Source organism: Alloactinosynnema sp. L-07, assembly GCF_900070365.1.
Classification (GTDB): Bacteria; Actinomycetota; Actinomycetes; order Mycobacteriales; family Pseudonocardiaceae; genus Actinokineospora.
Genome location: NZ_LN850107.1, coordinates 5092793 through 5150463, shown reverse-complemented (window position 1 = coordinate 5150463; position 57671 = coordinate 5092793). Strand labels below are relative to the sequence as shown.

The 57671-nt window shown below is 70.3% G+C and carries 53 protein-coding genes (1 of these 53 cut by a window edge); 37 read left to right on the top strand and 16 right to left on the bottom strand.

Going from position 1 to position 57671, the window contains the following annotated elements; all coding sequences use genetic code 11:
- Positions 1-1006, bottom strand: partial view of an LPXTG cell wall anchor domain-containing protein gene (locus BN1701_RS23040; RefSeq protein WP_172803302.1) — the 5' portion only. It extends 656 nt beyond the left edge of the window; the window shows 1006 of its 1662 coding nt (coding positions 1-1006); its start codon is at positions 1004-1006; its stop codon lies beyond the left edge, outside the window.
- Between the two features lie 418 nt (positions 1007-1424).
- Here BN1701_RS23040 and groES point away from each other — a divergent pair, with 418 nt between their 5' ends.
- Positions 1425-1718, top strand: coding sequence for a co-chaperone GroES (gene groES, locus BN1701_RS23035; protein WP_054056062.1), 294 nt, complete (start codon positions 1425-1427; stop codon positions 1716-1718).
- Between the two features lie 78 nt (positions 1719-1796).
- Positions 1797-3428, top strand: coding sequence for a chaperonin GroEL (groL, locus tag BN1701_RS23030; RefSeq protein ID WP_054052114.1), 1632 nt, complete (start codon positions 1797-1799; stop codon positions 3426-3428).
- A 63-nt stretch (positions 3429-3491) separates the two neighbouring features.
- On the opposite strand, the gene BN1701_RS23025 is transcribed toward groL, so the two are convergent.
- Positions 3492-3791: a WhiB family transcriptional regulator gene (locus BN1701_RS23025; RefSeq protein WP_054056061.1), complete on the bottom strand. Its 300-nt coding sequence runs from the start codon at positions 3789-3791 to the stop codon at positions 3492-3494.
- A gap of 210 nt (positions 3792-4001) precedes the next feature.
- Here BN1701_RS23025 and BN1701_RS23020 point away from each other — a divergent pair, with 210 nt between their 5' ends.
- The 5 genes from BN1701_RS23020 (at position 4002) to BN1701_RS23000 (ending at position 8546) form a co-directional block, all read left to right on the top strand.
- On the top strand, positions 4002-5024 hold the full coding sequence (locus BN1701_RS23020) for a MerR family transcriptional regulator (protein ID WP_231949680.1): 1023 nt from the start codon (positions 4002-4004) through the stop codon (positions 5022-5024).
- Positions 5021-5923, top strand: coding sequence for a hypothetical protein (locus BN1701_RS23015; RefSeq protein WP_054052112.1), 903 nt, complete (start codon positions 5021-5023; stop codon positions 5921-5923). The genes BN1701_RS23020 and BN1701_RS23015 overlap by 4 nt, the downstream gene beginning before the upstream one ends.
- Before the next feature lie 126 nt (positions 5924-6049).
- Positions 6050-6646, top strand: a complete 597-nt coding sequence (locus tag BN1701_RS23010) for a response regulator transcription factor (protein WP_018682728.1) — start codon at positions 6050-6052, stop codon at positions 6644-6646.
- Positions 6647-6932: 286 nt separating this feature from the next.
- Entirely contained in the window at positions 6933-7505 is a 573-nt protein-coding gene (locus tag BN1701_RS23005; protein WP_054052110.1) for a sigma-70 family RNA polymerase sigma factor, read from the top strand.
- A complete protein-coding gene (locus BN1701_RS23000; RefSeq protein ID WP_054052108.1) occupies positions 7506-8546 on the top strand; it encodes an anti-sigma-D factor RsdA in 1041 nt (346 codons plus the stop codon). It begins immediately after the preceding gene.
- Positions 8547-8602: 56 nt separating this feature from the next.
- Here BN1701_RS23000 and BN1701_RS22995 read toward each other — a convergent pair whose 3' ends face one another.
- Positions 8603-8974 (bottom strand): DUF5319 domain-containing protein, encoded by a 372-nt coding sequence (locus tag BN1701_RS22995; protein WP_054056059.1) that lies wholly within the window; start codon positions 8972-8974, stop codon positions 8603-8605.
- Positions 8975-9210: 236 nt separating this feature from the next.
- On the opposite strand from BN1701_RS22995, the gene guaB reads away from it, so the two are divergent.
- The 4 genes from guaB to BN1701_RS22975 all read left to right on the top strand — a co-directional run bounded on the left by guaB (position 9211) and on the right by BN1701_RS22975 (position 14173).
- Positions 9211-10722, top strand: coding sequence for an IMP dehydrogenase (gene guaB, locus BN1701_RS22990; protein ID WP_054052106.1), 1512 nt, complete (start codon positions 9211-9213; stop codon positions 10720-10722).
- A gap of 23 nt (positions 10723-10745) precedes the next feature.
- Positions 10746-11885 (top strand): GuaB3 family IMP dehydrogenase-related protein, encoded by a 1140-nt coding sequence (locus BN1701_RS22985; protein WP_054052104.1) that lies wholly within the window; start codon positions 10746-10748, stop codon positions 11883-11885.
- Positions 11882-12376 (top strand): GNAT family N-acetyltransferase, encoded by a 495-nt coding sequence (locus tag BN1701_RS22980; protein ID WP_054052102.1) that lies wholly within the window; start codon positions 11882-11884, stop codon positions 12374-12376. Before BN1701_RS22985 ends, BN1701_RS22980 begins: the two co-directional genes overlap by 4 nt.
- A 78-nt stretch (positions 12377-12454) precedes the next feature.
- Positions 12455-14173, top strand: a complete 1719-nt coding sequence (locus tag BN1701_RS22975) for a GMC family oxidoreductase (protein WP_054052100.1) — start codon at positions 12455-12457, stop codon at positions 14171-14173.
- Here the strand turns inward: BN1701_RS22975 and BN1701_RS22970 are convergent.
- Positions 14091-14651 (bottom strand): hypothetical protein, encoded by a 561-nt coding sequence (locus BN1701_RS22970; RefSeq protein ID WP_054052097.1) that lies wholly within the window; start codon positions 14649-14651, stop codon positions 14091-14093. The genes BN1701_RS22975 and BN1701_RS22970 overlap by 83 nt on opposite strands.
- A 118-nt stretch (positions 14652-14769) precedes the next feature.
- Between BN1701_RS22970 and BN1701_RS22965 the strand changes: the two genes are divergently transcribed.
- From BN1701_RS22965 to BN1701_RS34585, 4 genes are all read left to right on the top strand, one after another.
- On the top strand, positions 14770-15624 hold the full coding sequence (locus tag BN1701_RS22965; RefSeq protein WP_054052095.1) for a helix-turn-helix transcriptional regulator: 855 nt from the start codon (positions 14770-14772) through the stop codon (positions 15622-15624).
- Positions 15625-15646: 22 nt separating this feature from the next.
- Entirely contained in the window at positions 15647-15841 is a 195-nt protein-coding gene (locus BN1701_RS22960) for a DUF397 domain-containing protein (RefSeq protein ID WP_054052094.1), read from the top strand.
- 43 nt (positions 15842-15884) lie between these two features.
- Entirely contained in the window at positions 15885-16079 is a 195-nt protein-coding gene (locus BN1701_RS22955; RefSeq protein WP_054052091.1) for a DUF397 domain-containing protein, read from the top strand.
- Positions 16080-16149: 70 nt separating this feature from the next.
- Positions 16150-17526, top strand: coding sequence for a plasmid pRiA4b ORF-3 family protein (locus tag BN1701_RS34585; protein ID WP_054052089.1), 1377 nt, complete (start codon positions 16150-16152; stop codon positions 17524-17526).
- 36 nt (positions 17527-17562) lie between these two features.
- Here the strand turns inward: BN1701_RS34585 and BN1701_RS22945 are convergent, their stop codons facing one another.
- A complete protein-coding gene (locus tag BN1701_RS22945; protein WP_157368171.1) occupies positions 17563-19584 on the bottom strand; it encodes a S8 family serine peptidase in 2022 nt (673 codons plus the stop codon).
- A 225-nt stretch (positions 19585-19809) separates the two neighbouring features.
- Between BN1701_RS22945 and BN1701_RS22940 the strand changes: the two genes are divergently transcribed.
- From BN1701_RS22940 to BN1701_RS22930, 3 genes are all read left to right on the top strand, one after another.
- Entirely contained in the window at positions 19810-20775 is a 966-nt protein-coding gene (locus BN1701_RS22940) for an MBL fold metallo-hydrolase (protein ID WP_054052085.1), read from the top strand.
- A gap of 34 nt (positions 20776-20809) precedes the next feature.
- The gene (locus tag BN1701_RS22935) at positions 20810-22321 is read left to right on the top strand and encodes an FAD-dependent monooxygenase (protein WP_231949679.1); all 1512 of its coding nucleotides are present in this window, start codon (positions 20810-20812) and stop codon (positions 22319-22321) included.
- Positions 22322-22637: 316 nt separating this feature from the next.
- Positions 22638-24131 (top strand): FAD-binding oxidoreductase, encoded by a 1494-nt coding sequence (locus BN1701_RS22930; protein WP_054052083.1) that lies wholly within the window; start codon positions 22638-22640, stop codon positions 24129-24131.
- Here BN1701_RS22930 and BN1701_RS22925 read toward each other — a convergent pair.
- A complete protein-coding gene (locus tag BN1701_RS22925; protein WP_054052081.1) occupies positions 24128-25588 on the bottom strand; it encodes an aldehyde dehydrogenase family protein in 1461 nt (486 codons plus the stop codon). The two genes, BN1701_RS22930 and BN1701_RS22925, sit on opposite strands and share 4 nt — an antisense overlap.
- Positions 25589-25853: 265 nt before the next feature.
- On the opposite strand from BN1701_RS22925, the gene guaA reads away from it, so the two are divergent.
- A complete protein-coding gene (guaA, locus tag BN1701_RS22920; RefSeq protein WP_054052079.1) occupies positions 25854-27410 on the top strand; it encodes a glutamine-hydrolyzing GMP synthase in 1557 nt (518 codons plus the stop codon).
- Between the two features lie 56 nt (positions 27411-27466).
- Here guaA and BN1701_RS22915 read toward each other — a convergent pair whose 3' ends face one another.
- Together BN1701_RS22915 and BN1701_RS22910 are read right to left on the bottom strand one after the other, a co-directional pair.
- Positions 27467-27673 (bottom strand): hypothetical protein, encoded by a 207-nt coding sequence (locus BN1701_RS22915; protein ID WP_157368170.1) that lies wholly within the window; start codon positions 27671-27673, stop codon positions 27467-27469.
- Complete coding sequence (locus BN1701_RS22910) at positions 27666-28937, bottom strand: PspC domain-containing protein (protein ID WP_231949678.1); 1272 nt, start codon at positions 28935-28937, stop codon at positions 27666-27668. Before BN1701_RS22910 ends, BN1701_RS22915 begins: the two co-directional genes overlap by 8 nt.
- Before the next feature lie 104 nt (positions 28938-29041).
- Between BN1701_RS22910 and BN1701_RS22905 the strand changes: the two genes are divergently transcribed.
- On the top strand, positions 29042-30334 hold the full coding sequence (locus tag BN1701_RS22905) for a PspC domain-containing protein (protein ID WP_369800680.1): 1293 nt from the start codon (positions 29042-29044) through the stop codon (positions 30332-30334).
- Positions 30331-31014, top strand: a complete 684-nt coding sequence (locus BN1701_RS22900; protein ID WP_054052071.1) for a response regulator transcription factor — start codon at positions 30331-30333, stop codon at positions 31012-31014. The genes BN1701_RS22905 and BN1701_RS22900 overlap by 4 nt, the downstream gene beginning before the upstream one ends.
- 1 nt (position 31015) lies before the next feature.
- Here BN1701_RS22900 and BN1701_RS22895 read toward each other — a convergent pair whose 3' ends face one another.
- Positions 31016-31942, bottom strand: a complete 927-nt coding sequence (locus tag BN1701_RS22895; RefSeq protein WP_369800592.1) for a DMT family transporter — start codon at positions 31940-31942, stop codon at positions 31016-31018.
- A 97-nt stretch (positions 31943-32039) separates the two neighbouring features.
- Between BN1701_RS22895 and BN1701_RS22890 the strand changes: the two genes are divergently transcribed.
- The gene (locus BN1701_RS22890) at positions 32040-32942 is read left to right on the top strand and encodes a LysR family transcriptional regulator (RefSeq protein ID WP_054052069.1); all 903 of its coding nucleotides are present in this window, start codon (positions 32040-32042) and stop codon (positions 32940-32942) included.
- 1 nt (position 32943) lies between these two features.
- On the opposite strand, the gene BN1701_RS22885 is transcribed toward BN1701_RS22890, so the two are convergent.
- From BN1701_RS22885 to BN1701_RS22860, 6 genes are all read right to left on the bottom strand, one after another.
- Positions 32944-34668 (bottom strand): serine/threonine-protein kinase, encoded by a 1725-nt coding sequence (locus BN1701_RS22885; protein WP_054052067.1) that lies wholly within the window; start codon positions 34666-34668, stop codon positions 32944-32946.
- Positions 34669-34681: 13 nt separating this feature from the next.
- Positions 34682-35989: a serine/threonine-protein kinase gene (locus BN1701_RS22880; protein WP_054052065.1), complete on the bottom strand. Its 1308-nt coding sequence runs from the start codon at positions 35987-35989 to the stop codon at positions 34682-34684.
- A 176-nt stretch (positions 35990-36165) separates the two neighbouring features.
- Positions 36166-37011, bottom strand: coding sequence for a hypothetical protein (locus BN1701_RS22875; RefSeq protein ID WP_054052063.1), 846 nt, complete (start codon positions 37009-37011; stop codon positions 36166-36168).
- A gap of 147 nt (positions 37012-37158) precedes the next feature.
- Entirely contained in the window at positions 37159-38082 is a 924-nt protein-coding gene (locus BN1701_RS22870; RefSeq protein WP_157368169.1) for a hypothetical protein, read from the bottom strand.
- A 225-nt stretch (positions 38083-38307) separates the two neighbouring features.
- Entirely contained in the window at positions 38308-38616 is a 309-nt protein-coding gene (locus tag BN1701_RS22865; RefSeq protein ID WP_054052059.1) for a hypothetical protein, read from the bottom strand.
- 194 nt (positions 38617-38810) lie between these two features.
- Entirely contained in the window at positions 38811-39098 is a 288-nt protein-coding gene (locus tag BN1701_RS22860) for a chorismate mutase (protein WP_054052057.1), read from the bottom strand.
- A gap of 262 nt (positions 39099-39360) precedes the next feature.
- Here BN1701_RS22860 and pcrA point away from each other — a divergent pair, with 262 nt between their 5' ends.
- From pcrA to BN1701_RS22840, 5 genes are all read left to right on the top strand, one after another.
- Positions 39361-41694 (top strand): DNA helicase PcrA, encoded by a 2334-nt coding sequence (pcrA, locus tag BN1701_RS22855; RefSeq protein ID WP_054052055.1) that lies wholly within the window; start codon positions 39361-39363, stop codon positions 41692-41694.
- Positions 41695-41754: 60 nt separating this feature from the next.
- The gene (locus tag BN1701_RS22850) at positions 41755-43050 is read left to right on the top strand and encodes an ATP/GTP-binding protein (RefSeq protein WP_067520854.1); all 1296 of its coding nucleotides are present in this window, start codon (positions 41755-41757) and stop codon (positions 43048-43050) included.
- A complete protein-coding gene (locus BN1701_RS38310; protein ID WP_082860006.1) occupies positions 43050-43499 on the top strand; it encodes an RloB family protein in 450 nt (149 codons plus the stop codon). The genes BN1701_RS22850 and BN1701_RS38310 overlap by 1 nt, the downstream gene beginning before the upstream one ends.
- A gap of 9 nt (positions 43500-43508) precedes the next feature.
- Complete coding sequence (locus BN1701_RS35925) at positions 43509-43661, top strand: hypothetical protein (RefSeq protein ID WP_157368168.1); 153 nt, start codon at positions 43509-43511, stop codon at positions 43659-43661.
- 71 nt (positions 43662-43732) lie between these two features.
- Positions 43733-44017 carry a hypothetical protein gene (locus BN1701_RS22840; RefSeq protein WP_054052051.1) on the top strand — a complete coding sequence of 95 codons (285 nt, stop codon included), beginning with the start codon at positions 43733-43735 and terminating at the stop codon, positions 44015-44017.
- Positions 44018-44033: 16 nt separating this feature from the next.
- On the opposite strand, the gene BN1701_RS22835 is transcribed toward BN1701_RS22840, so the two are convergent.
- A complete protein-coding gene (locus BN1701_RS22835; protein WP_082860405.1) occupies positions 44034-44849 on the bottom strand; it encodes a M23 family metallopeptidase in 816 nt (271 codons plus the stop codon).
- Positions 44850-45249: 400 nt separating this feature from the next.
- Between BN1701_RS22835 and BN1701_RS22830 the strand changes: the two genes are divergently transcribed.
- The 10 genes from BN1701_RS22830 (at position 45250) to BN1701_RS22780 (ending at position 57596) form a co-directional block, all read left to right on the top strand.
- Complete coding sequence (locus tag BN1701_RS22830) at positions 45250-47019, top strand: hypothetical protein (RefSeq protein ID WP_157368167.1); 1770 nt, start codon at positions 45250-45252, stop codon at positions 47017-47019.
- Positions 47016-47273, top strand: coding sequence for a hypothetical protein (locus BN1701_RS22825; RefSeq protein WP_054052046.1), 258 nt, complete (start codon positions 47016-47018; stop codon positions 47271-47273). Before BN1701_RS22830 ends, BN1701_RS22825 begins: the two co-directional genes overlap by 4 nt.
- A gap of 134 nt (positions 47274-47407) precedes the next feature.
- The gene (gene sucC / locus BN1701_RS22820) at positions 47408-48577 is read left to right on the top strand and encodes an ADP-forming succinate--CoA ligase subunit beta (protein ID WP_054052044.1); all 1170 of its coding nucleotides are present in this window, start codon (positions 47408-47410) and stop codon (positions 48575-48577) included.
- A gap of 2 nt (positions 48578-48579) precedes the next feature.
- Positions 48580-49470: a succinate--CoA ligase subunit alpha gene (gene sucD / locus BN1701_RS22815; protein ID WP_054052040.1), complete on the top strand. Its 891-nt coding sequence runs from the start codon at positions 48580-48582 to the stop codon at positions 49468-49470.
- A 127-nt stretch (positions 49471-49597) separates the two neighbouring features.
- Entirely contained in the window at positions 49598-50227 is a 630-nt protein-coding gene (locus BN1701_RS22810; protein ID WP_054052038.1) for a DUF5336 domain-containing protein, read from the top strand.
- A 129-nt stretch (positions 50228-50356) separates the two neighbouring features.
- Complete coding sequence (locus BN1701_RS22805; RefSeq protein WP_054052036.1) at positions 50357-51673, top strand: DUF6350 family protein; 1317 nt, start codon at positions 50357-50359, stop codon at positions 51671-51673.
- 64 nt (positions 51674-51737) lie between these two features.
- The gene (gene purN, locus BN1701_RS22800) at positions 51738-52352 is read left to right on the top strand and encodes a phosphoribosylglycinamide formyltransferase (protein WP_054056055.1); all 615 of its coding nucleotides are present in this window, start codon (positions 51738-51740) and stop codon (positions 52350-52352) included.
- Complete coding sequence (gene purH / locus BN1701_RS22795; RefSeq protein ID WP_054052035.1) at positions 52349-53917, top strand: bifunctional phosphoribosylaminoimidazolecarboxamide formyltransferase/IMP cyclohydrolase; 1569 nt, start codon at positions 52349-52351, stop codon at positions 53915-53917. Before purN ends, purH begins: the two co-directional genes overlap by 4 nt.
- A gap of 1398 nt (positions 53918-55315) precedes the next feature.
- Positions 55316-56005 (top strand): hypothetical protein, encoded by a 690-nt coding sequence (locus BN1701_RS34580; protein ID WP_082860004.1) that lies wholly within the window; start codon positions 55316-55318, stop codon positions 56003-56005.
- A gap of 31 nt (positions 56006-56036) precedes the next feature.
- A complete protein-coding gene (locus BN1701_RS22780; protein ID WP_231949676.1) occupies positions 56037-57596 on the top strand; it encodes a DNA polymerase Y family protein in 1560 nt (519 codons plus the stop codon).
- Positions 57597-57671: the final 75 nt, after the last annotated feature.

Here is a 57671-nt window from a genome sequence, read left to right as displayed (position 1 = left end):
TGGTCTCGCCAACACCGACCTGGGCGCCCGCGCCTTCGTGACCGAGGTCACCCCAGAGCTTGTCGCCCCAGGTGACGTGGTCGGGGCTGTCGCCGACCCGGTCGCAGTTCGCCTTGATCCCGGAGAGCGGCACGCTGCCGGTGTTGGTCAGCGTCACCTTCATCTCGGCCATGTCGCCGACCTGGTACCGCTGCTTGGTGAAGGCGATGGAAGCCGTCAGGCTCTGGTTGAACTGGCCGACGCCACGGAAGACGACGTTCGCGTTGGCGTCGGTCGTGTCGACCTTGACCTGCTGGTACTGGAAGGTCCAGCCGTCCTTGTCCTCCACGAACACGAGGTAGGGGACCGTCGCGACGTTGTCGATCCGGAAGCGCCCTGCGGCGTCGGTCGTGGTCGCGGGCCGGTCGTCGTTGAAGTACGCGTTGCCCGCGGTGATCTTCGCCCCGGCGAGCACCTCGCCATCGTCGAGCGTCTGGTTGCCGTTGCGGTCGGCGTAAACCGTTCCGCCGAAGTAGCCGGTGCGCTTCTCGACCTTCGCCTCAGCCAGGGGGAACAGCGGAAGCCCGGAGCCCTCCGGCTTGATGCCGATGTAGCCCATCAGCTCGACCTTCGTCGCGTTCACGTTGCCGACGTGCGCGACGAAGTCGATCTCGACAGTCTCGTGTGCGTCGAGCGTGCCGCCCGACGGGTTGTTCCCGTTCCAGGTGAACTCGCCCGCGTCGGCGGTGAAGTGGACGCCATCCTTGCCCGACGAGTAGGCGATCACGTGCTCGATCGGCGCATCGGTGGTGTTGGTGATCGTCGCCGTTGCGACGACCTCCTCACCGGTGAGGTAGGTGTCCTTCTCGAAGCCGACCTCGATGTCGAGGCCGTCGACAACCGGAGCGGTAGGAATGGTGGGCGACGACGAGGGCTGCGCGGCGGCGGCGGTGCCGCCCAGCGCGAGTCCCGTCAAAGCCGCCCCAACGACAAGCGCCGCTAAGCGGCTGGACCGGGTCGCGGTCATGGCTGTCCCCAAAAAGGTCATGGCTGTCCCCCGACGCCAGCACCCCAGATGGCCGAAAACGACCAGTTGCGTGCGCACATTAGCTCAGGCGTAACTCGATCGGGTGACGGGGCGGAGGTTGACCCACACCACAAAGGGGGCGCGTTGCGGCCTTACTACTAAGGTCACCCCTGGTTACACAGTCACCGCCCGATGAGGTCGACGCGGAACCATTGCGGAACGCGGATGCCCCAATCGGGTCGGATAGTGAGATTGATCCAGGCCACACGAGGGGCGCGTTGCAGGGTTAGCAGTCGCGTGGGTAGAGTGCCAGTTGTACGGCACCAGTACCGCCCCGGCCCCCGCGACGGCGGGGTGGCAGGCGCCGTTCCATCTAGGTACCTGCCAACGCTTTCGACGACCCGTGGAGGTCACAGCGGTGAGCGTCAACATCAAGCCACTCGAGGACAAGATCATCGTCCAGGCGAGCGAGGCCGAGGCCACGACCGCTTCTGGTCTGGTCATCCCGGACACCGCCAAGGAGAAGCCCCAGGAGGGCAAGGTCCTGGCTGTGGGTCCGGGCCGGATCGACGACAAGGGCAACCGCGTCCCCGTGGACGTGGCGGTCGGTGACGTCGTCATCTACTCCAAGTACGGCGGCACTGAGATCAAGCACAACGGCGAGGAGTACCTCATCCTCTCCGCTCGCGACGTGCTGGCTGTCATCAACTGACAACCCGGCTGACCAGTTGAACGCCCCGGCGGGCCCCTGCGGGGGCCAGCCGGGGCGTTCGGCTATAGAGAGGGAGCAATGCCCAAGCAGATCAGTTTCGACGAGGACGCTCGTCGGGCCCTTGAGCGCGGGGTGAACAAGCTCGCCGACGCGGTCAAGGTCACTCTCGGCCCGCGCGGGCGGCACGTCGTGCTCGCCAAGAAGTTCGGTGGTCCGACCGTCACCAACGACGGTGTGACCATCGCTCGTGAGATCGAGCTCGAGGACTCGTTCGAGAACCTCGGTGCGCAGCTCGCCAAGAATGTCGCCACCAAGACGAACGATGTCGCGGGCGACGGCACCACCACCGCGACCGTGCTGGCTCAGGCGCTGGTGCGCGTCGGCCTGCGCAACGTCGCCGCCGGTGCGAACCCGACCAGCATCGGGCGGGGCATCCAGGCCGCATCGGACGCTGTGGTCGCTTCGCTGCTGGCGAAGGCGACCCCGGTCAAGGGGCGCGACAACATCGCCCAGGTCGGCACCGTCGCCTCCCGCGACGCGTCGATCGGCGCGCTGCTCGGTGAGGCCATCGAGAAGGTCGGCGAGGACGGTGTGATCACCGTGGAGGAGTCCTCCACGCTGGCCACCGAGCTCGTCATCACCGAAGGTGTGCAGTTCGACAAGGGCTTCGTCTCGGCCCACTTCGCCACCGACCCGGAGGCGCAGGAGGCCGTGCTGGAGGACACCTACGTCCTGCTGCACCGCGACAAGATCTCCGCGCTGGCCGATCTGCTGCCGATCCTGGAGAAGGTCGCCGAGTCCGGCAAGTCCGTCCTGATCATCGCCGAGGACGTCGAGGGTGAGGCGCTGTCGACGCTGGTCGTCAACGCCCTGCGCAAGACGATCAAGGCCGTCGCGGTCAAGGCGCCGTTCTTCGGCGACCGCCGCAAGGCGTTCCTCGACGACCTCGCCGTCGTCACCGGCGGCCAGGTCATCGCCGCCGAGGTCGGTCTCAAGCTGTCCGAGGCGACCCTCGACTCGCTGGGCACCGCCCGCCGCGTCGTGGTCAGCAAGGACGAGACCACGCTGGTCGAGGGTGGCGGCGACAAGGCCGACATCGCCGGGCGCGCCGAGCAGCTGCGCAAGGAGATCGAGGCCACCGAGTCCGACTGGGACCGCGAGAAGCTGCAGGAGCGGCTGGCCAAGCTGTCCGGCGGCGTCGCGGTGATCAAGGTCGGCGCGCCGACCGAGACCGAGCTGTCGGAGCGCAAGCACCGCATCGAGGACGCGGTCGCGGCCACCAAGGCCGCCGTCGAGGAGGGCATCGTGCCCGGCGGCGGTTCGGCGCTGGTCCAGGTCGCCAAGGAGCTCGATGGCAACCTCGGCCTCACCGGCGACGAGGCCACCGGTGTCGCGATCGTGCGCGAGGCGCTGTCCGCGCCGCTGTTCTGGATCGCCACGAACGGCGGCCAGGAAGGCGCGGTCGTGGTCAACAAGGTCGCCGAGCTGTCGTGGGGCCACGGCTTCAACGCCGCGAAGCTCACCTACGGCGACCTGCTCGCCGACGGCGTCGTCGACCCGGTCAAGGTCACCCGGTCCGCGGTGGCCAACGCCGCCTCGATCGCCAGGATGATCCTGACCACCGAGAGCGCCGTGGTGGACAAGAAGGCAGACGCGCCCGACGCCGGTCATGGCCACGGCCACGGCCATGGTCACGGGCACGGCCACTGACCTGAACGACTCGAAGGGCCCGCAGGCGACCGGCACGTCGCATGCGGGCCCTTCGCGCATTCGTCAGTTGGCGACGGCGAGGGTTCGTTTCTCGGACTTGATGATGGCCTCGCGCTCGGATTCCGAGAGCCCGCCCCAGATCCCGTAGGGCTCGTGGACGGCAAGCGCGTGGGTTCGGCACAGCGACAGGACCGGGCATGCCTGGCAGATCGCCTTGGCTTTGGACTCGCGGCGGGCTCGGGCTGGACCTCGTTCTCCGTCCGGGTGGAAGAAGAACGCGCTGTCCATGCCTCTGCACGAACCGTCGAGCTGCCAGTCCCACACATCGGCGTTCGGACCGGGGAGCCTGCGAGTGTCCGCCATGATGGCCGCCTCCATGTCTGGGGTCGAGGTGAATGAAGGTCAATACTCCATTCGGTGCAGCGGCTTACACGCTAGAACCGCGCCAATACTTGTTCAAGGGTGATCGACTCATTTGTACCGCGATTCAGCCGATCGGCATCACCCAGTCGACGCAGCGTGGTCATGTATCCAGTTGCCGGACACTGGTTGTCACCCGACGATGGTGATGTGGTGACCAAATCCGAGCAGGCCAGACCGAGCGGATCCACGCACGGTGCGCCCGCCGCTGACGACCCAGCGGCGGTCGAAGAGGACGAGTCGGGCGAACCGACCCTTCCGGTCGCCGCCGTCGCCCGCAGGCTCGGCATCGCGCCCGCGACCCTGCGCACCTGGGACCGCCGCTACGGCGTCGGACCCAGCGGCCACACGACCGGACGCCACCGCCGCTATGCCCCGTCCGACATCGCGCGCTTGGAGCTGATGCAGCGCGCGCTGCTCAAGGGCGCCGCCCCCGCCGAGGCCGCCGAGTACGCGCTGCGCGTGTCCAGCGGCCAGCAGACCGACCGGGTCGAGCCAGCCGAGTCCGCCGAGCCGGAGGCCGACTGGGTCTCCTCGATCTCGCCCGACCGGCCGGACGCGGGCGGGCTGGGCCGGGCCGCGCTGGCGATGGACGAGGAGTCCGTGCAGCGGATGATCGCCGAGGCGGTCGAGGCACACGGCGTCGTGGTCACGTGGGACTCGATGGTCCGCCCGGTGCTCGCCGCGGTGGCCAACCGCTGGGTGCACGCGGGCGACTGCGTGGAGATCGAGCACCTGCTCGACGAGTGCGTCCTCGCCGCGATGATCCGCGCGACACCGCTGGTGCCCGCCCCGCGCAATGCCCGGCCGATCCTGCTGTCGTGCGCCCCCGGCGAGCGTCACTCGCTGCCCCTCTACGTCCTGCGGGCCGCACTCGCCCGTCGTTCGCTGAGCACGCGGATGCTCGGCGCTACCCTGCCCGCCACCGCGCTGGCCGCCGCCGTCCGCCGCACCGCGCCCGCCGCGGTGGCGCTCTGGGCGCAGGTGTCCGCCAACGGCGACGCGGCCGTGCTCGACCAGATTCCGCGCACGCGCCAGCACCTTCGCGTGTTCGCGTGCGGGCCCGGCTGGTTCGACACGGACATGCCGGGCCGCGCCGAGCACCTCGACGAACTCGCCGAGGCGGTCGACCGGATCGAGGCGGTCGTGCTCGGTGAGACAGACTCCGCCAGGTGAGTGACCACGATCGGGCGGCCCGGTGGGACGCCGCGTTTGGCGCGACACCCGATCGCGTGGCCCGTTCCACCCCCGGAAATCCGCTCGATGCGTGGCTCGCGGCGGTCGCTCTGGGTGGTCGCGGCTGGTACGCCGCCGCGGCCTTCCACCTGGGGTTATTGATCTCCGGAAGCGATCCGGTGATCGCCGCGCTGGCCTCGGCTACCCGTGCGTCACACCTGCGCCAGGTCGGCGGCCACGCCCTCGCGCGGCCCTTCGACTCCGCGGGTCTGCGTCGGCTCGCGGAGTCCGATCTGCTCGGACCGGACGGCATCGATGGCGATCATCCAGACCGGCCGGGCCCGCAGGCCGCCGACGCCGCGGCCGCCCGGTCCGACGTCCTGCTCGGCCTGGCCGCCGACGCGCTCGGCCAGGGCCGCACCGCCGAGGCGCGCAGGCTGTTCGGAATCGAATCCGCCTCGGTGAACGCCGGGTGGCGCGCAGTGGTCCGGCGCGGGTGGGTGGCCGCCGAGATCGAGCTCGGCGCGGGCCGGGTGGATGCCGCTGTCGCTCCGGCCGAAGCCGCCGCGGCGGCAGCCCAGGCAACGGGTTCGGTCCGTCACCAGATCAAGTCGAGCTTGGTCCTGGGGGCCTCGCTGGCCGCCGTCGGGGAGCGGCCCAGCGCCCAAGAGCTGATCTTCGGAGCCCACGCCGACGCCACCCGGCTTGGACTGTGGCCGTTGGTGTGGCCGTGCGCGCTGGTGCTCGCCGACGTCGATCCCGAACACGCCGACGCACATCGCCGCGCAGCGGCCCGCGCCCTGCACGGTGTGTTACGACACAGCGACCCGATCGCCCGCGCCGCCGCGGCGGCCTCGCCATGGGTCCCGACCTGGCTGTTCTCGGGTTGGTCCGATTAGGTGAACGCACCCAGACGGTCATCCGGCGGATTTGTTGACAGATTTACCACCGGATCGGGTCAAGGTTCGGTGCGAAGCGTCCGATAGGGGAATTGGAACGTCACTCGGCTGCAGGAAGGAGTCCCCGTGACGACGGTCTTGATCTGCGATGACCGCCGCAGTGTGCGGGAGGGCTTGACGCGTGTCATGTCCGCTGTGCCAGGGGTCAGTCGCATCGACTGCGTAGCGCACGGTGACGAGCTGCTCGCTCGCTTCTCCCGGCAGCCGGTGGACGTCGTCCTCGTCGGCACCCAGCGCGCCGTCCCCACCGGTGTGGAAGCCACGCGTCGGCTCGTCTCCGCGAACCCGCAGGCGAACGTCATCGTCTTCGGTGCCCCCGACGACGCGGGCAGCATCGCCGCGGCGATCGCGGGCGGCGCCCGCGGATATCTCCGGTGGGACGCCTCGCGCCCCGAGCTTGTGGCCGCCCTCGCCCACACGCTCGCGAGCACGTCGGTGCCCGCCCCCCGCCAGCCGTCCGACCCGGGCGTGCAGCTGACCGATCGTGAACTGCAGGTGCTGCGCGGGATGAGTCAGGGCAAGAGCAACGGCCAGATCGGCCGCGAGCTGTACTTGTCAGAGGACACCGTGAAGACCCACGCCCGGCGCTTGTTCCGCAAGCTCGGCGTGCGAGACCGCGCTCAGGCGGTCGCCCACGGGTTCCGGCGCGGCCTGGTCTCCTAAGAGCCCAAACCAGCGTCGGCGGCGAGCCGTGCGTGCCCGTAGCAGGACGGGCACGCACGGCTCGTCGTGTCTCTACAGAGTTTTTCCTCCACGTGCCGTTTTGCGCGTCACACCTGCGCCCCCGGGTCGTCCCGTCTCACATGAGGACCGCTATTGTGTCGCGAGTCACGCCGATCCCGGCGAGTCTCCTACCTCCTAGTCCGCACCGCCCGGAGTGCTCGGGCAGGGGCCGGTACCGTGGGCGACGACGATGACCCGACTCGTAACGCCAGGGCTGCAATCTGCGATGACCACATTGGGGGACGGACTGGACGCGTCGGTGACCGCTGCCGTCGAGGGCGACCCTCAGGCGATCGGGCGCGTGCTCGCATCCGTTCGGCCCTTGGTTGTTCGCTATTGCCGTGCCCGTGTCGGAAGGCAAGAACGATCGTTCGCCTCGGCGGACGACGTGGCCCAGGAGGTGTGTCTCGCGGTGTTGACGGCACTGCCTGGCTACCGGGACCAAGGCCGTCCATTCTTGGCGTTCGTCTACGGCATCGCCGCTCACAAGGTGGCCGATGCCCATCGGGCGTCCGCTCGTAACCGTACCGAGCCCGTCGCCGATGTTCCTGATGAACCGGAACTCGACGCCGGGCCCGAACAGCGTGCCATGCAGGGTGAACTGAGCAGGCGGATGAATGATCTCCTGCGCGTCCTGCCGGAGAAGCAGCGTGAGATCGTAGTGCTGCGGGTTGTGGTCGGCCTGTCGGCGGAGGAGACGGCCGAGGCGGTCGGCTCCACCCCGGGAGCGGTTCGAGTGGCACAACACCGGGCCTTGGCCCGGCTACGCAAGACTCTGTCAGCGGAGGAGGTGGTCTGAGTGTCCGACCAGGGCAGACCCGACAATCGTCGCGATGATGAGGAAGAACTCACCCTGCCTCGCATCGAGCCGGTGAACGTGGTCCACAGTGCGTTCGGCCTGCGGTTCGGCGACCATGTCGACCTCGACTCGTTCGACGGGCTCGACCCGTCGGACCTCGATGACGACGCGGTCGACTTCTCGCGGGTGCACGCCGACGACGCGTTCCTCGACGCACTCGGCGCCGCTGTCCGCGGCGAGAGCGCGACGCGGCCGGAGTCGCAGGACGCCGAGCTGGCCGCGCTGCTGTCCTCCTGGCGCGACGACGTCGACGCCGACCCGATCGGTGAACTGGTCGACACCAAGTACGCCGTGGCCACCGTGTTCGCCGCCAAGGCCCGCAGGATCCGCAAGCCGCGCCTGCTGGTGCCGCTCGCCGCCGCGGCCGCCGCCATCGCCATCGCCTTCACCGGCGCGGGCCTCGCCGCCCGCGACGCGCAGCCCGGCGACACTCTCTGGGGCCTGACCAAGGTCCTCTACGCCGACCACGCCCGGTCCATCGAGGCCGCCGCCTCGGTCCGCCAGGACCTGCAGATCGCCCAGACCGCGCTCGCCGAGGGCAAGCTGGCCGAGGCGAAGTCCAAGCTTGAGGACGCACAGGCGGGTCTACCGTCGGTGTCGTCCGAGGACGGCAAGGCCGACTTGACCCAGCGGCACGCCGATTTGGTGAGCCAGCTGCCGGGCACCCCGGCCAACGAGGTCGTCCCGCCGCCGCTGGGCAGCCCGACCACCGTGGCGCCGGTGTCGACCACCGTCGCGCCCAGCAGCCCGCCGTCGACCACCCCGCAGCCCACGACCCAGCAGCCGACGACGACCACCACGACGGTGCCGCCGACCACCACCGAGGAACCGCCGACCACCACCCCGCCCGTGACGCAGCCGCAGAGCGAGGCGCCCAGGGTGGATCCGGGGACCGGTGCGGGCCAGGTAGGTACTGGTCAGGGCGGTGCGGGCCAGGGCGTGGCAGGCACGCAGCCGGACCCACAGCCGCCCACGACGTGAGCAACGACAAGAGGGCCCCCGCCGCGGCGGGGGCCCTCTTGTGTGTCACATATGTCTCAGTACGCGCTCTCGCTGGCGGTCACGCCGTCGGCATAGCCGCGGCAGTACTCCCAGCTGACGTAGGAGTGCGGGTCCGGGTCGAACGCGGGCTCGTGCGGTCGCATCCGACCGTCGTTGAGCAGCTGTTCGAGGCTGGCGGCCAGCAGGGCCCAGTCGTGGTAGTGCGGCTCCTCGCACTCGCCGCAGTCGACGACGATCCCCCGGACCCCGCGTGGGGCCAGAAGCGCCTGGTAGACAGCCAGATCAGCCAGATCGCTGAGCAGTTCGTCGCGCTCGTCGCCGGTGATCGGCACGTTCTCGTCGTCGTCCGGCTCGGTCAGCGCGCGCGCCGGGTCGTCGGGGTCGCCCGCGAACGGGTCGGGCGGCAGCGCCCCGGCGGGTCGGTCCTCCCAGGGGCCGCCCGGCGGGAACGGGTTCGGCGGGACTGCGTCATGCGGCACGACCACGCACGGTACCGGGCCGACCGGCGAACCCGCCCAGATACCATGGTGGAACCGCGCTCTGTCGTGTCTCCGCGCGGCCCGTTGCGGGGACATAGGCCACCCCCGAGACCCCGGTCCGGCCGACCGGTCCGCCAGCCATGCAGGAAGGTCCGCCACCCATCATGACCAGCGAGCTCAACGCTGACGGAGTCCCCCACAAGTTCGCCACCCTCGGCCTCACGTTCGATGACGTCCTGCTGCAGCCGGCACAGTCGGATGTGATCCCGAGCACGGTCGACACCGGGACCCGGATTTCGCGCAATGTCACGCTGCGCATCCCGCTCGCCTCGGCGGCCATGGACACCGTCACCGAGGCCCGGATGGCGATCGCCATGGCCCGCCAGGGTGGCATCGGCATCCTGCAGCGCAACCTCTCGATCGAAGACCAGGCGCGTCAGGCCGAGACGGTCAAGCGCTCCGAGGCGGGCATGGTCACCGACCCGGTCACCTGCGCGCCCAGCGACACCCTCGCCGAGGTCGACGCCATGTGTGCCCGCTACCGGATCTCCGGCCTGCCGGTGACCGACGCCGAGGGCACCCTCGTCGGCATCATCACCAACCGCGACATGCGCTTCGAGGTCGACCACACCCGCCTGGTCAGCGAGGTCATGACCAAGGGCCCGCTGGTCAGCGCCCAGGTCGGCGTGTCGGCCGAGGCCGCGCTGGGCCTGCTGCGCAGGCACAAGGTGGAGAAGCTGCCCATCGTCGACGGCGAAGGCAAGCTGCGCGGCCTGATCACGGTCAAGGACTTCGTCAAGACCGAGCAGTACCCCAACGCCACCAAGGACCCCGACGGCCGCCTGATCTGCGGTGCCGCGGTCGGCGTCGGTGACGACGGCTACAAGCGCGCGATGACGCTGTTCGACGCCGGTGTCGACGTCCTCATGGTCGACACCGCCCACGGCCACGCGCGCGCCGTGCTCGACATCGTGGCCCGGCTCAAGAAGGAACTCGGCGACGCGGTCGACATCGTCGGCGGCAACGTGGCCACCCGCGCGGGCGCCCAGGCGCTGGTCGACGCGGGGGCCGACGGCGTCAAGGTCGGCGTGGGCCCTGGCTCCATCTGCACCACCCGCGTGGTCGCCGGTGTCGGCGTCCCGCAGATCACCGCCATCTATGAGGCGTCGCTGGCCTGCGGTCCGGTCAAGGTCCCGGTGATCGGCGACGGCGGCATCCAGTACTCCGGCGACATCGCCAAGGCCATCGCGGCCGGGGCGAGCGCGGTGATGCTCGGGAGCCTGCTCGCGGGCACCGAGGAGTCGCCGGGCGAGCTGATCCTGGTCGGCGGCAAGCAGTTCAAGGTCTACCGGGGCATGGGTTCGCTGGGCGCGATGCGTGGCCAGGGCGACCGGAAGTCCTACTCGAAGGACCGCTACGCCCAGGACGACGTCCTCAGCGAGGACAAGCTGGTCCCCGAAGGCATCGAAGGCCGCATCCCGTTCCGCGGACCGCTGTCCACCGTCGTCCACCAGCTCGTCGGCGGACTCCGCATGGGCATGGGCTACGCGGGCGCGCGGACCATCGCCGACCTGCAGCAGGCGCAACTCATCCGGATCACGGCGGCGGGGCTCAAGGAGAGCCACCCGCACGACATCACGATGACCGTCGAAGCGCCCAACTACACGACTCGCTAGTCCCTGAGAGAGGAACACCCACCGTGCGGGATCTTGTCGACATCGGCATGGGGCGGACCGCCCGTCGCGCCTACGGGCTCGACGAGGTCGAGATCGTGCCGTCCCGGCGCACCCGGTCGTCCAAGGACGTCTCCACCGCCTGGCAGATCGACGCCTACCGGTTCGACATCCCGCTGATCACCCACCCGACCGACGCGATCGTGTCCCCGGCGACGGCGGTCGCGGTCGGACAGCAGGGCGGTCTCGGCGTGATCAACGCCGAGGGTTTGTGGGCGCGGCACGCCGACGCCGACAAGGTCCTCGACCGGATCCTCGCCGCCGAGGACGACGACGTCAGCCTGCCCGAGCTGGTCGGCGTGCTCCAGGAACTGCACGCCGCGCCGATCCAGGTCGACCTGCTCACCGAGGCCATCCGGCACGTGCGCGACTCCGGGGTGACCGTGGCGGCGCGGGTCAGCCCGCAGCACGCCGCCGAGCTGACCCCGGATCTGCTGGCCGCCGGGGTGGAGCTGCTGATCGTGCAGGGCACGATCATCTCCGCCGAGCACGTGTCGCGGGATTCGGCTGAGCCGCTCAACCTCAAGAGCTTCATCGCCGAGCTGGACATCCCGGTCATCGCGGGCGGCGTGCACGACTACCGCACCGCGATGCACCTGATGCGCACGGGCGCGGCGGGTGTGATCGTCGGCTACGGCAACAGCGCGGGGGTCACCACGACCGACAGCGCGCTGGGCATCGGGACGCCGATGGCGACCGCGATCGTCGACGCCGCTGCCGCGCGCCGCGACTACCTCGACGAGACCGGCGGCCGGTATGTGCACGTCATCGCCGACGGCGACGTCTACACCAGCGGCGACATCGCCAAGTCGATCGCCTGTGGGGCGGACGCGGTGATGCTCGGCGCCCCGCTCGCCGCCGCGGCCGAGGCGCCCGGCAAGGGCCTGTACTGGACGGCGTCGGCGGCGCACCCGTCGCTGCCGCGCAGTGGCGTGCTGGCCGTGGCCGACCGTGACGGTGTCGACCTCCAGACACTGCTGTTCGGCCCGACCTCGGACCCCGACGGCATGGTCAACCTGTTCGGCGCGCTGCGACGGGCGATGGCCAAGGCCGGGTACTCCGACCTCAAGGAGTTCCAGAAGGTCGGGCTGACGGTCCGCTCGTGAGGCAGATTCTCGCCACCGACGGCCGGATCGCGCTGACCGTCCCACTGGACAGCGATCCGGCCGCGATGGCGGCGGGCGACGGATTGTTCGACGTCGACCCCGACGACCGTCCGCAGCCGCCCCCGGTGGCGCTGAGCCGGGCGAGCGTGGTCGACGCCTCAGGTGAGCTGCTTGGCGTCGTGAGCTGGCATCAGGTCGGCTGGGGGCGCACCCGGGCCTGCGCGGCGTGGAACGTGGGTATCGCGCTGCTGCCCGCCGCGCGCGGGCGCCGGGCCGGTGTGGGCGCGTTGGCGCTGGTCGCGCGGCACTTGTTCGCCACGACCGACCTCGACCGGGTCGAGGCGGCCACCGATGTCGACAATCTCGCGGCCAACCGCGCGCTGCTCGGCGCGGGGTTCCAGCGCGAGGGCGTCGTCCGGGGTGCTCAGCTGCGCGCGGGCGTGCGCCGAGACCTCGTTCTCTACGGTTTCCTGCGGTCAGACCTAGATTGACCGACTCTGTTACTCACGGTCATAGAAAAATCTGGTCGGCCTCTGGCCAGGCCGTTCGCCGCGCCTTAATCTCGTCCTATGGCTACGCAACTCACCGGTAACAACCCGGACTTCGATGTCGTTGTGGTCGGATCCGGGTTCGGCGGGAGCGTGGCCGCCCTCCGGCTCACCGAGAAGGGCTACCGCGTCGCGGTCATCGAGGCGGGCCGCCGCTTCGCCGACGACGAGTTCGCCAAGACGTCCTGGAACCTGCGCAAGTACCTGTGGGCACCCGCGCTCGGCTGCTACGGCATCCAGCGCATCCACCTGCTCAAGGACGTCGTCGTGCTCGCGGGCTCGGGCGTTGGCGGCGGGTCGCTGGTGTACGCGAACACGCTGTACCGGCCGCTGAAGCCGTTCTACAACGACCGGCAGTGGGCCGACATCACCGACTGGGAGTCCGAGCTCGCGCCGTACTACGACCAGGCCTCGCGGATGCTCGGCGTGGTCACCAACCCGACCACGACGCCGTCGGACGAGGTCATGCAGAAGGTCGCCGCCGACATGGGCGTGGCCGACAGCTACCACCCGACGCCGATCGGGGTGTACTTCGACCAGCCGGGCGTCGAGGTGGCCGACCCGTACTTCGGCGGCGCCGGCCCGTCGCGGACGGGGTGCACCGAGTGCGGCTCGTGCATGACAGGGTGCCGGGTCGGGGCTAAGAACACGCTGGTCAAGAACTACCTGTACCTGGCAGAGCAGGGCGGCGCGCAGGTCATGCCGCTGACCACGGTCACGTCGCTGCGCCCGCGCGGGGACGGGTCCTACGAGGTCGACGTCCGCAGGACCGGCAAGAAGCTGCGCAAGGGCAAGCGGACGATCACCGCGGGCCAGGTCGTGCTCGCCGCGGGCACCTGGGGCACTCAGACGCTGCTGCACCGCATGCGCGACACGGGCGCGCTGCCTGAGCTCTCGGCCACCCTCGGCGAGCTGACCAGGACGAACTCCGAGTCGATCATCGGGGCCGCCCGGCCCAAGGTCGACCCGACCCACGACTACAGCAAGGGCGTGGCCATCACGTCCTCGATCCACCCCGACGAGATCACCCACATCGAGCCGGTCCGCTACGGCAAGGGCAGCAACGCCATGAGCCTGATGCAGACCATCGCCACCGACGGCGGGTCGAGCGTCCCGCGTTGGGTGCAAGCGATGCGGTTCGTCGGCAGGCACCCGATCAAGACCGCGCAGTTGCTGCAGGGGTACCGCTGGAGCGAGCGGACGGTGATCCTGCTGGTGATGCAGAGCCTGGACAATTCGATCACCACCTACACCAAGAAGGGCATGTTCGGGCGGCGGAAGTACACGTCGAAGCAGGGCCACGGCGAGCCGAACCCGACCTACATCCCCGCAGGTCAGGTGGCCAACGAGCTGACCGCCAAGCACATCGGCGGCACCGCGGGCGGCACCTGGGGCGAGGTGTTCAACATCCCGCTGACGGCTCATTTCATCGGCGGCTGCGCCATCGCGCCCGACCCGTCGAAGGGCGTCATCGACGCGTATCACCGGGTGTTCAGCTACCCCGGTATCTCCATTGTGGACGGAGCGGCGATCTCGGCGAACCTGGGTGTGAACCCGTCGCTGACGATCACCGCGCAGGCCGAGCGGGCGATGTCGTTCTGGCCCAACAAGGGCGAGTCGGACCCTCGGCCCGCGCAGGACGCGGGCTACCGACGGATCACCCCGGTCGCCCCGGCACACCCGGCAGTCCCAGCCGAGGCGCCCGGCGCGCTGCGGTTGAAGATCGTGGATGTCCGCTGACTGAGGCTTGCACGATCTCGGCGAGGGTCTCTTCGAGGGCCTGAACCCGGTCATGCCGGAACACCACCCGGATTCCGGGGTCCTTGGGGAGTTCCGCCACCAACTCCATGGGACCGAGGTAGGGCGGGCTGTCGGCCGGTCGGTTCGTCCATGGCGGTTCGTGCGGCAGCGCGCATGGTCGCAGGTTGAGCAGGCGGTCGCCGTGCTGGGGATGCAGCGCCGGGACCGCGCAGGTCTCTCGGGTGTCGAGCGTGGTGGCGAGTACCTCGATGGGCGACCGCTCCAGAAGGAGTGCGCCCGTGGTGACGGCACCGGGGTAGACGGCCACGTGCGAGCGGTCGGGCAGCAGATCGAAGATCATCGTCGACCAGCGGAAATCCGCTGTGCACGCCTTGATGGTCCACCGGCAGGCGAACTGCGGGATTCCGCCCGCCCAGCCGAACTTGCTTTCCATGACGCGCTGCGCTCGCAGGTCCATGACGTCTCCCCGGTCGACACCCTGTGTCGCAATTTAACCGAGGAAATTTCTTCAATGGCACTGCACGATTGGGTGATTTCCCTGGCTATGTCCCATTCATGCGGGCGAAGATCAAGGCATGGGCGAACGCGGACCAGGACCGGTGATCATCAGGCGGCGGCTGGGCAAGGACCTCAGGGCGCTGCGCGACAAGGCAGGCGTTTCGATGGCCGAAGCCGCGGACTACGTCGGAATCGGCAAGCCGACCATGTCGAAGATCGAGCTGGGCAGACAGAACATCGGGCTTGGCAACCTGCGTGCGCTGCTCGGCCTGTACGCCATCGACGGCGACCTGTTCGACGAGTTGCTGAGCAAGGGCAAGCAGGCCAACCAGAAGGACTGGTGGTCCTCGTACGGCGACACGGTTCCGGACTGGTTCCGCACGTACATCGGCATGGAGTCCGACGCCGACCAGATCCTCACCTACGAGTGCGAGTTCATTCCCGGCTTGCTGCAAACCGAGGACTACACCGCCGTCGTCCGCCGCGCGTTCCGGCCGGACGTGGAAGAAGGCGATCCGCAACGCCATGCCGCGCTACGAAGTGCTCGTCAACGGCATCTTGTCGGCGACGATCCGCCGGGTTTCCATGCTGTGATCAATGAGGCTGTTCTGCACCGAGTGGTCGGGTCTCCCGCCGTCATGCGGGCGCAGTTGAAGCACGTGATGGAGCGGGCGAAGCTCGACCACGTGCGGGTACAGGTGTTGCCGTTCTCGGCGGGCGCGCACCCGGCGATGAATGGAGCGTTCTCCATCCTCCAGTTCGAGGAGGCGGCGCTGTCGACCGTCTATGTCGAGATCGAACCGGGTGGCCTCTATCCGGAACGTGCCATCGACATCTCCAGGTATAGGCTGGTGTTCAACCAGATCGCCGAGTTGGCACTGGATGAGGCCAAGTCCCTCGCGCTCATCGGCAAGCTGGCCAAACAGTTGTAGGCCCGACGAACAGGGGTGCGGGATGACCACCGGACACGACTTCTCCCGCGCCCAGTGGCGCAAGTCCAGCCGCAGCAGCGGCAATGGCGGCAACTGCGTCGAACTCGCGGTTATCGCCGAGGCCGCCGGCGTGCGCGACTCCAAGAACGCGAGCGGTCCCGCTCTTGTTCTTCCGAGCGCGGCACTGTCGGCGCTGGTGGCGTCCGTTCGGCCCTGACAAGCTGGCCAAACAGTTGTAGCCCGACGAATAGGGGTGCGGGATGACCGCCGGACACGACTTCTCCCGCGCTCAGTGGCGCAAGTCCAGCCGCAGCAGTGGAAACAACGGCAACTGTGTCGAACTTGCGGTTGTCGCCGATGCCGTCGGCGTGCGTGACTCCAAGAACGCGGGCGGTCCCGCTCTGGTTCTTCCGGGCGCGGCACTGTCGGCGCTGGTCGCGTCCGTTCGGGCCTGACAGGCCGTCAGGTGCTTGGTCGGCAGGGTCCAGGGGCCGTGCTCGCCGAGATGGGGAACAATGCTTACGCATGAGCCCGGTCAGTCGTGGTCGCAAGCGCAAGGACAAGGCGAAGGGCAGGGGACTGTCAGTCGTCTGGTCAGGTGAACCGGAGGCGTGCGACTGTCCCGAGTGTTCCGGTGCCGGAAGTGGGCTCGATGGCATCATCGCGGGCGGCGAGCTCCTTGCGACCGCCGACGATCCGATCGAAGCGGAGATGTACGCGGCCGGGATGCTTGCCGTGGACGCGGGAGCCGACTACGTCGACGCACTGGTGGACGGACTTGTCCCCGATCTTGAGCGCAGACCCGGTGCGAGTTCGGCCGCCCTGCTGGCGGCGCTTGGTGCGTGCGCTGACGAACGGCTGGCGGTCGCCGCGTCAGCCGCCGCGGACCGTCTCATCCTCGCGGGCGCACCGCGTCCGGCCTGGCTCGACGCGCTGCGCGAACCGGTGACTGTCGCGGAGTGCCTGCGGCTCGCCCACCCCAGCGGCGACGCGACCGTGCTGGCCGCGACATTCGTGCGGGCAGGTGCGTCTCATGCGCTCATCGTCACCATCGACGAGATCAACTGCGGCGAGGTCTCCGAACTCATCCTCGCGCCAGGCGAGGACATGCGCAGGGCGCTGGCGGCGATGGCCGAAGAGGCGGCGGCGGCCGTGGAACGGATCGCTCCCGCCGAGTTCCGGTGGTCGGTCGAAGTCGCGATGGCGGCACGCGTTGTCCATGAACTCGCGGACGGTCCGCGGCCGGAACTCGACGACGACGGCCCGCCCTTCCCGGTGATGGCGCTGTTGATTCGACCATGGCTCGCGACGCTGCCCGAATCGGACCGGCCCAAGCCGGCCCATCCCGACCACGTCGTGACCGTCTACCAGCTCAAGGTCGCGCTGCGTGGGTCCAAGCCGCCCATCTGGCGTCGGCTGGAAGTCCCGTCCGACATCACCCTGCCCGAACTGCACGAGATCATCCAGGTCGCCTTCGACTGGGACGACATGCACTTGCATGTCTTCCGCACCCCGTTTGGCGACTTCGGCGACGTTGACGCCGGACTCGACTGCCTGCCGTCGGACGGCGTGAGTCTGGAAGCCGTGGCCCCGGACGCGGGGGCGAAGATCCAGTACGTCTACGACTTCGGTGACTACTGGGAACTCGACATCACTGTCGAGAAGGTCCTCGCACCCGACGACTGGGCCGCTCTGCCCCGGTGCACGGGCGGCCGTCGCGCCGCTCCGCCCGAGGACTGCGGCGGTGTCGGGGGATACGCCCGCCTCGTCGACATCCTTGCCGACCCCACCGACGAGCAGCACGCCGAGACCCTCGACTGGTTGGGCCTGGGATCAGCGGCCGATTTCGACCCGGCCGCGTTCAGCGCGGTCGAGGTGACTGAAGCCCTCCTCGGCGAGTAATGAGGGGGCGAGGGTGTGACCCGCCCCCTCGCCTCGTCAGGGTTTGGTGACGCTGAAGGTGTAGGCGCCGCCGCCGGTGTAGGCGACGACGCGGTACCGGTAGTAGCCCGCCGTGCCGGAATAGGTGATCGACTCGTCGGGAGTGCCGCCGTTGGACTGGGCGACGGCGTTCCAGTCGCTGCCGTTCCACTTGTCCAGGTACAGGTCGAAGTCCGTGCCGTTCGGCCCGTCGAGGCAGCCCTTATGTGTGCCCGCCGACGTCGACTGGTACCACGTGCCGCCTGGCTGGATCGCCGTAGCGCCCTGGGCCAGGGTGCCGGTGTAGGCCTGCCCGCAGGTTCCGCCCGCACCGGTGACGGTCAGCGAGTACGTCGCCGAACCCGTGCCCGAGGCCGCCGCGCCGGTCACCGTGATCGGATACGTGCCGGGAGTGGCTGACGCCGTCGTGGACACGGTCATGGTCGACGTTCCACCCGGGCCCACTGTGTCCGGCGAGAACGCCACCGAGACGCCTGCGGGGGCGCCCGACGCGGTGAGCCTCGCCGGTTGGTCCGTGCCGGTCACCGACGCGGTGGCCGTGGTGGATCCGCCCGCCGTGACCGAGCCTGCGGTCGGGTTCAGCGCGAGGGTGATGTTCCCGCCGCCACCACCGAGCGACTCGATGGCCGCGCGCAGGTTCGGCATCGGTCCGATCTTGCCGCCGGTGCCCTGTTGCGGGCTGCCGGTGCGCACCAGGAGATCCCGCATCTGCGCGGGCGTCAGGGTGATCCCGCGCTGCTCGGCGATGCTGGAGATTGCCGCGACCGCGCCGGCGACGATCGGGGACGCGCTCGATGTCCCAGAGAACTTGGCGGTGTAGTTGTTGGCGCTGCCCGATCCATAGAGGTCGCCGTAGCCGGTCGAGGCGACGCACTCGCCCCAGCCCTGCAGGTTCACCCGCGATCCGTAGGTGGAGAACGATAGCTTCGACCGGGGTGTGCGCCCGCAGTTGGCCGCCGCGCCCGCGCCGACGATGATCGCGCCGGAGTCCGCCTTGCCGCTGGGAAAGGTGCTGCCGAAGCAGGCGTCGTCGAGGTTTCGGTTGCCGTTGCCCGCGGCCTCGACCACGTGCACTCCGGCCGCCACCGCCGTGCGGATGGCGTCGTACACCGAGGCGATGACCTCGATCGGGGCGTATCCGCCGCACGCGCTGGTCTGCTGCTCCAACAGGATCACGTCACCGGGGCTGACCGCCCTGGCCGCGGTGAGGATGGCGTTGGCCCCGTCCCAGCCGCGCTGGTTGTCCACGTTGGTCATGTGCAGGCCCGCGTCCGGCACGATGCCGGTGGTGCCGCTGCCGTTGGCGTCCGAGCCGATCTCGCCCAGCACCGCGGTGCCGTGGTCCTGGTAGGAGAAGCGCGGGGTGCCGTTGGGAATCAGCGCCCCGGACAGGCGCAGCTTCGACAGGTCCTCGTGGTTGGTGTGCCAGCCGTATTCGATGTCGACCACGCGCACGTTGCCGCCGGTGCCGCCGGGCACGGTGTTGGCGTGGTCGGAGTCGATGCCGCTGGCGGACCCAGCATCGGTGTAGCCCTGCCGGGCGGTGTAGTCGGGACTGGGCGGGCGCTCGCCCAGCGGCTCGGGATACGCGGTCTCGATCACGTCCAGGGCGGCCAGTTCGGCGGCGGCGCGCTGGATGTTGGTACCGGGCCGCACCTTGACCCGATACCACTGGTTCAGGTTGGGCGTGTTCGGCCGGTGCAGGCGGTCGAGTTCGGCCTCGCCCCCGGTGAACAGCGGTTCCACGCCTGCCCCGGCGAGTAGGCGCTGGGCGCGGTCCATCGGCGCTCGGGTGTGCGAGACGAGGGCGCCGCCGCGCAGCCGCACGGCGGTGCCTTCGGCGAACTTCAGGTGGAGGATGTCAGGCGATTTCGGGCCGGTCAGGTGCTGGGCGGTCCGTTCGGGCGACTGCTCGACGGGCTCGGCTGTGGCGTAGATCGACGACGCGGGTAACGCGACGGCGACCACGGCGGGCAGCAGAATCCTTCGAGCCGCCCTGGATGCAGGGTGGGCGACCACGGTGGAACCCTTCGGTGAGTGGCGGCAAACGTAAATTTTTCTCAGCTTGGTGGCTGGGCTTGCCGACCGGAAGGGCGTGGTTTTCCCATCGCCGTGTCTGTTTACGGCGATCTCTGTCAACTGTTGAAACCGCAGATCACGCCGGTTGTCCACACCCCTACGAGTTGTCCACAGGCAAGCGGGCGGCCCTGTTGCTCCGGTGCGTGTTTTGGCAGTGTTGACCGCGTGACGAAAGCATTCGCGTCCAGCGCGGACCTCCAGCCGAAGGTCGAGACCTTCACCGACCTCGCCGACGGGGTCTACGCCCTCACCGCCGAGGGCGACCCGAACGTATGCGCCGTCGAAGGCGAGGACTTCCTGGTGTGCTTCGAGGCCCGGGCGACCCCCGTGGCCGCGCGGCGGTGGCTCGACCAGCTGCGGGAGCGCACGGACAAACCGGTGCGGTACCTGGTGTTAAGCCACTACCACGCCGTCCGGACGCTGGGCGCGAGCGCGTTCGACGCACAGGAGGTCGTAGCCCATTCGGAGACTCGGCGGTTGATCGCCGAGCGCGGGGAGGCCGACTGGGCCAGCGAGTTCGGGCGGATGCCTCGGCTGTTCGAGGAGCCCGAGAGCATCCCGGGGCTGACGTGGCCGACGATCACCTTCACCGACCGGCTGACGATCCCGCTCGGTGGCGACCGGGGGGATCTCGTGCTCGCCTATTGCGGGCGCGGGCACACCGCGGGCGACATCGTGGCGTGGCTGCCCAAACCCAAGATCCTGTTCGCGGGCGATCTCGTCGAGGCTCAAGCCGCCCTCTACACCGGTGACGCGTTCCACGACGATTGGGCGACGTCCACTTTGGACAACGTGGCCGAGTTCGGCGCCGAGGCGCTGGTCGGCGGGCGGGGTGCGGTGGCGCATGGGGCCGACGCGGTGGCCGCGGCGATCGCGCAGAGCAGGCACTTCCTCGACGAGCTGCGCCGGATCGTCGGGGAGGTGCACGGGCGCGGCGGCGGCGTGGGCGAGGCGTTCGAGGCGACGCACGCCGCGCTGGAACCGCGGTATGGGCGGTGGCCGATCTTCGAACACTGCCTGCCGTTCGACGTCCAGCGCTACTGGGACGAACTCGACGGTGTCGACTGGCCGGTGATCTGGACCGCCGAGCGCGACCGCGAGGTCTGGGCGAGCCTGCGGGGTGAACGGTGAAGACGTTGTCACTTGGGCGTGGCTGGGGGCGGTCGTGACTGTCCTGATCGTCGGCGCGGGTCCGGTCGGGCTGACCGGCGCGCTCCTGTTGGCCCGCAAGGGAATCCCCAGCGTCGTGCTGGAGTCGAGGCAGCAGCGCGCGGTCATGGGCAGTCGCGCGATCTGCGTCCAGCGCGACGTGCTCGACATCCTCGAACGCGTCGGCGTCGGATGGAAGGTGGTCGACGCCGGGGTCACCTGGTACTCGGGCCGGATCTTCTACCGCGAGCACGAGGTCGTGACGATGGCCTTCCCGGAGCCGCCGCCGGGGCAGTTCCCGCCGTTCGTCAACACGCCGCAGAACGTGGTCGAGGGGCTGCTGGAAGCCGAGGTGGCCGCCGAGCCGCTGATCGACCTGCGCTACGACCACCCGGTCACGGGCCTGCGCCAGGACGACGACGGCGTCACCGTGGCCGCGGGTGGACGCGAGTTCGACGGCAGCCACTGCATCGCCGCCGACGGCTCCCGCTCGACCGCGCGCGACCTGCTGGGACTGCCGTTCGACGGCCGCTCCTTCGAGGACAAGTTCCTGATCACCGACATCCGCGCGAAGCTGGACTACCCGGTCCCGGAGCGGCGCTTCTACTTCGACCCGGACTGGAATCCTGGCAGGCAGGTGCTGCTGCACCCCCAGCCCGACTCGGTTTGGCGGATCGACTGGCAGGTCCCCGAGGACTACGACCTGGCCGCGGACCAGGCGGGCGACGGCCTGCACACCCGCATTCGCCAGGTGATCGGCGAGATCGACTACGACCTGATCTGGGCGTCGGTCTACCGCTTCCATCAGCGCCGGGTGCCCCGGATGCGGGTCGGCCGGGTCTTTCTGGCAGGCGACGCGGCCCACGTGATGAGCCCGTTCGGCGCCCGCGGCATGAACTCCGGGCTCGCCGACGTCGAGAACGCCGCTTGGAAGATCGCCGCCACCCACGCGGGTTGGGCGGGCGGGGCCCTCCTGTCCACCTACGACACCGAACGCGGCGCCGCCGCCGACGAGAACCTCGCCGTCACCGCCGCCACCATGCGCTTCCTGGTCCCCGCCGACGCCACCGAACGAGCCCACCGCCACGAGATCCTCGAACGCAGCGTGCGCGATCCGTCCGTGCGCTCTCAGATCGACTCGGGGAAGCTCTCGGAACCCTTCTGGTACCTGGACTCGCCGCTCACCACGCCGAGCGGCGAGTCGGACTTCCCCACCGAGCCGGGCGTACCCCGCCCTCCGGTCCCCGGCGTCCTCTGTCCCGACGTGCCACTTCCCGACGGCACTCGATTACGGGACAAGTTCGGGCCCTGGTTCACGGTGCTGGCCGCGCCGGGGGTCGAGCTGCCCGAGCTTCCGGACCACGTCACGGTCGTTCCGGTCCCGCCGGACGCGGCCGCCCTGCTGACACTGGGCGAGTCGGGAGCCGCCGTGGTCCGCCCAGATGGCTACCTGGCCGCCGTGTCGCGCGGCCCCGATGTCGATCAGGAGGTGATAAGCGCGCTGTCTCGGGGAGCCGGGCATCAATAGCGCGGTCCCGGTGCTGTCCCGGACCGGCAACTGAGTGGTGCTGCACGGCGCACGCGGGGCCAAGGCCGGATGGATCCGGTAGGGCCGGGTCGACCTCGCCCGCCTGTGGCTCGCGTGATGTACCTGTGAGTAGCGGCGTTACGAGCGATCACGGATTGTCCCGTCGCCACATCGTTACCCTGACCTGCGTCGATGCGCTCTAGTCTTGCCGCGTCATCGGTAGGGAGTCCGAGGACTTTCGGGGGAGCCGAGACGTGCCGATCGGCAGGCGTGCCCCCCGAGTGGTGCAATCGGGGGCGGAGGTGCGCAAGTGGGGATGAGCAGGCGGAAGTTCCTCTGGGCCGCTGGCGTGGGAGCGGCGGCCAGTGCCTGCTCTCGGGCCGTGCCCGGCCAGGATCCCTCCACCGCGCCCTCCACCGGGCTGACCTCGGGCACACCCACCAGCAGGCCCGCTCCTGTCCCACCCGACTGGGCGTCGCTGCGGGCGCGGCTCGGGGCTGGGCTCAGCCAGCCGGGCTCGGCGGACTTCGACACCCTCCGCCGGTCGTTCAACACCCTGTTCGACCAGCGCAAACCGATGGCCGTCGCGGCTGTTCGGACCGCTGAGGACGTGCAGGCGTGCGTCGAGGTGGCCCGCGCGGCCTATCTGCCGATCGCCGCGCGCAGTGGCGGACACAGCTATGCGGGGTACTCGGTGCCCGACAGTGGGCTGGTCGTGGACCTCAAAGCGATGTCGTCGGTCGAGGTCAAGGGCGACGGTTCCGCGGTCATCGGGGCCGGGGCCCGCCTCATCGACGTCTACACCGCCCTCGCGAAAGCCGGGCGGTGCCTGCCTGGCGGCTCGTGCCCGACCGTCGGCATCGGCGGGCTGACCCTCGGCGGCGGGATCGGGGTGCTCTCCCGCAAATTCGGCCTGACCTGCGACAAGCTCCGGTCCGCGCAGGTCGTGACGGCCGACGGGATGCTGCGGACCGCGTCGGCCTACTCCGATGACGACCTGTTCTGGGGTCTGCGCGGCGGCGGGGGTGGCAACTTCGGGATCGTCACCTCGTTCACCTTCAACACCGATCCCGCGCCCGACCTCGTCGTCTTCACCCTGACGTTCCCGCAGGGGTCGGCCGCCGAGGTGGTCGGTGCCTGGCAGAAGTGGGTGGCCGGGGCGCCCGACGAGCTGTGGTCGAACTGTGTCGTGTCGGCGGGGTCGCCGCCCAAGGCGCGGGTCGGCGGGTCGTTCACGGGCAGCCCGGCGACGCTCAACCAGCTGCTCGACACCCTGGTCAAGTCGGTCAGGCCGATTAGCCGGACGGTCGGACAGCGCGGCTACCTGGACGCGATGAAGTACTTCGGTGGCTGTTCCACCAAGTCGTGCACCCCGACCCCGCCCCTCCGCGAGGGCTTCGTGGCCTCGTCCCGGATCCTCGGCGAGCCGCTGCGCGACCCGGCGGGCCTCGAACAGCTGCTGTCCGGCCGCACCGGCATGGACATCCTGCTCGACTCCCTGGGCGGCGCGGTCGGCGAGCGCAAGCCCGCCGACACCGCCTTCCCGCACCGCGCCGCGCTCGCCAGCGCGCAGATCTACCGGCAGGCCACCCAGGAATCGGAGTCCGAGGCGGCGCAGAGCGTCGCGGCGGTGCGCGACGGCCTGGCCCGCCTCGGCGCGACCGGCGGCTACGTCAACTACATCGAGGCCGCCATGCCCGACTGGGGCGTCACCTACTACGGCGCCAACCTAAGCCGCCTGCGCGACGTCGCCCGCAAGTACGACCCGGACCGAGTCTTCAACTTCGCCCAGTCGGTCCACCGCGCTTAGAGGTCGATTCCGGACAGGATCATGGTCTGGTCCTCGGTGTAGTCGTTCATCGCCGAAAGCACACCTTCACGGCCCGTTCCTGAGCCCTTGACCCCGCCGTACGGCATCTGGTCGGCTCGATACGACGGCACGTCGCCGATCACCACCCCGCCGACCTCCAGTTCCGCCGCCGCGCGGAACGCGACCCTTAGGTCGGTGGTGAACACCCCGGCCTGCAGGCCGTACTCCGTCGAGTTGGCCAGCGCGAACGCCGCGTCCACCGAGTCCACGACCGACACCACGAGTACCGGCCCGAACACCTCTTCGCAGCTCACCTTCGCCGTCGGCGGCACGTCGGCCAGGACAGTCGGCTCGACCGAGGTGCCCTTGCGTCCGCCGCCGGTCAGCACCCGCGCGCCGCCGCCGACCGCCTCAGCGATCCAGTCGGTGATCCGCGCCGCGTTGTCCTCATCGATCACCGGGCCGACCTCGACCTCGGGATCGAACGGGTCGCCGGTGCGCAACGCCGAGACCGCGTCGACCAGCTTCGGCACGAACGCGTCGGCCACGTCGCGGTGCACGATCACCCGCTGCACCGCGATGCACGACTGGCCGCCCTGGTAGTTGCCGAACGTCGCGATCCGCTGGGCCGCGCGGTCCAGGTCAGTCCAATCAGGACAGACGATCGCCGCGCTGTTACTGCCCAGCTCCATCACCACGTGCTTGCGCGGCGCGGATTCCATGATCCCCCAGCCGACCTTGGTCGACCCGGTGAACGAGATCACCGGCAGCCGCGGGTCCGCCACCAGTGACGACATCGCCGACCCGCGCACCGGCAGCACCGAGAACGCCCCCGGCGGCAGGTCGGTCTCGGCCAGGATCTCACCGAGCAGCAGCGCCGACAGCGGTGTCGCCGACGCGGGCTTGATGATCACCGGCGAGCCGACCGCGATGGCGGGGGCGACCTTGTGCGCCACCAGGTTCAGCGGGAAGTTGAACGGCGCCACCGCCAGCACCGGCCCGCGCGGCCGCCGCCGGACGAGTCCGATCCGGCCCTCGCCGTTGACGTCGGTGTCGAGCCGCTGCAGATCGCCGACGAATCGGCGGGCCTCCTCCGCGGCGAACCGGAACGTCGAGACCGCGCGCGCGACCTCGATCTCGGCCCACTTCAGCGGCTTGCCGTTCTCGGCGGTGATCGTCTCGGCGATCTCCTCGGCCCGCTCCGCGAGCGTCCGCGACACGTGGTCGAGCGCGGCGGCCCGCAGGTGCGCGGGGGAGGAACGGAACTCCTTGGCCACCGAAGCGGCGGCGGCCACGGCCCGTTCGACCTGTTCGGGGGTCGGCACGCACACGGTGGCGAAGTCGGTTCCGTCGTACGGGTGGTGCACGTCGAGGGTCTCGTCGCTGGTCTCCGCGCGGCCCGCCACCCAGAACGGGCGCGGCTTGGCGACGACCGCGTCCTCATCGTCGTCAGTCATAGGTCAACCGTAGGCCCGAGCCCCGCCGGAGGCTCGCCAAGCTACGATGGCCGTGGCTGACCGAAGATGGTGGCTAGGGTTCCGCCGTCCTGACCTGGGACGGGTCTGGTTCGAGCGCCACGGAAAGCCCGCGCGGCACGGTGCGCGGGCAGGCACCTCTGGGAGAGAAACCCAGGGAGGGACCGGTCGGCGCACAGTGCTGCCTGCTGTGTGCCGAGAAGGTCCCAGCCCTTCCCGGCTTCCGGCAACTGACGGAAGGTAAGCCATGACTGATGCCCGTCCGGTCCTAGTAGTGGACTTCGGGGCGCAGTACGCCCAGCTCATCGCCCGCCGCGTGCGTGAGGCGCAGGTCTACTCCGAGGTCGTCCCGCACACCGCGACCGTCGCGGAGATGCTCGCCAAGGAGCCCGCCGCCATCGTGCTGTCGGGCGGCCCGTCGAGCGTCTACGCCGACGGCGCCCCCGCGATCGACCCGGCCCTGTTCGACGCCGGTGTCCCCGTTTTCGGGATCTGCTACGGCTTTCAGGCCATGGCGCAGGCGCTCGGCGGCACCGTGGAGCACACCGGCACCCGCGAGTTCGGCCGCACCGACCTGAGCGTCGACGGCGGCGAACTGCACGACGAACTGCCCGCCCGGCACCCCGTGTGGATGAGCCACGGCGACTGCGTCACCAAGGCCCCGGAGGGCTTCACCGTCACCGCGACGTCCGAGGGCGCTCCCGTGGCCGCGTTCGAGAACGTCGAGCGCCGGTTCGCGGGCGTGCAGTACCACCCGGAGGTCGCGCACTCCCCGCACGGCCAGGAGGTGCTGCGCCGCTTCCTGCACGACGTCGCCGGTGTTCGTCCACAGTGGACCACCTCGTCGATCGTCGACGAGCAGGTCGCGCGGATCAAGGCCCAGGTCGGCGACGGCAAGGCGATCTGCGGGCTGTCCGGCGGCGTCGACTCCGCGGTCGCGGCCGCCCTGGTGCACCGGGCCATCGGCGACCGGCTGACCTGCGTGTTCGTCGACCATGGCCTGCTGCGCGCAGGCGAGCGGACCCAGGTCGAGCGCGACTACGTCTCGGCCACCGGCGTGCGGCTGATCACCGTCGACGCGCGCGACCGCTTCCTCGACGCGCTGGCCGGGGTCACCGACCCCGAGGAGAAGCGCAAGATCATCGGTCGCGAGTTCATCCGGGTCTTCGAGCAGGCCGAACTGGACCTGCAGGCCGAGGCGGGCGGCGACAAGTTCCGCTTTCTGGTCCAGGGCACCCTCTACCCCGATGTGGTCGAGTCCGGCGGCGGCGCGGGCGCGGCGAACATCAAGAGCCACCACAACGTCGGCGGCCTGCCGGAGGACCTGGAGTTCGAACTGGTCGAGCCGCTGCGCGCGCTGTTCAAGGACGAGGTGCGCCGGGTCGGCCTGGAACTGGGCCTGCCCGAGACGATCGTGCACCGCCAGCCCTTCCCCGGCCCCGGCCTGGGCATCCGGATCATCGGCGAGGTCACCGGGCACAACCTGGAGATCCTGCGCGCGGCCGACGCCATCGCCCGCGAGGAACTCACCGCGGCGGGTCTGGACCGCGACATCTGGCAGTGCCCGGTCGTGCTGCTGGCCGACGTGCGCAGCGTCGGCGTGCAGGGCGACGGCCGCACCTACGGCCACCCGGTCGTGCTGCGCCCGGTGTCCAGCGAGGACGCGATGACCGCCGACTGGACCCGCCTGCCCTACGACGTCCTGGAGCGGATCTCCACCCGGATCACCAACGAGGTGTCCGAGGTCAACCGGGTCGTCCTCGACGTGACGAGCAAGCCGCCGGGCACCATCGAGTGGGAGTGACGCGAAACGGCCCGGCCAAAGTCTTGGCCGGGCCGTTCGCATGAGTGGTCGTTCCTCTACTTCCGTTTGCCCTTCACCGTAGAGCCGAGCAGGAGCAGCAGCCCGATCACCACCGCGCCGCCCGCGATGATCCAGCGGAAGTCGGGGATGGGCACCCACACCTGTCCGTCGGTCAGCACGTAGGCCGAGGCGAACAGGGTCAGCAGGCCCGCGATCAGCGAGACCGGATCGAACCGCCGGACAGAGTCTTCACGCTCAGCCACGTCGCACCACCACTCCGCCAGGGCCGGACACCTCGGCCTCGATTTCGATCTTCAACCCGCCGGGGCCGTCCGGGCCGTAGTCGTCCTTGATCTTGACGTCCTCGCCGATCCCGTCGTTGGACTGGCCGAGGCAGTCCACATCGCCCACGCCGACCGAGCACTTCACCGTGACGTCGGCGGTCTTCGGCACCGTCACCGTCACGTCGCCCGCCCGCACCTCCACCTTGGTTTCGACCGTCTCGTCCGCCGTCGCGGGCAGCTGGGTCAGGTCCAGGGTGATCGACCCGATGGTCTTCTCGTATTTGTCCTGCACCTCGCTGATGGTCACCGGCTTGGCGTTGATGTCCCCGACGCTCTCCGAGTCGAATCCCCCCGGCCAGAGCGACGTCATCGCGACGCCGAGGAACGCCAGCGGGACCACCAGGCCGATCAGTCCGCGGGCACCGCCTGCGAAGGCGGCGGCGAACAGCCCGCAGCCCAGGATGCCCAGGACCACACCGATCACGTGCGGCACCGTCAGCCAGCCCGCGAACGGGTAGGCGACCACGGCCGCCCCCACCGTGAGGAACGCGACGGCCACGGTGACCAGCCCGATCCTCGACTTGTGGCGCCTCGGCGCGGGCGGCTGCGGCTCGGGCTCTGGGCTGCTCGGCTCAGGCAGGTCCCAGGCGAACGGGGCCGCGCCCAGCGGGTCCCACGCGGGCGGCCCTTGCGCCTCGGTGCCGTAGGCGGCCGGGTGGATCGGATCCCACACCACCGTCGGCTGGGCCGCGGCCTCAGGCGGGTAAGGGGCATAGGTCGGGACCTGGGTGGCCGCCCGCGCCGTGCCCGGCCTGCCAAGGTGGGCGCGGCTGCGGTGCAGCAGGAAGATCAGTCCGAGCACGACGACGACACTCAGCACCCCGGACGCGTCCCGGTCGAAGAACCACCAGAACGCCGGGATCAGCGCCGCGCCGAGCGCGATGGTGAACGGCCCGGAGCTGGAACTGCGGCCGCGGCCGTGCAGCGCCTCCACCGGCGAGACCTCGTCGTCCTCCTCGGCCAGCAGCAGCCAGCCCAGCAGGTAGAACAGGATGCCCGCGCCGCCGTAGAAGGCGGCCACGACGAACGCCACCCGAATGATGACCGGATCGATGCCGTATCGGTCCCCCAGGGCCGCGGCGACGCCCGCGATCTTGCGGCCGTGTCGTGGCCGCCGAGGTCGGGTCGCCCAGAAGTCTTTGAGCGTGTCCTCCACGCCGATGTTGCCTGATGTCCCACTCACGATGACGAGCATGGTCGCTTGGCGGGCCCCGCCACATCGGGGACCGACCCTGACTTCGGCTTCAGGGTCCAGCCCCGATGTGACACGCCCTTGCGCGTGTGAGCATTCTTGGTGTGGAAGCAACGCTGGAAGAGAGGCCGGTGGTCGACGCGGAGCAGCAGCGGTCGGGCACGACCGAGGTGGTGGTACCGGGGCAGACCCGGCTGTACCGCCGCCGGTCCGGCCGTGCCGTCGCGGGCGTCGCGGGTGGCCTGGCCGACCATCTAGAGGTCGACGTCCTCTGGGTGCGCATCGCGTTCTCGCTGCTCGCCGCCCTCGGTGGGGCCGGGGTGATGGCCTACGGCCTGCTGTGGATCTTCGCGCCGCAGCAGCCCGCTGACGACGCCCAGAAGTCGATGTCGACCAAGGAGCGCCAGCAGGCGTTCGGGCTGATCGCGCTCGGCGCCGGGCTCACCGTCGGCGCGGGCACGGTGTCCGGGGCGCTCAACGGCTGGGTGGCAGGCGGGCTGGGCGTGGCGCTGGTCGGCGCCGCGGTGGTGTGGCGCGAGGCCGACCAATCCCAGCGGCGCAAGGTCAAGGGCGCCCTGCTCGGCGGTGGGGGCGGCCGGGCCGCGGTGCTGCGCGTGCTCACCGGAGCCGTGCTGGTGATCACCGGCATCGTGGTCTTCCTGCTGCGCAGCATCGGGCTCGACCAGGTGCAGTTCGCCCTGCTCGCCGTGGTGGCCACACTCGTCGGCGTCGCGGTGCTGACCGTCCCATGGTGGCTGCGGCTGGTCCGCGACCTCGGCGAGGAGCGCCGGGCGCGCATCCGCACCGAGGAACGCGCCGAGATCGCCGCCCACCTGCACGACTCGGTGCTGCAGACGCTGGCGCTGATCCAGAAGCAGGCCGAGGCGCCGCGCGAGGTGCTGCGGCTGGCCCGCGGCCAGGAGCGGCAGCTGCGCAGCTGGCTCTACGGGCCGTCCGGCTACGGCCGCGCGGCGGCCGACGGCATGACCCGCGGCACGCTGTCCGACGCCGTCGCGCGGGCCGCGGGCGAGGTGGAGGACACCTTCGCCATCAAGGTCCAGCACGTGGTGGTCGGTGACTGCGAGATCGACGAACGCCTGGTCGCCAGTGTCATGGCCGCCAGGGAGGCGATGGTCAACGCCGCCAAGCACGCGGGCGTGGCCGAGGTGTCGGTCTACGCCGAGGTCGAAGAGGACACCGTGACGATCTTCGTACGCGACCGGGGCAAGGGCTTCGACCCCGACGCCGTCCCCGACGACCGGCATGGCCTCGCCGACTCGATCCGGGGGAGGATGGAGCGCAACGGTGGCGAGATCCGGCTGCGCACCGCACCGGACGAGGGCACCGAGGTCCAGCTCCACATGCCGCGTGCGAAGGTGACCACATGACCGACGACACCCCAGCGACCGGATCCAAGCGCCCCGTGCGGGTCTACCTGGTCGATGACCACAGCATGTTCCGCGCGGGCGTGCGCGCCGAGCTGGACACGATCACCGACGACATCGAGGTCGTCGGCGAGGCGGGCACGGTCGGCGAGGCGGTCGCGGGCATCGGCCACCTCAACCCCGACGTCGTGCTGCTCGACGTGCACATGCCCGACGGCGGCGGCGCCGAGGTGCTGCGCCAGGCCCGCAAGTCGCACCCGGAGGTCGTCTTCCTGGCCCTGTCGGTGTCCGACGCCGCGGAGGACGTCATCGCCGTCATCCGCGCGGGCGCCCGCGGCTACGTCACCAAGACGATCTCCAGCCAGGAACTCGCCACGGCCGTCGTCCGGGTGTCCGAAGGCGACGCGGTCTTCTCCCCGCGCCTGGCCGGTTTCGTGCTCGATGCCTTCGCCGACCGGCCGGGCGCCGCGCCGATCAGCGACCCGGAGCTCGACCTGCTGACGCCCCGCGAGCGTGACGTGCTGCGCCTGCTCGCCCGCGGCTACGCCTACAAGGAGATCGCCGCGGAGCTGTTCATCTCGGTGAAGACCGTGGAGACCCACGTGTCCAGCGTCCTGCGCAAGACCCAGCTGTCCAACCGCTACGAACTGTCCCGCTGGGCCTCGGACCGCCGCTTAGTTTGAATCAGACCTTCGCGGGCAGCGCGACCTCGGCCTCAATGGGCACTGTCCGCTGCTTGCGCTGCCAGCGGGTCATCCCGACGCCGATCAGCACCACGATCATGCCCGCGACGATCCGGAACGTGATCTCCTCGCCCAGGGCCACCGCGCCGAGCAGGACTGAGACCACCGGGAGCAGATAGCCGACCGTGGTCGCCTGGGTCGCGCCCTCGTCGGCGATCAGCCGGTAGTTCAGCGCGAAGGCGAAGCCGGTGCCGAAGACGCCCAGGATGATCACCGCGATGACGGCGGTCAGGTTCAGGTGCACCGGCTGCAGGCCGCCGACCGGCATCGCGACCGCCGTCAGGCCGGTGGCGGTGATCAGCTGCGCCGCCGACAGCGCGATCGGTGCGGTGCCGCGGCCGGAGAGCTTGCGGCCGATGTAGGCGTAGCTCACCGCGTAGCTGACGGCCGCGGCGAGGATCGCCAGGGCGTCCCAGCTGGCCACACCCGCCTTCTCCCACGGCGCGAAGATCAGCAGGGTGCCGCCGAAACCCAGTAGCAGCCCGCCGACCCGCATCAGGGGCAGGTCGCGGTCGGTGCCGATGATGATGCCCAGCAGCAGGGCCCACAGCGGGGTGGTGGCGTTCAGCACGCCCGCGACTCCGGTGTCGACGGTCTTCTCGCCCACCGCGAACAGCACGAACGGCAGCGCGTTGCCGAAGAACGCCGCGAACACCAGATGTCCCCACACGGCCCGGTCGCGCGGCAGGGTGTTGCGGGAGGAGTAGCACAGGACGATGACCACGATCGCGCCGAGCGCGCAGCGGGTCACCGCGATCTGCAAGGGGGACAGCCCGGTCAGGGCCAATTTGATCCACAGGAAACTGGACCCCCACAGCAAGGCCAACAGGCCCATCCGCACCAACGTGGCCCGTCCGCCGCTGATCACCGGTTTCCTCCCCAATATTTCGTCCCATGTGTACGGTGCCTGAGTGGACTTGGCAGGACAAGTGAAATGTTGTGCATAGACCGTTAAGCTGTGCTGCATGCTTGACGTGCGTCGGATGCAGGTGCTGCGCGCGGTCGTCACCAGCGGCTCGGTGACCGCGGCGGCCACGAACCTGGGCTACACGCCCTCAGCGATCAGCCAGCAGGTGGCCGCGCTGGAGAAGCAGGCGGGTATCACCCTGCTCGAACGCGTCGGCCGCGGCGTGCGGCCCACCGCGGCGGGCAGGCTGCTCACCGAGCATGCCGCCGTGATCAGCAAGAACCTCGCCGAGGCCGAGACCGCGCTGGCCGACCTGCGCGCCGGCCGCACCGGCAGGCTCGGCATCCGCTACTTCGCCACCGCGGGCGCCGCCCTGGTCCCGCCCGCCCTGGCCGCCCTGCGCCGGGACCACCCGGGCATCCAGGTCGACCTCAAGCTCGTCGATCCCGAGGACCCGATCCCCGAGGTCGAGTCCGGCCGCGCCGACATCGCGCTGGTCGTGCATCCCCGGCAGGGCCCGCTACGCGGCGGCGTACGGCTCATCCACCTGCTCGACGACCCGTACCGCGCCGTCCTCCCGCGCGGGCACCGGCTGGCCGCCAAACGCGTCCTCGACCTCGCCGACCTCGCCGACGAGCCCTGGGTCGGCAACGAGTGGCCGGGTGGACTCTGCCTGCGGGTGATGCTCGAAGCCTGCGCGGCGGCCGGGTTCAGCCCGAACTTCGTGGTCGAGAGCGAGGACTACGCCACCGCGCAGGGATTCGTGGCCGCCGGACTCGGGGTCAGCGTGATCCCGGAGATGGGCCTGGGCAGCAGGCACCCCGGCGTCGTCGTGCGCAAGCTGCGCCACCCGGAGCCGACCAGGGTGATCCACGCCGCGGTGCGGGAGTCATCGTTGGGCCAACCGGCCTTGGTCGACCTGATCGAGGCGTTCCGGGCCGCCGCCGCGGCCCGGAAGTAGGTCAGCCGTTGTCGCCTTCGACCCGGCCGCGCCGGTCGAAGTTGTCGATCTTGATCACGCCGTCGGCCTCGACCATCGTCCACGTGTAGCGCTCGGTCACCGACTTGCCGTCCTTGGTGAACCGGACATTGCCCTCGAGGTGGTTGTCCTTGCCCCCGACCTGCTGGAGTTCGACCTCGTTCAGAGAGGCCCAGAACTTCTTGAACGCCTCGTACCCACCGGACTTGCGCTGCGCCCGCTCGGTCAGCATCGCCCACGCGCCGTCGGCGTCCCCCGGCAGGCGTGCGTAGTAGTCCCGCAGCGCCTGGTGGAACTCCGCGTCGGTCGGCTTGCCATCGGTCGTGGTGGTGGTGGTGGTAGTCGTCGTGGTCGGCTCAGCGGTCGTGGTCTTCGTCGTCGTGGCGGCCTTGGTGGTGGTCGGCTGGACCGCTGTCGTGGTCTTGCCCGACGCCTTGGGCGTGTTGTTGCTGGTCAGCAGGCTCGCCACCAGGATGCCGACCAGGGCGGCGCCGATGATCGCGAGCACGGTCAGCACGATCGACCGTGCGTCCTTCTTCCCACTCGCCGCGGCGGGCTTGCGGCCGGGTGGCGTGCGCGGCGGCCCGGACCGCGCCTGCGCCGGGCGGGGCTGCGGCGGTCGCTGCTGGGGCGGCTGCTGCTGGCGGATCGGGCCGGACGGCAGCGGCTCGGCGAACGGGCGCGCGTCGAGCCGGGTGCCCATCGGCGGGCTCGGCGGCGGGCCGCCCAGCGGCATGCCCTGCTGCGGCATGCCCTGTTGCGGGAAACCCGGCGGCGGGGTGTTCGGCAGCGGGCCGCCTGGAATCGGCGTGCCCGGCGGGGGCGTGCCCTGCGGCTTGGGATACGGGTCGGTGCGCTGGTTGGCCAGCGCGATCGACGGCAGCGGCTTGCCCGCGGCGACCGCGGCGAGCGCCTCCCGCGCGGCGGTCATCGTGGGCCGCTCGGTCGGGTCGGCGCGCAGCAGCTGCATCAGCAGCGCGGTCAGCGGGCCCGCCTGCCGCGGCGGCTGGACCTTGCCCGCGGCCACGGCGTACAGCAGCGCGAGGGTGTTCTCACTCAACCCGAACGGGGAGTGGCCTTCGACGGCGGTGTAGAGCGTGGAGCCGAGCGAGAACACGTCGGCCGCCGAGGTCGGCTGCTCGCCCTTGGCCACCTCCGGGGCCAGGTAGGCCGGGGTGCCCGCGAGCATGCCGGTCGCGGTGACGGTGACGTCGCCGGTGGCCCGGGAGATGCCGAAGTCGGTGATCTTGACCGTGCCGTCCTCGCCGAGCAGCACGTTGGCGGGCTTGACGTCACGGTGCACGATCCCGGCCGCGTGCGCGGCGACCAGCGCGGCGGCGATCTGCGCGCCGATCCGGGCCGCCTCGGCGGGGGCCAGGAACTCGTGCTCGTTGAGCACCGTCGCCAGGCTCTTCGACGGCAGGTACTCCATGATCAGCCACGGTTCGCCGTCGTGTTCGGCCACGTCGTAGACGGTGATCGCGTTCGGGTGGGCCAGGCGGGCGGCGATGCGGCCCTCGCGCATGGCGCGCTGGCGGGCTTCCTCGGCCTGATCGGCGCTGAGGCCCGGCTGGGAGAGCAGCTGCTTGACCGCGACGGTGCGGTGGAGGCGCTCGTCGTGGGCCTGCCACACCACGCCCATCGCCCCGCTGCCGATACGGGCGCCGAGCCGGTAGCGCCCGGCGACCAGGGTCGGCTCGTCGGTCATCGCGGCTCCTGGGTCACGGGACAGGGGTTACCCGTGTCGCGGTCGGGTCCGTGCTGCCCGTGGTCGTGGTCGGGATGGGCGACGACGGGCTCGAACTAACGTTAGACGGAGTCGACGACGGCGTGTCGCTCGGCTCCGTGGGCGTGGTCGACTTGCTCGGCACCGTCGTGGTCGTCACCGGGCTCGACCTGGTCGTGTGCACGGTCCTCGTGGTGGTCTTGGCCGTCGGCGACTCGGTCTCGGACTCGGTCACCGTGATGGTCATCGATGGCACGTTGTTGACCTTGGTGGTGGGGCTGTCGATCGGCTTGGCGCCGTCGCCGCCGAACACCAGCCACGCGCCGGCGGCCAGCGCCGCGGTCACCGCCGCGCTGGCGAACACCAGCGGCTTGGCCGACTTGACCTGAGGCTCGCTCAGGCGCGCGACCGACGGGTCGGTGGCGATCACCAGCCGGGTGGCCTCGTCGGGCTCGGCCAGGATCGGCGGCAGGTTCGGTTCCTCGCCGCGGGCCACGGTGGCCAGCAGGTCGCGGGCCCGGCCCGCCGACGGCCGGTCCTCCGGCTCGGTGTTCAACAGCGAGATCAGCACGCCGGTGAGCGCGCCGGACCTCCTCGGCGGGTTGATCTTGCCGGAGGCGACCGCGTGCAACAGGCCCAGCGTGTTCTCCGACAGCCCGAACGGCGGCTCGCCCTCGGCCGCGGCGTAGAGCGTCGAGCCGAGGGAGAAGACGTCGGAGGCCGTCGACGGCTCACGGCCGACGGCCACCTCGGGAGCCAGGTAGGCCGGGGTGCCCGCGATCAGGCCGGTCTTGGTGACGGTGACGTCGTCGGTGGCCCGGGAGATGCCGAAGTCGGTGATCTTCACCGAGCCGTCGTCGCCGAGCAGGATGTTCCCCGGCTTGATGTCGCGGTGCACGATCCCGGCCGCGTGGGCCGCGGCCAGCGCGGCGGCGACGGCGCCGCCGATCCTGGCGACCTCGACCGGGTCCATCGGGCCGCCGTCGGACAGCGCGATGGCCAAGCTGACCGACGGCAGGTACTCCATGATCAGACAGGGCACGCCGTCCTCGTCGACCACGTCGAAGACCGCGATGGCGTTGGGGTGGTGCAGCCGGGCGGCGATGCGGCCCTCACGCAGGCAGCGGGCGACGGCCTCGTCGGCCTCGTCCGGCGGCAGACCGGGCGGCAGCAGCAGCTTCTTGATCGCCACGACCCGGTTCAGGCGCTCGTCGACCGCCCGCCAGACGACGCCCATGGCGCCGCTTCCGATGCGTTCGACCAGCCGGTAGCGCCCGGCGACCAGCCGGCCCTCGTCGCTCATCCCGACCGGAACCTCCCTCGCCCGCGAAGCGCCTCGCGGGCCCACGTATCACGTGCTGTTCCAGGCTAGGCGTTCACGCTATGCGCACGGCACATAGCCCCGTATCCCCTACGTCCCACCCCGACAGCGGCTACATAGTGTCACAGGCGGCGGGCTCATTGGGCCGATCGAGCAAACTAGTTGATTTGGGCCGACAACAGCACCGCGCCGACGATCCGCTGCGGGACCGAGTCGACCACCGTGAGCAGCTGTTTGATCCGCAGCTGGGCGCCGCCGACGAGGTGCATCCGCACCACCGCGACCACCCCGTCGCCACGTTCGACCACGTCGAGGACCTCGACCTTGCGCACCGACGACCACGACCCGAGGAACTGCCCCAGCGTCGTCTGGAAGCCCGAGAGCAGCGCGAAGGCGCGGCTCGGATCGCTCTCGATCAGCCGGTAGTACTCGAGCACCAGCTCGCGGTGGGAGGTATTGGCGGGCTTGGCCGCCTTGGTCGACGCGGGCTCGGCCGTGTGGTCGGCCGCGCCGGTCGCCGGGGCCTCGGTCTGGTCCCGGTCGACACTCGCCGCGCCGTTGCGGCGCGCGCTGGGGATCGCCGGGGCGGCCGTGCTGCCGCTGAGGCTGCCCGACGCGGTGCCGGTGCGCTGTTCGGGGATGCGGCCGCCGGTGCTCGACTCGATGACCGCCCGGTTGAGCTCGTCGGGCAGCAGGGCCCGCTCGCCGGTGATGGGGCGGGTGGCGGGGTCATTGCCGCCGGACTCGCGATCGCGGGAGATCAGCGACGCCGCGGCCACCGCGCCGACCAGGGTCGCGGTCGCCACACCGAGCACGGCGATCTTGGCCAGCGTCGCCGCGCGCGACGCTGCCGGGCGGTCCGGGGTCGGTTCGAGCGGCTCGACCCGGATGATCTCGTCGGCCACGACGGACAGGTCGAGCATCCTGGTCTGCCGATCGATCAACTCGGTGACGTGAACGGACCCGGTGCGCACCCGTCGCTTGCCGGTCGTCGGACGATCCACTGACGCTTTCCTCCGCCTGAGTCGCGCTACCGGGCAACTCGTACCCTGCCCGCAAGGGCCTACACCACTCTTTCTCGGCTGTTCACCCGATCGAGGCGATAGGCGGCGCGCAGGATCACTCGAAAAGAGTAATCAGGTGTCGGGGTCTTACCCGGTCCCTATGTCCTGAGTGATCTTCGGATTGGTCCCATAGGTGAAGGTCAGCTCCCTTTCCTCGGTGCTGATCGTCCCGTCGTCGCGGTAGACCCGCAGGACCGACCGGGTCGTGGAGCGGTTCTTGTCGATCGTCATCTTCTGCACCTCGACCCGCGTCACGTCGGCATAGCGGCGCTGGATCTCGTCCTCGCCGTCGCGGCGGGCCTGGCCGGTGGTCATCGCGAAGGCCGAGTCCGGGTCGTTGGCGACGGCGCTGAAGTAGGTCTCGGTGCGGTCGCCGATCGTCTTGGCATCGACGACCGGGCCGATAAGGACCGGGGTCTCCACGGTCGTCCTGGTCGGCGTCGTGGTGGTTGTGGCCGCCACGGTCGAGCTCGTGGGCGTGGGCTGGTCAGTCGATCCGGGCGCGGACGGTCCGGGCTGCCGCGGCCGGTCGGTCGTGCGCTTCGGCTGGGTCCGCGAGGCACTGGTCGACGGCGCGGCGCTCGACGGCGCGGGCCGCTGCGACATCAGCGGCTCACCGGGCAGCTCGATTGGCATCTCCGGTCCGCTGGGGAGACCGGGCAGCGCGTCGACTATCTCTGGCCTGCGGGGGCCGGTCACCAGGGTGCTCGCCGCGTAGAGCAGACCGACCAGCACCAGGATCGAGGCGGCCACCGCGAACCCGGCCGCCCGCCGCCAGCTGCGGGGCGGGGTGACCGAGGCCGGGATGCTGCCAAGGTCGAACTTGGCCAGTCCGGTCGCGGGTGCGTCGGGGAACAGGCCGGCGATCACCGGCAGCACGTCGGTGTCGTCCTCGCGCGGGGGTTGGGGCCGTCTTGGCCGCAGCCGCGGCGTCCACCCGGTCGTGCCCGATCCTCGCCGGTGTCGTCCTTGTCCCGGCTCGTCCTGCGCGGTGTCCCGCCCGCTCGCCATGTGGTGGAGACTCCTGTCCTGCCCGGTCGTGACGCGGTGTCGCCGACCGATTACTCGATCAGCTCGCGTCGACGACCTGGACCTCCCGGCCAGGGTGCGCGGAATCTGCGGTTCTCACTCAAACAAGGGTAAGCCGTTGCGCAGCGTCCGCAGAGCAGGGCGCACCACTCGCTCGATTCTCATGCGATCGAGTGAATCCGCGCCCTGAACTCTCCGCTGAGTGCGTTATTGGCCGCTGCGGTACTTCGCCATGGTGGTGGAGAGTGAGCTGCCCGCGACGGCACCGGAGCCGCCCGCGACCAGGATCGCCAACACGTCGGCGAACCCGCTGCCCCCGCTCAGCAGCCAGCCGAGCAGTGCCCCCGCCGCGGTGACCCCCGCGACCGGCCACCGCCCGCGCACGTACTGCGCGACCTGACTGCCACTCGCTCCACGCTTGCGCGCCGCCGAGTTCAACAGCGCGAGGTAAGCGCCGAACCCGACGACGGCGACGACGGCGACAATGACCACGATGACCGCGATGAGATCCAGCATGACCCCAGTCTGCCCGAGTCAACGCCACACCGAATGGGGGATCTCCCCGACCCACCCCTGATGTTCACCACCACCGCGCCTCGCGCGGCCCCCACCCTGTCCCTGGGGGGCGTCCCTTGGCCAGTCTATCGCGTGGGGGCTCAAGATGATCTTGGGTGAGGCGTGTCTGTGGACAAGTCGGAGTCTGTGGATCGTCAGCGGCCGAGCCTGCCGCGGCCCAGGTCGAGCAGCGCCATTGCCAGGGTGCGGCCCGCGGGGCCGAGTTCGCGGTAGCGGGCCACCACGTCCATCTCGCGGTTGACCACGATGCGGGGCCCGCCCGCGGCCATTCGCGCGGCCCCGATGGTCTGGGACACCTCCGCCCGGCGTTTCACCAGGCGCAGGATCTCCCGGTCGAGGTCGTCGATCTCCTTGCGCAGTTCGGCGACCTCTTCGGGGGCGGGCAGTTCGACACCGGGCTTGACGGTCGTGTTCTCAGACATCGTGATCCCTTTGCGGCTCGGTTCGAGTTCTCAGCTCCCGAGCGCACGAAGCCCCGGGGTCCGAGGACTCCGGGGCTTCGTGGTGGTTTTCGGTGCTACGCCACAACGGGAGCCGGAGTCCGGGTCCCGTAGAAAAACTCGTAGTGGCGCGTCTGCACGGATCGAGTGTGACACACCGTCGCCGATCGGTCGACCCGATGTCCGCGCAGTGGGATCGGCGCGGTTTTCGTCTTCGTCGGCCCCCGGTACCGTTGTTCGCACGATGGAAGCCCTTTTCGATCTCCCCGCCGAAGTCCCAGCCGCCGCGCCGCGCCGTCGGTCCGCCGCGCTGCTCGACGACCTCAACGACCAGCAGCGCCGCGCCGTGGAGCACATCGGCAGCCCGCTGCTCGTGGTCGCGGGCGCGGGCTCGGGCAAGACCAGGGTCCTGACGCGCCGCGTCGCCTATCTGCTTGGCGAGCGCAACGTGCACCCGGGCCAGGTCATGGCGATCACCTTCACCAACAAGGCCGCCGCCGAGATGAAGGAGCGCGTCGCCGACCTCGTTGGCCGCCGGGCCAACGCGATGTGGGTGTCGACCTTCCACTCGATGTGCGTGCGCGTGCTGCGCCGCGAGGCCAAGACGCTGGGGATGACGTCGAGCTTCTCCATCTACGACGCCGACGATTCGCGCAGGCTGATCACGCTCGTCGCCCGCGATATCGACCTCGATCCCAAGCGCTACCCCGCGCGCACGCTGTCGATCCACATCTCCAACCTCAAGAACGAGCTGATCGGCCCCGAGAAGGCCGCGACGATGGCGGCCAACGACCTCGAGCGCCGCGTCGCCGAGGTCTACACCGAGTACCAGCGCAGGCTCGGCCAGGCCAACGCGATGGACTTCGACGACCTGATCATGCGCACGGTTGAGCTCCTGCAAGGCTTCCCGGACGTCGCCGAGCACTACCACCGCCGCTTCCGGCACGTGCTGGTCGACGAATACCAGGACACCAACCACGCGCAATACACGTTGGTGCGTGAGCTGGTCGGCCGCGGCACCGACGGCCTGCCCCCCGCCGAGCTGTGCGTGGTGGGCGACGCCGACCAGTCGATCTATGCCTTCCGCGGCGCGACCATCCGCAACATCGTCGAGTTCGAGCGCGACTATCCGAACGCGACAACCGTTCTGCTGGAACAGAACTACCGCTCCACGCAGACCATCCTCAACGCCGCCAACGCGGTGATCTCCCGCAACCCGGACCGCCGCGACAAGCGCCTGTGGACCGCCATGGGCGACGGCGAGAAGATCGTCGCGTACGTCGGCGACAACGAGCACGACGAGGCGTCGTTCGTCGCCCAGGAGATCGACCGGCTGGTCGACGCGGGCATCGCGCACAACGGCGACGTCGCGGTCTTCTACCGCACCAACAACCAGTCCCGGGTGTTCGAGGAGATCTTCATCCGCCTCGGCCTGCCGTACAAGGTCGTCGGCGGCGTGCGCTTCTACGAGCGCCGCGAAGTCCGGGATGCCTTGGCGTACTTGAGAGTCCTGGCCAACCCGGAGGACACGGTCAGCCTCCGGCGTATCCTGAACGTCCCCCGCCGCGGCATCGGCGACCGCGCCGAGGCCTGCGTGTCGACGCACGCGGACCGCGAGCGCATCTCCTTCTCCGCCGCGCTGAACGACGCCGCCGTCGGCAAGGTCGCGCTGCTGAACCCGCGCTCCCAGCGCGCCATCGCGGGCTTCGTCGAGCTGATCGACGGCCTGCGCCGCTTCGTCGACGACGGCCAGGACGTCGCCGAGATCCTCGACGCCGTGCTCGACCAGACCGGCTACCGCGCCGAACTGGAGGCCAGCGACGACCCGCAGGACGCCTCCCGGCTGGAGAACCTGACCGAGCTGGTGACAGTCGCCCGCGAGTTCACCGAGGGCCCCGCCGACATCCCGCCCCCGGAGACCACCGCGGGCCCGGAACCGGGCTCCCTCGACGCCTTCCTCGAACGCGTCTCGCTGGTCGCCGACGCCGACCAGGTCCCCGACCCGGACGACGAGTCCGGCGGCATGGTCACCCTGATGACCCTGCACACGGCCAAGGGCCTGGAATACCCGGTCGTGTTCTCCACGGGCTGGGAAGACGGCATCTTCCCTCACATGCGCGCGCTGAGCGACCCGGTCGAGCTGGCCGAGGAACGCCGCCTCGCCTACGTCGGCATCACCCGAGCCCGCGAACGCCTCTACCTGTCGCGCGCGATCGTCCGCTCGGCCTGGGGCCAGCCGATGACCAACCCGGCCTCCCGCTTCTTCGACGAGATCCCCCCCGACCTCGTCGACTGGCGCCGGATGGGGCCGGACCGCTCCAGCCCGACCCGGGCTACGACGTGGGGATCCCGTGCGGCTCGGGGCGGCACCGCCCGTCCGGCACCGTCGCGTGGGTGGCAGGACACGCCCGCGTTGACGCTGGATGTGGGGGACCGGGTCAACCACGACAAGTACGGACTGGGGACGGTGGTCGCCACGGACGGCAACGGTCCCCGGGCGACGGCGACGATCGACTTCGGCACGGCGGGCACGATCCGGCTGATGCTCATCGGCAGCGTGCCGCTGGTGAAGCTGTAGTTTCAAGACGCTTTCGGGCAAATTTTGCCGCAAAGTGGTGCAAAGCGGCATGATGGACGCATGTTGCTGCGGTTTCGGGTTGCCAACCACCGATCCATCAGGGACGAACAGGAGCTGTCGCTGGTCGCCGTCCCGCGCAAGGGCGACCCCAAGCCGACAGGTCCCATCCCGCAGACCGTGCGTGTGGCGGGCATCTACGGGGCCAACGCCTCCGGCAAGTCCAACGTGCTCCATGCCGTTGGCTTCATGGCCGAGGCTGTCCTGTACAGCTTCGCGCGATGGCCGATAGATGGCGGTGTTCCGCGGCAGCCGTTCAAACTCGATCCGCAGTTTCGAGACAAGCCCTCGCTTTTTGAAATCGATTTGATGCTCAACGGCAAGCGCTACACCTTCGGCTTCGAGTTGGACGATGAATGCGTACGGCGTGAGTGGTTGTATGAATATGGGCCGACTGGCCGAACCCGAACGCTCTTCGAGAGAGCAGGTTCGGAGTTTCGGTTTGGCAGGACCCTTGGAGGTCATACCGCGACGATCGCCGACCTGACCAGAAACAATGCGTTGTTCGCATCTGTAGCCGCAGCGAACGGTCATCCACTGCTGTCGGAGCTATGTAGGGCGATCGGCGCCTTGGGTAGGTCGCTATTGCGTAACGGCGTTGGCCCCGGGGGGGATCATCTAGCTGCGACGGCAATTCGTATGCCAGAGATCGCAGATTTGGCGATGGGCTGGCTGAAGATGGCAGACCTCGGCATTGTTGGCGCCGTTGAGATAGAGGGAAAAGGTGAACTGGCCGAGTTGGTCGGTAGGTTCCTCGCTGAGCGGCCCGGAGAGTTTGATCCGCACGTGGAGGCGAGCGCCCGACAAGTGGTGCAGAAGAGGATCAACCTTCTGCACGCCGGGGCGTTCGGTAGCGCGGTCGAGATCGACTTCGCCGACGAGAGTGATGGCACGCAGATCTGGCTGTCAGTGGCCGCGTTTGTTCTGCTGAGCGTCATCACTGGCCGTGTCCTGCTCATTGATGAGGTTGACAGTTCTCTGCACCCAAAGTTGAGCGCCACCATCATTCAGATGTTCAGGGATCCTGAAATCAACGCGACCGGCGCTCAGTTGATCTTCACATCGCATGACGTTTCGCTGTTGGGAAATCTGCTCGCGGATGGGCTGCTTGGCCGCGATGAGGTGTGGTTCACTGAAAAGGGTGCCAGTGGTGACACCTCATTAATTCCGTTGTCGGACTTCAAGTCGAGGAAGGGGGAGAACTTTGAGCGCGCCTATTTGCAAGGCCGATACGGCGCGGTGCCCTATGTCGACATCGACGAACTTCGGCGGATGATCCTTCGGCGTGATGCGTCCTGATGTCGTCACGCGGAGACCTTCGGCGGGGTAGGCCGACACGGACACCACGGCAGCGGATTCTGGTCTATTGCGAGGGTGAGAACACCGAGCCGGAGTACTTTCGAGGACTCAAGAAATACCTGCGGGCCATTCCGGTCGACATCGTGACCTGTGACATCAAAGGGATTGGCTGCGATCCTCTCAAGATAGTCAAGGAAGCTGAGATCGCCTGGGCTCGGGATCGCCGGAAGAACGGTGCCGAGTGCTATGACGCGGTCTGGTGTGTGGTGGATCATGACGACCACCCCTCGCTCCGGTCCGCTGTCGAGTACGCGGCTCGGGCGGGTATCGGTGTGGTCGTCTCGACCCCGTGCTTCGAATACTGGCTGCTGCTCCACTTCGATGACCATCGAGCGCACGTCCGGCAGTCCGAAGTGACCCGATCCCTGCGTAGGCATCTGCGGGGGTAGGACAAGCACGTGCCCGCTGACTTCCCGTTCGCCAAACATGAGGAGGCCGAGCGGCGCGCGATCGCCGCGGCGCCGGAGTGCGGCGTCGCGAATGCGGTCGGCCCCAACCCGTCGACCAACGTCTGGCTCGTGGCGCGGGCGCTGCGCGCCTCTGGGCGTTGATCGAACCTCTGTTCGAAAATTGTCGGTGGTTCTTGGTTCACTGTGTCCATGAGGACATGGGGGAATCGAGAATGGATGAGACGCTGCACCGGCTCCTCGCCGAAGCGGTCGGTCGTTACCTCGACGCCGTCGATCAGCTGGCGGATGAGCAAAGGGGGATCGCGGGTCTTGAACTGCGCCGACTCGCGGGGGCGTGGCGCAGTGTGCTTGGCCTTCATCATCCCGACGGCGCGCGGTGCGCCGGTTGCGGGCGCGTGCACCTGCCTCGGCCGCGACGGGGAATGTGCGCGGTCTGGCGGGTCGCCGGGGCGTACTTCGTGCGGCGCGACGGGGGTGGTCTGATGGCCGAACGCTGACGCCAGCCGGTGGAGATCAGAGGCGGACGCCGCGGGTGTTCAGCCAGGAGATGGGGTTCAGCTTGCGGCCCTGGGAGTCCCAGACCTCGAAGTGCAGGTGGGGGCCGGTGGACTGGCCGCGGTTGCCCATGTGGGCGATCAGCTGGCCCGCCTTGACCTTCTGGCCTTCGCGCACCACGTAGTCGTTCACGTGGCCGTACACCGTCACGGTGCCGTCGCTGTGCTGGACGCGGACCCAGAGGCCGAAGCCGCTGGCCGTGCCCGCCTCGACGACGACGCCGTCCGCGGTGGCGACGATGGGGGTGCCGATGCGGTTGGCGAGGTCGATGCCGTAGTGCGTGGTGCCCCAGCGGGCGCCGAAGCCGGAGGTGAGCACGCCGTCGGTGGGCTTGACGACCTTCGGGCGGGCGGCCTCGACCTTCTTGGCCTCCTCATCGGCGGCGCGCTGGTTGCGGGCCTGGGTGAGGCGCTCGGAGGTGACCATCTTCTGGGCCTCGAGCGTGCCATCGGTGGTCTTGGTGAGCGCCAGCAGCTCCGGGGCGGTGGTGGTGTCCCCACCGATGCCCATGTGGGCGGACGCGTCACGGGAGCCCGCGAGGGGGGCGATGTCCTCGGCGGCGGTGCCACCTCCGGCCGCGGACTGCAGGGTCTGGCCCGCGGCGGCGGCGGCGAAGGCGCCGACCGCGACAGCGGCGACGACGACCCGGCCACGCAGGACGGACGACGGGGGCGCGATGCGGTGAGCGCCACGGACTCGAGGAACGGCGCGTTCCAGCGCCTCATCGAGCGCGGTGAACTCGCGTTCACCGCCGGTATTGCGATGTCGAGACAAGACGAGCCTTCCGCCTTCGGGGAGTCCGACCACACACCGCGCTCGGGGGGACGAGCGTTCATCGGCGTGGACACCGGGCGGGGGATCCCGGTTGGGGAGGCGTGGAGCGGGTTGCCTACCCCGTGTCCTTCGTGATCTGACTGTGACAACGGACTCGGGGACAGTAACGGGGAGATACCGGTGCGGGCAACATCCGTCATGCGTGTCTGCCAACCGTGGCGGGACGTGAAAGTTCTTGTCCAGCGGTTACTACGCAAAGTTAACTCGACCTCACGCCTTCTAATGTGATCTGCGTCTCGTTTCAATAGGCCGTCCGGGTGGCAATCGGACGAAAACCGGTTGCTTGGACACTCACTCGACGCCGGGGACCTACGGGGAGTGCTTGCTAGCGTTGCCCGCGATGACTTCGCAGACCGGCACGTCGAGCCCAATCGACCAGGAACTGCCTGCCGCCGACCGGATCGGCTGGTCCGAAGTTCCCGGCAGGCTCCGGGTGGCCATCGCCGTCGCGGTCGCCGGGGCCGCGCTGCTGGTGGTCGGACCCGCGCGCGGCGTGATCGTCTCCGCGCCCGCCGCCGGGTTCGACGCGAGCGTGTTGTTGCTGGTCCTGGCTCTGTTGCCGCCGTTGATCTCAGCCGGCTTCATCGTCGCGGGCAGGCCCGCCACCGGCGCGGGTGTGCTGGTCGGGTCGGCCCTCTTGGCCCCTGGCCGGGCTCTGGTCGACGCGCAACTGGCCGTCGACGCGCTGGTGGCCTCGCGACCGGAGTTCCTGGTGCCGACCAGCCTGGCCCCGCTCGCCGCGGCGCCTGGGCTGTGGCTACTGCTCGGTGGTCACGCGGCCGTCGCCGTGGCGGGCGCGTTGGCCCTGGGCCGGGCGGGCGCGGTCCCCGGATCGCCCTACGCCGCCGAGTTCGACGACGACTCCGACGACCGGTCGACCACGGCAAGGGGCGCCTCGCTCCTCCTGGCGCTGGGCGCGGCGCTGGCGGCCGGGGTCGGCCTGCTGTTGGCGCCATTCCGCTCGACCGACGCGTATGTGCTGGCCCGCAGCGTCCTGGAGGTGCCCGCGCTCGCTCGCTACGGCGTGCTCGTCCTGGCCGCCGCCACGGTCACCGCCGCGGTGTTCGGCGGCGGCTCGGCGCGCACGTCCGTCGCCCGAGGTGTTCTGCTCGGCGCCACCGCGGCCGTGGCGGGCGTAGTAGTCCCGCAGATCGCCTCCGGACTGAGCGTGTCGCGCCTGGAGGTGGCTCCCGGTCCCGTCGTCGCGCTGGTCGCGATGGCCCTGCTCACCACGATCGTGTGGTTCCTCAACCGCGGCGAGCAGATCCAGCGGTCCGCCCCGAGCGCCCTGGTCGACGCCACCGAGCCGACCAGGCACCACTTCGTCGCGGGGCTGCTCGGGCTCGGTGCCGCCCTCGCCGCCTTCGCGGCGGGCACCGCCACCCAACTCAGGGTCGGCGCGGGCTTGGAAGCGCCGACCAGCTACTCGGCTCGGCTGTTCCTTCCCGCCGCCGTCCTTCTTCTCCTGTTCGTCGTCCCGATGCTCATCCCGAAGGCCGCCGCCGCGATCCGGCCCGCCTTCGCCGCCGCCACGCTGGCCATTCCCCTCGCGGGCGCGGGCGCGCTCGACGCGGCGTTCACCGCGACTTCCGTCAGTCCAGACATCGCCGTCGGCCCAGGCGTCTGGTTCGCCGTGCTCGCCGTCGCTCTGGCGCTGGCCGCGGGCGCCGCCGCCGCGCTGGCCGGTGTGCTCGAACGTGACGACGTCGACCTGACCCAGCGCCAGGTCAACCTCGGCCTCGCCGCCCCGCTCGCCGCGTCGGCGCTGTTCGCCGTCGGCGCGTTCGGCCTGCCGGTGATCAAGGCCCCCGACCTTGTCGCGGCGGGCGTGTGGAACCACTTTCGGCTGACCTCCTGGGGCCTGCTCTGCGGGCTGCTGCTCGTCCTGGCCGCCGTCGTCCTCGCCGCGATGTCCCGGCCGCCGCGCGCGGGTGCGTTACTGCTCGGCGCGGCCGGGGTCGTCGCGGTCCACGCACTCGAATACCCGCTGACCGCCGACCGAGCCGCGTCCTCAGCCCCCGGTCCCGGCCTGTGGCTGTCGGTGGCGTGTGTCGCGGCCCTGCTGGTGTCCGCGCTGGTCGCCGCGATCTCGTCGCCGGACCGCCGGTGAAACGGATCGTCCTGGCCCACTCCGCCGCCGACATCCCCGCCGTGGCGAGGGCACTGCGCGACGCGGGCGCCGAGGTGATCTTCGTCGCTCCGGACCAGGTCGTCAGCACCGCCCTGCAGGAGGACGCCGACGCCGTCGCGGTCGACACGAACGTGGGTGCGGTGGTCGCCGGTCTCGCCGAACGCGACGCCGAGGACATCCCCGTGTTGACCTACGACCAAGTGATCGAGTGGGTGGCGGGGCGATACCAGTGACAGACTTCACGGGCTTAAAGCAATCCTGGTGACCGACTTCACCGGGTGTGAAGTGTCGGGTCAATCCGCAGGTCGCTAGGGTTTCTCGCTGTCCGACAGCATCGTCGTCGACACCGTAGTCAGGAGACTGTCGAGTGGACCTGTACGAGTACCAGGCGAAGGATCTCTTCGCCGCCCACGGGGTCCCGGTCCTGCCGGGCGACGTGGCAAGCACCCCCGAGGAAGCCCGCGCCATCGCGGAGCAGCTCGGCCAGACCGTCGTCATCAAGTCCCAGGTCAAGACCGGTGGACGCGGCAAGGCGGGCGGCGTCAAGCTGGCCGACGACCCGGCTGACGCGCAGGTCAAGGCCGAAGCGATCCTCGGACTCGACATCAAGGGCCACATCACCCGCAAGGTGCTCGTGACCGTCGCGTCCGACATCGCCGAGGAGTACTACTTCTCGTTCCTGCTCGACCGGGCCAACCGCACCTTCCTGGCGATGGCGTCGGCCGAGGGCGGCATGGACATCGAGCAGCTCGCCGTCGAGCGCCCCGATGCCCTCGCCAAGATCCCGGTGAGCGCCATCGACGGCGTCGACCTGGCCAAGGCCCAGGAGATCGTCGCGGCCGCGAAGATCCCCGCGCCCGTGGCCGCCGAGGCCGCCGAGGTCATCGTGAAGCTCTGGGCGGCCTTCGTCGCCGAGGACGCCACCCTGGTCGAGGTGAACCCGCTGGTCCGCGACCCGCAGGACAAGATCATCGCCCTCGACGGCAAGGTCACCCTGGACGAGAACGCGGGCTTCCGCCACCCCGCGCACGCCGACCTGGTCGACCAGGAGGCCGAGGACCCGCTGGAGGCCGCGGCCAAGGCCAAGGACCTCAACTACGTCAAGCTCGACGGCGAGGTCGGCATCATCGGCAACGGCGCCGGGCTGGTCATGTCCACCCTGGACGTCGTTGCCTACGCCGGTGAGAAGCACAAGGGCGTCAAGCCCGCGAACTTCCTCGACATCGGCGGCGGCGCGTCGGCCGAGGTCATGGCCAACGGGCTGCACATCATCCTGGGCGACCCGGCCGTCAAGTCGGTGTTCGTCAACGTCTTCGGCGGCATCACCGCCTGCGACGCCGTGGCCAACGGCATCGTCGCGGCGCTGGACATCCTCGGCGACGAGGCCACCAAGCCGCTGGTCGTGCGTCTCGACGGCAACAACGTCGAGGAGGGTCGCGCCATCCTGGCCGCGGCCAACCACCCGCTGGTGACCGTGGTGGACACTATGGACAACGCTGCCGACAAGGCCGCCGAACTCGCAGCAGCGGGGGTCTGACAATGGCTATCTTCCTGACTGACAGCAGCAAGGTCATCGTCCAGGGCATGACCGGCTCCGAGGGCACCAAGCACACCGCTCGGATGCTCAAGTCCGGCACCAACATCGTCGGCGGGGTGAACCCGCGCAAGGCGGGCACCAAGGTCGAGATCGAGGGCGTGTCCCTGCCGGTCTTCGCCACCGTCGCCGAGGCGATGGAGGCCACCGGCGCCGACGTGTCGGTGATCTTCGTGCCGCCGAAGTTCGCCAAGGACGCCGTCATCGAGGCCATCGACGCCGAGATCGGCCTGGCCGTGGTCATCACCGAGGGCATCCCGGTGCACGACTCGGCCTACTTCTGGGCGCACGCGGTCGGCAAGGGCAACGTCACCCGGATCATCGGCCCGAACTGCCCCGGCCTGATCAGCCCCGGGAAGTCGAACGCGGGCATCATCCCCGCCGACATCACCGGCCCCGGCAAGATCGGCCTGGTGTCGAAGTCCGGCACGCTGACCTACCAGATGATGTACGAGCTGCGCGACATCGGCTTCTCGTCGGCGGTCGGCATCGGCGGTGACCCGATCATCGGCACCACCCACATCGACGCGCTCGCCGCGTTCGAGGCCGACCCGGAGACCGAGCTGATCGTCATGATCGGTGAGATCGGCGGCGACGCCGAGGAGCGGGCCGCGGCCTACATCCAGGAGAACGTCACCAAGCCGGTCGTCGGCTACGTGGCGGGCTTCACCGCGCCGGAGGGCAAGACCATGGGTCACGCCGGTGCGATCGTGTCCGGCTCGGCCGGAACCGCGCAGGCCAAGAAGGAGGCCCTCGAAGCCGCGGGCGTCAAGGTCGGCAAGACGCCGTCCGAGACCGCCGCGCTGGCTCGGGAGCTGTTCCAGGCAAACGCCTGATCGGGTGAACTTGGGGCCGGACGCTGGTGTAGCGTCCGGCCCCAGTTTGTTCTCGGCGTAACGGAACCGCTTCGTGTTCGCATCCGTCGGACGGTTCGCACGTCGAACGACTTGAGGAGAGCACGCGATGACCTATCCAGGCGGGGCGCCGGGCGGCTACCCGGGCCCGCAAGGACACGGATACGCCCCTGGGCCCGCGCGCCCGAAGCTCGAACTGGCGCAGATCCTGCACCTGGTGGTCGCCGGGCTCGGTCTGCTGAACCTGTTCCTCGGCTTCGCGCCGATCGCCGCCGAGACCGGTTTCTACGAGAGTCCGTACGGCTGGATCCCGGCGCTGCTGTTCGTCGGCGGCGTGCTCGCGCTGCCGGTGATCCTGCCCGGTGACAAGAAGGTGGGCCTCGCGTCCGCCGCGGTGACGCTCGGCGTCACCTTGGCCTTCATGTTCACCGTCTTCGCTTCCGACGGCTCGCTCAAGGCCGGTGGGATCATGGTGCTGATCTTCGGCATCCTGCAGTCCGCCGCAGCGGTGTTGGCGCTGCTGTTCGAGGCGGGCGTGATCAAGCCGCCGCAGCCTCAGCCGCAGCAGCCGCAGTACGGCCAGCCCGGTGGCTACGCGCCGCCGTCCGGCCAGTTCCAGGCGCAGCAGCCCCAGCAGCCGCAGCCGTTCGCCCAGCCGCAGCAGCCGTACGCGCCGCCGCCGGGACAGTTCGGCCAGGCGCCGGGCACCCCGCCGGGTGGCTACCCCCAGCAGGGTTAATTCTTTCTCGAACGGGGCGGTACCGGGTTTCCGGTGCCGCCCCGTTCGGGTGTGAAGGTGTTCACCGGATCGGTTGACGGCGGCGTGGCACCCCGGGTGGCTTCTTACCCGAATGCCAGAGTGGGGGGCATGGCGCTGCTGGAGGTGGACCCGGTCGCACCCGCGGCACGCCTGCGGGTGCTCGCCGTCGCCGCGCTCGGCCCGCTGCTCACCGGGTACGCCGCCGTCGCCGCGCTGATGGCGCTGGTCACCGCGATCGCCTCCCGCGCGCACTTCACCACCCTCGGGGTGCTCACCGGCGCCCTGCCGGGCTGGCTGGCCGCCCACCAGGTGCCGCTGATCATCCAAGGCCACGAACTCGGCGCGCTGCCGCTGCTGCCGACCGTGCTGCTGACGCTGCTGGTCGGGCGGACGGCGGCGGGCGCGGCCGACCGGGTCGACGCGTGGGGGGCGCGGGAGACCGGGCAGATCGTCCTGGCCGTCGTCGCCGCGCACGCCGCGTTCGGGCTCACGATCGCGATGGTCATGGACGGCCCGGTCGCCGTGGATCCGTTGGCCGGGTTCTACTACCCCGCGCTGCTGTCCGGACTGGCCGCGAGCGTAGGGGTCGCCCGGCGGTCGGGCCTGCTGGACTGGGTGACGGGTCGGGTCGACGAGTCGGCGCTGCGCGGGCTGCGGGCGGGTCTGCTCGCGGTCGCCGCGCTGCTGGCCTGCGGCGCGCTCCTGGTGACGTTCGGGCTGGTCATGTCCTTCGGGACGGCTACTACGTTCTTCGCGCTGGATGGGCCCGGCAGCGCGCTGGGGATGCTGCTGCTGTCCGCCGGATACCTGCCGAACGCGCTGATCGCGGGAACGGCGTTCCTGGCCGGTCCCGGGTTCTCGCTCGGCGCGGTGTCGATCGCGCCGGTGGGGTTCGAAGGCGGCCCGGTCCCGGCACTGCCGCTGCTCGCCGCGCTGCCGGAGCACGCGGCGCTGTGGTGGGTGGGGCTGTTCGCGCTGCCCGCCGCGGTGGGGGTGCTGGTCGGCTGGGTGCTGCGGTCAACGGCCGAGTCGCCGCGCGAGCGGATGCGGTCGGTCGGGGTGGCCGCGGTCGTGGTCGGGCTCGGTTTCGTGGTCCTGGCGGGCAGTTCGGGCGGGGCGCTCGGCGGCGGGCCGTTCCACCCGCTAGACCTGCGCGCGGCCGCGGTGTCCTTCGCGCTGGTGTGCTGGGTGGCGGTCCCAGGGGCGCTGATGGCGTGGTTCGGCGGGCCCCGGCCGGTGGTGGAGGGTCCGATCGGTCTCATCGACCCTGAAGACGAGTCGGCTGCGGACGAATCCGACTCTGAGGACTCTGAGGACTCCGACGATGACGACGCCGAGGGTGAAACCGAACCCGACGAACCGGTCGCCGAGGAGGCCGACGAGACCGCCGACGACACCGCCGACGAGATCGAACCAGGCCGCTGAGCAAGATCGAATACAGACCGCCTACGCTGGGCGTATCCCGTTCCGGCGCGCGCAGGAGTCCACGCTGAGTTTCCAGTTCTCCCCGGCGGTCGCGGCCAGGGTCGTCGTCCTGGTCTCGGGTTCGGGCACCCTGCTGCAGGCGCTGATCGACTCGGCCACCGTGCACATCGTCGCGGTCGGCGCCGACCGCAAGAACATCGAGGGACTGGCCCGCGCGGACCGCGCGAGGATCCCCAGCTTCGCCGTGCGCGTCGGCGACCACGCCGACCGCGCCGCCTGGGACGTCGCGCTCACCGACGCGGTCGCCGCGCACGAGCCCGACCTGGTCGTCTCCGCGGGCTTCATGAAGATCTTCGGGCCCCGGTTCCTCGACCGGTTCGCCAACCGGGTGGTCAACACCCATCCCGCGCTGCTGCCGTCGTTCCCCGGCGCGCACGCGGTCGCCGACGCGCTCGCCCATGGCGTCCGGGTCACCGGAAGCACGGTGCACCTGGTCGACAGCGGCATCGACACCGGCCCGATCATCGCCCAGGAAGCCGTCCCCGTGGCGGCGGGCGACGACGAGGCCACCCTGCATGAACGGATCAAGACGGTGGAGCGGCGGCTCCTGGTCGACGTGGTCACCAGGATGGCGCGCGACGGATACACCGTGGACGGACGAAAGGTGAGCATCCCGTGACGGACTCAGCCCAGCGCAAACCGGTTCGCCGGGCGTTGATCGGCGTGTCGGACAAGTCCGGTCTCCTCGAGCTGGCGACCGGCCTGCACGCGGCCGGGGTCGAGATCGTCTCGACCGGCGGCACCGCGAAGACCCTCGCCGACGCCGGTGTGCCGGTCACACCGGTCGAGGAGGTCACCGGCTTCCCCGAGTCGCTCGACGGCCGGGTGAAGACCCTGCACCCACGGGTGCACGCGGGCCTGCTCGCCGACACGCGCAACCCCGCGCACGTCGCGCAGCTCGCCGAGCTGGGCATCGCCGCGTTCGACCTGCTGGTGGTGAACCTGTACCCGTTCGTGAAGACGGTTGCCTCGGGCGCGTCGGTGGACGAGTGCGTCGAGCAGATCGACATCGGCGGACCCGCGATGGTGCGCGCGTCGGCCAAGAACCACGGCAGCGTCGCGGTCGTGGTCGACCCGACGCGCTACGAGTGGGTGCTCGCCGAGGTCAACGCGGGCGGCTTCACCCTGGCCGACCGGCAGAAGCTCGCTGTCGACGCCTTCCGGCACACCGCGACCTATGACGTCGCGGTCGCGTCGTGGATGGGCAGCATGCTCGCCCCCGACGACGAGGGCTCGGGCTTCCCCGGCTGGGTCGGGGCCACCTGGCAGCGCGCCGACGTGCTGCGCTACGGCGAGAACCCGCACCAGCGCGCGGCCCTGTACGCCCAGGGCGACGGCTCGCGCGGCCTGGCCACCGCGACGCAGCTGCACGGCAAAGAGATGTCGTACAACAACTATGTCGACGCCGACGCCGCCTGGCGCGCCGCCTACGACCACGAGTCGCCGTGCGTGGCGATCATCAAGCACGCCAACCCGTGCGGCATCGCGGTGTCCGAAGTGGACATCGCAGCGGCACACCGCGATGCCCACGCGTGCGACCCGCAGAGCGCCTTCGGCGGGGTGATCGCGGCCAACCGCGAGGTCACCGTTGCCATGGCCGAGCAGGTCGCGGAGGTGTTCACCGAGGTCGTCGTCGCGCCCTCGTACGCCGACGGCGCGGTGGACGTCCTCAGCCGCAAGAAGAACGTCCGCATCCTGGTCGCCGAACCGGTCCGCCGCGGCGCCGAACTGCGCCCGGTCTCCGGCGGTCTGCTCCTGCAGACGGCCGATGTGATCGACGCCGACGGTGACGACCCGGCCAAGTGGACCCTGGCCACCGGCACCCCCGCCGACGACGCGACCCTGGCTGATTTGGCGTTCGCCTGGCGAGCCTGCCGCGCGGTGAAGTCCAACGCCATCCTGCTCGCCCACGAGGGCGCCACGGTCGGGGTCGGCATGGGCCAGGTCAACCGCGTCGACGCCGCCCGCCTCGCGGTCGCCCGCGCGGGCACCCGGGCAGCGGGCTCGGTCGCCGCCTCGGACGCGTTCTTCCCGTTCCCGGACGGCCTGGAAGTCCTGCTGGAAGCCGGTGTCCGCGCCGTGGTCCAGCCCGGAGGTTCGGTTCGCGACGCCGAGGTCATCGCCGCGGCGGAGGCCGCCGGAGTGGCGGTGTACCTGACCGGGACACGGCATTTCGCCCACTAGGGCATGCTCTGGTTGACAGCGGCGGCGGGGCGGGTATGCTCGGTCTTGTCGAACAGATGTTCGAACGGGATCGGGTGGAGTCGAGGCCACTCGCCCCCGACCGCCGTCTCCCCACGGCAACCCGCGTATTGAGCGGTACGCGGCGAACGTGGGGAGGTGTACGCGGTGCGGTCGCTGGCTGCTTTCGGCGCGGGGAAGAACCCGGGAGCAGCCAGCACCCCACCGTCGGGTGGGTTACTCCCGATCACCCCGCCGTGCTTGACGCCACCGGCCGCCCCTGGCTCGACGCGGGCCCCGCTGGTCGGAACTTCCCCGGTCCCCCTTGCGGCGATGGGGGTCCCGTTGGTCGGTTCTTCGCCGGTTGACCCTGCTTCGGGTTCGTTGGTCGGGACTTCGCCGGTTGACCCTGCTTTGGGTTCGTTGGTCGGGACCTCGCCGGTTGACTCTGTGCCGGTCTCGTTGGTCGGTTCTTCGCCGGTCGACCCTGTGTCGGTCCCGCTGCTCGGGACTTCGCCAGCCGACCCTGCTTTGGTTGGTTCTTCGCCGGTCGGGACCTTTGGGGCTTTCCCGGTCAGCGTCTCCACTCCGATCAACCTCGCCCAGCAGTCGTCGTCCCGTGCGAGTCCCCCTGCCGACCCCTTGGCTCGCCTGGCCGCGCTGGAACGCATCCTGCCGGTCCGCCGAGGCAGCACACTTCCCGCCCGCACCGCTCCGGCCCGACCTTCCGCGGGCCCATCCGTCCCTGACTCGCCTCCGCCCGCCTCGGGTTCGCCTGCGCTTGCCACGGGTTCGCCGCCGCCTCGGGGGTTCCAGGGCCACCTCGATCGCGGGCGGGGTGGCGGGCTTGGCGACCGGGTCGAGCCCGGCAGTGATCAGCGTCGCAGCGGCCTGCGTGTTTCGATCTCGCCACCGTCTGCCTCGCCTCCGCTTTCCCCGGTCTCGCCGACGTCTGCCTCGGGCTCGCCTTCGCCTGTCTCGCCTACGCTTGCCTCGGTCCCGCCCCCGTTCGCCTCGGTCTCGCCGACGTCTGTCTCGGGCTCGCCACCGCGGGTCCTCCTGACGTCCGTCCCTGGGGATGCTCCAACGGCCTCTGCCGCGTCGTCGCCTGCATCCGCATCCGTGTCCCGGGCTACTCCGCCTGCTTCCGTCGCGTCGCGTGTCTGGCCGCCCGTGCCGGGAAGCGCACCGGCCGACGCGCCGTCGCGTGTCTGGGTGCCCGATTCGCCACCGCGTGCCTGGGCGCCTGATCCACTTGGTGCCGATTCGCCACCGACTGATCCGTCTTGCCTTGATTCGCCGCCGCGTGCCTGGGTATCCGATCCGCCTGTCGTCGATTCGCCACCCCGTGCCTTTCTGGCGCCAGCGCCCACGGCTTCCGGTGTATCGCCGCGTGCCTTGATGTCCGCACCCGCGAGCCCGGCCTCCGATCCGGCCCGCGTCTGGGATTCATCTGCCGACTCTCCGCGTCGCGCCTTTCGGGCGGCTGGGCCATCCGTTGCCCAGCCGCGGGTCCTTCCCGTCCGCGCCGATCTCGCCCCGCTCTTTCCCTGGGGTGGCCTCCGGCCCGGCGGCACCGTCGCCGTCCAGGATTCCGCCGCGCTTCTGTTGGCGCTTCTCGCCGAGGCGACCGCCCACGGCTCCTGGGCGGCCCTCGTCGGCATCCCCGATCTGGGCGTCCTGGCCGCCGCCGAGCTCGGGGTGGCGGTCGACCGGCTCGCGCTGGTGGCCAAACCGGGTGCGGACATCGTGGGTGTCACCGCAGCCTTGCTCGACGGGTTCGACATCGTCGCCGTCGCCGCCCCGCGGATCAGCCACGCCCATGCCCGCCGTCTTTCCGCCAGGGCCCGCCACCGCGACGCCGCTCTCATCGCTTTCGGTCAGTGGCCGGGCGCGGATCTCGAACTGCGATGCTCGGGCGGACGCTGGTCCGGCCTGGGCGTGGGCCACGGCCAGCTCCGCGCCCGCGCGGTCGACGTCCACATCCAGGGGCGCGGCTCGGCTGCTCGCCCGTTCCGTCTCCCCATCACCCTCCAAGGCGATCGCCCCGCCGTCCCGCCCCCTCTCTTCCCCACCCGACGCCTGGCATGAGCCCCGTTTGACACCCCACATGTTCGAACGTATGTTCGAACATGTGACCCAACTCCTCGTCGTCTGGTGCCCCGACTGGCCCGTCGTCGCCGCGAGCACGGTCGTCGGGCTGCCGCTGGACACCCCGGCCGCCGTGGTCGCGGCGAACCGGGTCATCTGTGTCAACGCAGGTGCGCGCGCCGAGGGCGTGCGCAGGGGGATGCGCCGCCGCGAGTCCCAAGGACGCTGTCCCGATCTCGTCGTCTTCCCCGACGACCTCGACCGCGACGCGGGCCAGTTCGAACCGGTGGCCGCCGCCGTCGAGGAGTTGGCGGTGGGGGTGGAGGTGGTGCGGCCCGGGGTCGTCGCCGTTCCCGCGCGCGGTCCGGTGGGCTACTTCGGTTCCGTGGCGGCCGCCGCCGAGCGGCTCATCGACCAGGTCGCCGCGCGGACGGGCGCCGAATGCCAGGTCGGCGTCGCCGATGGGTTGTTCGCCGCCACCCTGGCCGCCCACCGCGGCAAGCTGGTCCCGCCGGGCGGCAGCCCCGAATTCCTTGCCCCGCTGGCCATCGGCGAGTTGGACGGCAGACCGGAACTGGTCGACCTGCTCCGCAGACTCGGCATCCGAACCCTCGGCGACTTCGCCGCACTGAGCCCCGGCGACGTCACCTCCCGATTCGGCGCCGACGCCGGGCTCGCCCATCGCTTGGCCCGAGGTCTGGAGGAACGTCCCCCGGCGCGCAGGCGCCCGCCCGTCGACCTCTCCGTCACCCACCATCCCGACCCGCCCATCGACCGGGTCGACGCCGCCGCGTTCGTCGCCCGCGAGCTCGCCGAGCGCCTGCACGCGGGCTTGGCCGCGCACGGTCTGGCCTGCACCCGTCTGCGCATCCACGCGAGCACCGCCAATGGCGAGACCCACGACCGCGGCTGGCGCTGCGCCGAGCCGCTCACCCCGTCCGGCATCGCCGACCGGGTCCGCTGGCAGCTCGACGGCTGGCTGCGCGGCGCGGGCCGCCCGTCGGCGGGGGTCACGCTCCTGCGGCTCGACCCCGAGGAACTCGTCGACGGCCGCGCCCTGCAGTTGGGCCTCTGGCAAGGCGGCCACGACGAACGAGCCGAACGCGCGGGCCGCGCCATGGTCCACGTCCAAGGTCTCCTCGGCCCCGACGCCGTTCTGACCCCGATCCTCAGCGGCGGCCGCGGCCCCGCAGACCAGGTCCACCTCGTCCCCTGGGGCGACGAGCGCGCCCCGCCCGCCCCGCCGGACCGCCCCTGGCCGGGCCGCCTCCCCGCGCCGTCGCCCGCCGTCGTCCCGGCGACCCCGCTGCCGGTGACGGTCGTGGACGAAGCGGGAGTCGAGGTCGGTGTCACGGGCCGCTTCCGCCTCACCGGAGCCCCCGTGAGCGTGACCTTCGACGGCAGACCGCGCGTGGTCGTCGGCTGGTCGGGGCCGTGGGCCGCCGATGAGCGCTGGTGGGACCCGGCGTCGGCCCGCCGTCGCGCGCGACTGCAGGTGCTGCTGGCCGAACAGTCCGAAGAAGACAGTCAGGACGCGCTCTTGCTCGTCCGGGAAGACAAGAAGTGGTCTGTGGAAGGGATCTACCGATGATGACCTACGACGACGAGTTCCCGACGGCCGTCGAGTGGCTCGACTTGCTCGACCTGATCCCGCAGCCGCGCCGGT

Bases quoted from the DNA above. Each gene is read 5' to 3' on its own strand.
- BN1701_RS22970 (WP_054052097.1), bottom strand. From the start codon at position 14,651: ATGGACCTGCGAGCGCAGCGCGTCATGGAAAGCAAGTTCGGCTGGGCG.
- groL (WP_054052114.1), top strand. From the start codon at position 1,797: ATGCCCAAGCAGATCAGTTTCGACGAGGACGCTCGTCGGGCCCTTGAG.
- BN1701_RS22890 (WP_054052069.1), top strand. From the start codon at position 32,040: ATGCTTGACGTGCGTCGGATGCAGGTGCTGCGCGCGGTCGTCACCAGC.
- BN1701_RS22965 (WP_054052095.1), top strand. From the start codon at position 14,770: ATGGGCGAACGCGGACCAGGACCGGTGATCATCAGGCGGCGGCTGGGC.
- BN1701_RS22955 (WP_054052091.1), top strand. From the start codon at position 15,885: ATGACCGCCGGACACGACTTCTCCCGCGCTCAGTGGCGCAAGTCCAGC.
- BN1701_RS38310 (WP_082860006.1), top strand. From the start codon at position 43,050: ATGTCGTCACGCGGAGACCTTCGGCGGGGTAGGCCGACACGGACACCA.
- BN1701_RS34585 (WP_054052089.1), top strand. From the start codon at position 16,150: ATGAGCCCGGTCAGTCGTGGTCGCAAGCGCAAGGACAAGGCGAAGGGC.
- BN1701_RS22860 (WP_054052057.1), bottom strand. From the start codon at position 39,098: ATGTCTGAGAACACGACCGTCAAGCCCGGTGTCGAACTGCCCGCCCCC.
- guaB (WP_054052106.1), top strand. From the start codon at position 9,211: ATGACCAGCGAGCTCAACGCTGACGGAGTCCCCCACAAGTTCGCCACC.
- BN1701_RS22780 (WP_231949676.1), top strand. From the start codon at position 56,037: ATGTTCGAACATGTGACCCAACTCCTCGTCGTCTGGTGCCCCGACTGG.
- BN1701_RS22900 (WP_054052071.1), top strand. From the start codon at position 30,331: ATGACCGACGACACCCCAGCGACCGGATCCAAGCGCCCCGTGCGGGTC.
- BN1701_RS22960 (WP_054052094.1), top strand. From the start codon at position 15,647: ATGACCACCGGACACGACTTCTCCCGCGCCCAGTGGCGCAAGTCCAGC.
- BN1701_RS23005 (WP_054052110.1), top strand. From the start codon at position 6,933: ATGACCACATTGGGGGACGGACTGGACGCGTCGGTGACCGCTGCCGTC.
- BN1701_RS22830 (WP_157368167.1), top strand. From the start codon at position 45,250: ATGACTTCGCAGACCGGCACGTCGAGCCCAATCGACCAGGAACTGCCT.
- guaA (WP_054052079.1), top strand. From the start codon at position 25,854: ATGACTGATGCCCGTCCGGTCCTAGTAGTGGACTTCGGGGCGCAGTAC.
- BN1701_RS22805 (WP_054052036.1), top strand. From the start codon at position 50,357: ATGGCGCTGCTGGAGGTGGACCCGGTCGCACCCGCGGCACGCCTGCGG.
- BN1701_RS22885 (WP_054052067.1), bottom strand. From the start codon at position 34,668: ATGACCGACGAGCCGACCCTGGTCGCCGGGCGCTACCGGCTCGGCGCC.
- BN1701_RS22880 (WP_054052065.1), bottom strand. From the start codon at position 35,989: ATGAGCGACGAGGGCCGGCTGGTCGCCGGGCGCTACCGGCTGGTCGAA.
- pcrA (WP_054052055.1), top strand. From the start codon at position 39,361: ATGGAAGCCCTTTTCGATCTCCCCGCCGAAGTCCCAGCCGCCGCGCCG.
- BN1701_RS22865 (WP_054052059.1), bottom strand. From the start codon at position 38,616: ATGCTGGATCTCATCGCGGTCATCGTGGTCATTGTCGCCGTCGTCGCC.
- BN1701_RS22850 (WP_067520854.1), top strand. From the start codon at position 41,755: ATGTTGCTGCGGTTTCGGGTTGCCAACCACCGATCCATCAGGGACGAA.
- BN1701_RS22930 (WP_054052083.1), top strand. From the start codon at position 22,638: ATGAGCAGGCGGAAGTTCCTCTGGGCCGCTGGCGTGGGAGCGGCGGCC.
- BN1701_RS22840 (WP_054052051.1), top strand. From the start codon at position 43,733: ATGGATGAGACGCTGCACCGGCTCCTCGCCGAAGCGGTCGGTCGTTAC.
- BN1701_RS22810 (WP_054052038.1), top strand. From the start codon at position 49,598: ATGACCTATCCAGGCGGGGCGCCGGGCGGCTACCCGGGCCCGCAAGGA.
- BN1701_RS23025 (WP_054056061.1), bottom strand. From the start codon at position 3,791: ATGGCGGACACTCGCAGGCTCCCCGGTCCGAACGCCGATGTGTGGGAC.
- BN1701_RS22870 (WP_157368169.1), bottom strand. From the start codon at position 38,082: ATGGCGAGCGGGCGGGACACCGCGCAGGACGAGCCGGGACAAGGACGA.
- BN1701_RS22975 (WP_054052100.1), top strand. From the start codon at position 12,455: ATGGCTACGCAACTCACCGGTAACAACCCGGACTTCGATGTCGTTGTG.
- sucD (WP_054052040.1), top strand. From the start codon at position 48,580: ATGGCTATCTTCCTGACTGACAGCAGCAAGGTCATCGTCCAGGGCATG.
- BN1701_RS22925 (WP_054052081.1), bottom strand. From the start codon at position 25,588: ATGACTGACGACGATGAGGACGCGGTCGTCGCCAAGCCGCGCCCGTTC.
- BN1701_RS34580 (WP_082860004.1), top strand. From the start codon at position 55,316: ATGTCCGCACCCGCGAGCCCGGCCTCCGATCCGGCCCGCGTCTGGGAT.